Genomic DNA, 57,671 nt, shown 5'->3' with positions numbered 1-57,671 from the left:
CCCTCCTTTCACGTAAAAACTCATCGCTCTACTGGCTGGATTCGGAAATATAACATCTGAAAAGACGACTTTGCCGCCGTTACCAAAGGCTTCAACGGAAGACTCATCCACAAGAATACGCATCTTGACCCGATTATTCTCCATTTGCATCGGCGCTTCATGTTTTTTATTGAAAAGGCTGGAAAAGTCCGTTACTCCAGATGCAGTTCGGTCCACAAACATTTTACTCTCGCTTGCGGTATAACCCACAACCGTCTTCTGATTTGCACCCTCACGAAGGTTAAAGCCGAACTCGGTCACTGTGCTGGCTTCAGGGATTTCAATTTCAGCTTCAATTTCGTAAGCACCTGAAATAGTGCCTTTTAGCAGGTTCCCGGAAGAAGGACTCACCCCTTTGTTAGAAGCAGAGTACAACGGTTTACGCAATGATTCCAATTCTTTAATTGGACTTTGTGCCATCCGAATTCCATTTTCGGTCGTTACCAATGATACTTCTCTCGGAATGGTTAGTTCACCTTTCCAATTCGTCGTTGGGAAAGCGAACGGATAGTCCCAATTCGTCATCCACGCCATTATCACTCTGCGATGATCAGGCATGTTAGCAAAAGACATCGAAGCGTAAAACTCTTTACCAAAATCTGTTCTTAGCACCTTACCCGCCGGATTATCATTCACGAATTTACCATCAGCTGTTAAATGACCGATAAAATACTCGGCATCTGATCCACCAGTTTTTGGATTCGCTCCCGTACTGATCATCATAACCCACTTCTTCTGCGACGTTCCGTCTACCGGAAGCTGGAACAAATCAGGGCATTCCCATACACCTCCGCGGACGTAATCCCCGTATCCCCAATTATCTGTCAATGTCCAGTCAAGTAAATTCGTTGACGTATAGAAACGAATATTATCTCCTCCGGACACAACCATAACCCATCGGTTATTCTCGTCATCATAGATCGCTTTCGGATCGCGGAAATCCCAACCCCCAGGGTCTTCTCCGCTCTTACCTGGGTTCTCGATCACGATCGGGCGGTCCTTCGAATATTCCCAAGTGCGACCTTGGTCCTTGCTGTATGCCAGACCTATACGCTGGTTCCCATTCGGGCCATCCGGATTAAAGGAAGTATAATATGCAATAAGGCCCTTGCCTCCTGAATCCCCGAATAAACCGGATGCATTCGTCATATCCGCAACAGCCGATCCAGACCAGACATGTCCGTGATCATTCCACGGAAGTGCAATCGGAAGCCGCTTCCAGTTCAGCAAATCTTTACTGACAGCATGCGCCCATGTGCCTCCATCCTGATGGAAGAGATGATATTCTCCTTCGAAGTAGACAAGTCCATTCGGATCACTTGCTGAACCACGTATTGGCGTGTAGTGATACTGAGGACGATATATTTCGTTATAATATTGGCTCGATTCCGTCACATAAGTATCCTGGAAGTAAGCCGTCCCCTGTCTGACGACGATTCCGGTATTTCTATTCGTGTAGGTTGAATCTTTCACGTCAATCGCGGCCGTAGTGTATCCGTCCAGGAAGACCTGAATTCGATTTCCCTTTGCCTTGATCTCCACATGATGCTTGGCTCCCATCTGACTCGGATAAGTACGTAGTGAACTTGCAATTACTGTTCCTTTCGTATTCGTCAAACTTACACGGACCTGATCTCCTTCCTTCGTAAGAGTAGCTTCATATCCTTCAGCTCCATCGGCGGAGGAACGAAATGCGAGAGCCGCAACAGAATCAGGAAGAAGGGTAATATTCCCTTCATACACAATATCAGCCGCCTGTTTGTTATAGATTTGCTGTGCCTTGCTCTCATGTGCTATCGTCCCTCTTTTGCCGCTGATATCAGGCTGCCATTTTCCCTTACTTGCAACCACCGTACCCAAATTACCTTTCAGATCGCTCACCACGATGTTCGAAAACAAGGCGGATCCATCCCATACATGAAGTCCCAGCTTTCCGCTTCGATACGTAATGTCCTGAACATCAATCAAAGGTTTATATTGATTGCCCCAATATACTTTTAGCGAGGAACCCACTGCCTTCACTTTGAGATGATAAATCTGACCCGCTTCAACAGAAACTTTACGCTCCTCCTTTAATTCCCCATCTCCATTCCTTGCATCTCTTAACCGAATCAGACCTGTATCCGGAATGATTTGGAGCATGTACGAGCTAAAGCCATCCTCATTAGAACGGAACAACAACGTTGCGACTGCCTTCGTATCCCTGATCATGACATCAGCTTCATAGATAAAATCATCGGACACCGTCTCGGAGATGGCCGTTACATTTTCTTTAGGCTGCGAAGTCAGCAAGATTCCTTCTGAAGTATACTCTAATAACCCTTTCCCTTTCACTTGCCAGCCTGTCAAATTGGTGTTTGATTTGGTAGCGTTTTCAAAAATAGAAAACTCCTCCTTTGCCTGTTTACTTGCTTCCTGATCAGCGAACACAGCCCAACCCGTAGCCGGACTAGATGTAAAAATGCCCATTGAAGTCAGAGCTAACCCCGTTGCCATCAGAAGACATATTGCGAATTTAGATTTATCTTTCATTCCTTACCCTCACCCTCTTTTCTAATGGAATTGAAAGTAGCGGTCAGCAACTCGAGCTTAACTTGACGAGTCCTGGCAGCACAATATAATCAACAATGTGATCCAGTATGACACTAGAGTTGACATAGCCGTTCAGGTTATGTAGCACAGCCTTTCGAATCAACGGGAACAGCTCTTAGCTGACTTAATTCACTTATGGGTGTTTGGATTAAGCAAATTCCCTCCGAATACGTCCTAGGCTGTATCTCTCGGGGGATTGACATGTGACCACGCCATTCTTCTGAAGGAAGAGTGGAAGCATAACGCCAATTGTTCATCCAGCCGACCCAAAACTTTCACGCGTCCTCGTTCGGAATGCCATCCCAGGTCACATCCGCCTGCCGGTGGTTCTGAATCGTTTGGATTCACACCATTTCTATCCCCGACACTTAGCATCAGAATCCACTTAGTGATATTGGAATCTTCATCCACTTGGATTTTAAATACCTCAGGACATTCAAAAATATCCCTCGATGGATACCCGGAATATCGGAATTGAAACCGCTTGCAAAAGATCATTCCTTAAGATTCGGAGACGTGTAAAATTCTACACGGTCTCTTACGGCAAGAACCATTACCCACATTGACGATTCGTCATACCAAAACACCTTCGGATCACGAAAGTCTAGCATTTTCGTTGGGAACAAAACAGGGTTACCTTGGCTGTGTATCATAAGGGGTATGTTGGTAGAACAGGTGGTACTCTCCTTCATGGTACACCATGCCGTTGGGATCATTCATCCAATTTTCCTTAGGCGAATAGTGTAATTGGGGCTGTATTTATTTTTATAAAAAATATTCATTGGTCCTTTTCTGCTACTCATCTCACCAGATAAATGTATTTCTTTAATGTTACTCACCCCCCTTTTAGGTTATTTAGGATCTTAATAGAAGTGATTCAACTAGCTTGGCAACTAAATTGGAATGCGTGCAAATAACTGCTTAGTGTACCTGAAAAATGCATCTCTTATGAACCAAAATAATCCAACAGCGTGCATTTGTCAATTTTTTTTACTGCATTCCAAATATTTTTGGATGAATGAGCTTTTTGATTTTACATTTGCACAAAAATATATTAAATAACTCGAAAATGGCAACTTTTATTTAATTTTATCTAATCGTCCTTCTTTATTTTGTAAACTAAATGTATCTACAAATGTTCACAAGTTCTTGTTCTTTCCGGCAAAGGAACGAAGCTCTTGGTCTGGCCGCGGCAGCTGCAACACGTCCGATCCTCCTGCAGACGGTCCGATTTCTTCCCTATCTGGAACCCTCCCTTAAACCAAGCTTGGTTTAAACCAAGCCTAGAGTGCAACCAGGAACGAAAAAAGGACGCTCATTAATCCATGAACGCCCTTGCTTCAGAACTCACAACTTTATTTGACACCTTAGTCACCCTATTTTGATAAAGGGTGACTAAGATGCTCATGTTTATTTTATATTCACCTCTGATTTTTACAATTTTATGCTCCTTCATTCAAGACTAAATATCCACTCATTTGCCTTTAAAAAATATTAATTCTATCGCCTTAAAAAAACGACACTACATATTTTCTGCAGTGTCGTCTTTAATCCGATTATCTTAAGTAATTTAGCGAGATAAAATCTTACTTTTCTTTTACATAATATGAACTGCAATCTTTTCATTGAGTTATTCAGCTTGCCATATATCTTTCAATTTCCAATAGGTCAATTCATTTACTAGAGCCTCTCCACCCTCCGTTATGATTTCTATGCCTAGCAATTTCTCACTCGGATAGATGCGACTTGTCATCGTAGCTTGCCCTTCATTTGCAAACATTTCAATGGATGAGCGATCCAGATATACATGCAATGTCAGCTGCCCCTCAGCATTGAAGGCTGTTTGACGTACTCCATCTGTCTTCTTACCTGATTTAGAACAATTAAGCATAAGTTTCTGCTCCGGAATAGAATATGTGATAACCGTTTCTTCTCGACCTGTTCCACGAAACTTCAAGCCTACCATGTCTGCACTTGACTTCGTGAGGTCGAACACTACCTTAAGTTCAAGCAGGTCGGCTTCAACTTCCTCAAAGTAACTTCCAGAAATGGCACCATATTGACACAAAATATGTTCACTTTGACGAAGCAACTTCATTTCTTCTACTGGATTCATCAGTACTTTATTATTGTCACCCAACGTAACTAAACGTGGGATCGTCATTGCTCCACACCAGCCGTCTGCTTTCGTCGGCATATCCGATTCCCACATATCCATCCAACCAATCGCAATGCGGCGACCTTGATCATCTAGAAAAGTTTGAACCGCATAGAAGTCATGACCATTATCCAACTCGATGAACTCTCCATGCTTATATTCATTACTATCATAATTATAATCGCCAACATAATATCCCGTCTGGAACAAGTTATTGTACTTATCTCCCTGCGCATCAATACCTTGTGGGGAGAACATAAATATATGCTTACCGTTCAGTTCAAAGAAATCAGGGCACTCCCACATGAAGCCCATATTCTTATCTCCCTGCAGAAGCACACCATGATAGGTCCAAGTTCTAAGATCAGGAGATGTATATAGAATAACACGCGGCAGATCTTCTTTCGTGCTGTTACCTAGGATCATGTACCATGTATCCTCATGCTTCCATACCTTCGGATCACGGAAATGCTGGGAGCTATCTATCGGAGGTTCAGCGATTACGGGATTCTGCCTTAGTTTTGTAAAATGAATGCCATCTGTGCTTACTGCCACATTTTGATTTTGGAAAAAGATATTGTTTGGTTGATCAATATAGTGATGGCCAGTATAGATCAATGTCAGTTCGCCGTTATTATCTACTGCGCTTCCTGAGAAGCAGCCATCAAGATCACACGCATCTCCAGGTACTAATGCAATCGGACAATGCTCCCAATGTACAAGGTCTTTACTCTTCACGTGACCCCAATGCATTGGACCCCAGTTCTCATCATAAGGATGATGCTGATAGAAGGCGTGATATTCACCTTTAAATTGAATTAATCCATTTGGGTCGTTAATCCAGTTTGCTGGTGCCATAATATGATAACCTAATCGGTACCGCTTGTTCATTTTCGCTTCTGCCTGTTTCAATGCTTCCTCAGCTTGCTTCGTATTGTTATTATATGTGTTCATCTGTCTTCCTCCTATGCTGTTTCAATATGCTTGTTAGGCTTGGGATTCAGCTTTTTCGGTTCTTTCTTTAAGGTAAAGATTGAGATTGTTGTAAAGGCAAATACGAAAACACCCATAATCACGTACGTATTTGCAAAGCCTCTAATGTCATAAGACATACCGGCGATTGGCGAGAAGATCGAAGCTCCTACCTGACTCGTAAACTGGAATCCCACCAGATACAAGATCGAAGACAGACGCGTATCGAAATTAGCAGCCAAGTACTTAAATACGGAGATCAACATGATTGGCAGTTCCAATGCGTGAATCAATTTCATAGCTGAGATACCATAAGGTCCAATAACTAAGCCTGAACCCATGATCCGGAATGCCATCAAGAACCCTGCCAATATCAGACCCTTTTTTGCTCCAATTTTGTTGACAATGAAAGGCGCTAAGAACATCATGCCTGCTTCCAAGAATACTTGTAGGGAATTTAAGTAACCGTAAACTTGATTGCCTAAAGCAACCGTTGAGAACGTCGATGAAAAGTAATTCGGGAACTGCTGGTCATACACATTGTAAACACAGGTAACACCAAGAACATATAAAATGAAGAACCACAAATGCTTATTTGCAAACAAATAGCCGATTTGCTTAAAGTTAATAGATTCTGCTCGCTCCATCTCGGAATCTGTCATTTCAACTTTAATTGTCATCATAATGATAAACAGAATGACAGCAGATACGGATGCAATCCAGAAGTTAATGTTAGGGTTGATATTGAAGAGCTGACCAGCAAAAAATGTTGCTGCTGCCCAACCTAGCGAGCCCCACATACGAGATTTTCCGTATTCAAAGTCATATTTTCGGCTGACTTTCTCGACATAAGATTCGATGGCTCCGATCCCTGCCAAAAAAGAAATACCCAAGTATAATCCACCTACAATGGCGCCGAGGAATACATTGTATTGAAGTAACGGCCCATAGATAAAGATATAGAAAGGACCAACAAATAAGAGCAAAGAACTGATTAGAAATAAAATATGCTTCTTTAATCCGATTTTATCAGATATATAGCCATAAAGCGGTTGCATACATAGCGCAAAGATAGCGTTTACAGTAAAGATAACACCTGTTTCAGCACCATTCAGACTGATTTCTTGCCCTAGCCAGATGGAGAACAATGAATAACTTGCTGACCAAGTAAAGAAGAAAAAGAAGAAATAGGCACTTAGTTTCCAGTACATGCTCTTTGACTTTCTCATATCGAACGCTCCTCTAAGTTGAACATTTAATGTAAATGAAAGCACTTCCGTATTTACAGATCGATTATATGTCAACCGCTTTCATATGTCAACCGTTTGACATATTTCTAAAAGGAAAAGAGCTCTCCTCTTTGATTTCAATTACTCTAATAGGGATTGCTCCACCTTATATCACAATGCTGAAAACTATGGAAATTGTATTAAGCTGTACTAGCTTCAATAAGTTTCACTGGTAGATAGGTTTCTCGCGGGACATCACTGAATCCACCTTCAATTTCTTTAATAAGTAACTCTATGGAAGATCTCGCGATCTCCTGTATTGGTTGCTGAATTGTCGTTAATTCAGGGAGAAGATTGCGGGTTGTTTCTGTTCCGTCATATCCAATTACGCGAATATCTTCAGGAACACGTTTTCCTCTTCTTCTTGCTTTAGCAATAAAAGACGCAGCCACCAAGTCATTACTCGCAAACAATCCATCTACTTCAGGATGTTCATCGAGCAAGCGTTTAATCGGTTCATCGTGATTCTGTTGGTGGAAGGGATCATCTACTTCATAGGTAATTGCCTTTCGACCATACTGCTTCATCACATCTTCATATGCTTTTCTTCTTAAGCTTGCCGGTGTCTCTAATTCAACAGGGCCATTTATGTGTAAGATATGCTTGCACCCCTTTTTAATAAGCAGTTCTGACGCCAGCTTTCCACCCATATAATTATCCGATCCTACAACTGGGATTGAATCGGATAGGAAGCGATCGATTGCAATGACGGCAATATTCTTCTGTTCATAATTTACGATACCTCGGTTGTGTGTACCAACGATAATACCGTCAACTTGATTTCGCATAAGCATATCCACATAAGATTCTTCTTTATCCAACTGATTCAAACTGTTACAAAGCAATAGCTTATAGCCTAATGACGCACAAATATTCTCTATATGAAAAGTCAGCTCTCCGAAAAATGGGTTGCTTGTAGTTGGAATGATTAATCCAATTAGATTTGTTCGTTTACTAAATAATGACCGAGCCACATCATTTGGTAAATAATTCAGTTCCTGCATCGCTTTATGAACTTGATCCTTCGTTTCTTGACTGATATAGCCACGATTATTAAGTACGCGAGAAACTGTAGTCGGTGAAACTCCAGCTAATTGTGCAACATCGTTAAGTTTTGGTTTCATTGATTCAACCTGCCTTCTCTCCATGCCAAGTCTCCAATTATTCTATTATTTTAACATGGTTAAACGTGAAAAAACATCTGACCCTACGAGCCCTTTTCATTCAAATCTGTAATATCATCCATATACAGTGGTATTTGTTTTGTAGGTTGCTACTGCCTCCTTGAACCATGGATGTTCGCTGCTTGAATGATTGATAACAAGGTCCATGAAACCTTGACTCCCTGTCGGTCCGCTGCTTCCATCAAGGTGCGAAAATCATTTAGACTCCCACACAGCGGGTATACCTGATAGTAATCAGTTACATCATATTTATGGTAACTTGGAGACGGATTAGGGGCATAAGCCAGAGGCAGTTGACCTCCAAATCCACCCCGAATGGAGTTTGCCCTCGTTTAAGTAATCAAGTTTTTGTGTAATTCCTTTCAAATCACTGTGTCCGTCTTTCTTGTGTAATATGGATAAATGTATCCATTTAAGTGTATACATCCCGAGATTTTTGTCATTTTATATGGACTAATATATGAACGTACCATAATGGAATGAATCTCATGTGTGATTTCGTAGAAGAAGATGGGGCTGTGTTACCGCTTTTGGGAGGCATGCTTTACATGTAGAAACTGGTAGTATACAACAAAAAGCGAATATGATTATTGCATATAGCGTCCTTCATCCATGACAATGGTTTATCCAGTGAGATAACCAATTTTCGGATTGGCAAGTTGGAGCACAAGCTCCCCAACCTCGGATTTTTTACCCAGGCGACCTAGCGGCGTATTCCCGATAATCCCTTCCATCACAGCGTCATTTAATGAATCTGTCTTTTCCGAAGCGATCGGGCCCGGCGCGATCACATTCACACTAATATTGTATTTTGCCAGCTCACGGGCTGAGGATTTGGTTAATCCAATCAATCCGGCCTTGAAAGCACCATAATGAAGGTCGAAGCTTCCTCTCGTAAAGCAGCTACAGAGGAAATATTAATAATTCTGCCTTCTTCACAAAGGATATGTGATAATTTTTTGCATGTAAATATGAACCTGGATTTAAAAGCCCAGCTCAATATTTTAATAGGACAAATCTACTCCCGCTATGGAAATCTAGCACAAGCTCTGGATCACTTCTTTTTAGCTCGCACCATATATCAACAACAGCAAGCGCACAAAAAATAAGTGAATTGTATATCCTTATAGCTGAAGCTTATTATCACCAAAAAGATTTTGAGACCGCTTCGTATTACTACGGACAAGGCCTTCCTGCTCAATAACAAAAAACCTCAGGGCTTCTTCCAGATGGATAAGATCCCTGGGGTTTAATCATTTATATTTCACTTATGGCTCAAAACGCTTAATAACGATGAACGCATTGTGGCCGCCAAAGAGGTCAAATCGATTTCAGTTTGATCATCATATATAACTTCTCGATCGCTAACTAAACGAATTTTTTACGCATCTCTAAAGCAGATTTTCCATTCGTTTCGTGGAGGAGTGTCCGGTAACCGTTATTGAATCAATCGTCCAATCTTTGACGGTCCATGTAGCACATTCCCTGATTGCTTTCGATGGTGCAGTTGATAAATTGATGTTCTTCGAATTCCAGCCTAAATATTCTCCGATGATCAATGAATCATAAACGGTGATATTCTCACAATTCCAGAAAGCGTCCTTTGAAATAAGTTTTGCATTGCGAATCTCCATATTCTTTGCTCCGTCGAATGCGTAGTTCCCTGCCAATGTGAAATCGTCGATGGTGATATTTGCGCTATTCATTCCAAAATAATCGCCTTTTGCGGTCACATGATTCAAGTGAATATCTGCGCAATTCCATAAGGTTTCTTGTGCGTTGGGTAGATCGACATTTGTCAGTCGGATCCCGCTCGAACGCCGAAATATCTTTGGTGCCTCTATTACGCTGTCACTGATGGCAATTTGATGTGTATACCATATTCCTGATCGGGCCATTTCAAGGAAAGTGCTGCTACTAACACGAATATTATTGCAATACCATAAGGGATACTTCCATTTGAAAATGCTATTATCGATAGTAATATCGTTGCTTTCCTTCAGTGGGGACTCGCCATCTGCAAAAATAGAATTTGTAATAGTAAGGTTATTTCTTTTGAAAAGTGCTCGTTCTCCAGTAAGTATTTGTTGATCGATCGTTTGCATAATACTGTCTCCAATCACTCAGTACTAGCTTCAAATATTCCCTGACCTCATATTCGTTTGATGAATATCCGCAGACTAGAAACAGAGGGTTCCTGGTTTATGAGAAGCTTCAATAGAAACGACAGCATTGATGTCTGCCGTTTCTGTGTGTTACTTCATTTATTAAAGTTTAGTATAATCTTCATCCATTACGGGTTCTAACCAATCTGTTTGTCCTGGTGTAAGAGCTAAGTGAACAAACCAGCTGTCCTTCGTAGCACCATGCCAATGTTTTACGTTTGGTGGAATGTTTACCACATCGCCTGTTTTGAGTAATTGGGCTGGCTTTCCATCTTCTTGATACCATCCTTCACCGCCAATAACCAACAACACTTGCCCAGCATGATGAGAGTGCCAGTTATTGCGGGCACCGGGAGCAAAGGTTACATTCCCAATTGCTGTATTGAGTGGTGCTGGATCGGTAAACACCATTTGTAAGTATGCGTCACCGATAAAATTTTTTTCGACTTTTTGACCCAATGGGAAGAGTGTGCTATTGCTTAAGTGCTCATTCTTCATTTTTTATCCCTACTTTCTTATATTTTTATTATTATCCAACGCGATGCTATCGACTTCTTACTTTTTAGGAATCATTAACGCTATTGGGCTTGCTCAATCGTCATCGTGAAACTGCCGTTCATTTTTACAAGCTTTTCAACTCCGACCTCAATATGACCTAGCTTTACAAGTCCACTTGAATAACCAAAATCTTGATAAAATATAGCCAAATTGCCCCAAGGAGAATAATAAGTAAAATCTCCAACGGAAGGATCGATGCCTGACGGCGCAGCTTCAATGGACAATCTTTTCTCTAGCCTGCTGATTTTTTCGGTTCCAGCATAATCCTCGAAGGTTATAGTCATTGGAAGTTTCTGTAAAAAATCTTGGCTGGTCGGATTATCGTACATGCTTACCATTACTTCCTCGTTGTTAAATATCAATTTTATTTTTATATTAGTTGTTTGATTGGCCACAGTTTTTCCTCCAATGGTATTACCGCCACAAGCCATGAGGGTAAGGGTCAGCAAAAAAACAAGGGATAGAGAAATCTGTTTCTTCACTAAATTCTCTCCACCTATTCCGGAATGATTTCATTTAAGCAACTTAAAGCGTTTAATGTTCTCGGAAAACCCATATATGGAAGGCAGTGAGTGATGGCAGTGATCATCATATCCTTGTCATTGCCCACATTCAGATTGCCCCGCACATGTGCCTTGACTTGACTTTCACAACCGCCCAGGCTGCTTAAGATACAGAGGGTCAGCAGCTCCCGTGTCTTCAGATCAAGACCTCCACGAGTATAGAAGTCCCCAAAACAGAAGGCAGAAAGATAGTCCTGCATATGCTTTTGATTGGATGGAGCATTATCCCTATTTTTTTCAATGATATCGCCAAAAATTTCTACCTGCACTGCAAGCCCTTTGTCTAACCGATTCTCTTCTTCAACCTGCTTTTGGCTTTCGAGAAGTAACACTATATTTTTGGCCTTGAAAACTTCATTAATCTCCGCGATGGCATTTAGCGTTTTGGGGAATCCTAAATAAGGCGCACATTGGTAAATGGCCTCTTTAAAAATAGTCCAATGAGCGCCTTTATTGATGTACATTAGGGGTTGGTTTCACGCGGTGCATACATAGAGTGAGCGCCAATACTCCTTTGATATGGAGTGCATCAAACGGATAATTTTTTTATCCCTTTAACCAGATTGATATAGGTAATTATAGATAACAAACTGGTAGAAAAAATAATAATTCCAAAAGGTATAGCGGAATTTTCGCCTGCAATTCCCACAAGCGGAGACGTAACGGCACCTAACGCGAATTGTAAGGTGCCGAGCACGGCAGAAGCGCTCCCTGCAATATGCCCTTGCGACTCCATTGCTAATGTAAAAGAGATGGGTCCAATGATCCCAATGGATAAGGCGAATAAGAAGATCGAAATAAACATAGCTGATAATGCTCCATGTACTAGTACTATAAATAAGACCGCAGCGGAAGATATAAATGACAGTATTAATCCGGTCAAAAATAGTCGATTTTCCGTTACCCGGCCTGCAAGCAGTTTGACGAATTGAGATCCCAAGATAATAGCAAGACCATTCAACGCAAACAGGATCGAAAACAGTTGCGGCGACACGCCGTATATCTTTTGATAAATAAATGGGGTACCCGCAACATAGGCAAAAACACCTGCGAACAATATGCCATTGACGAGAGCATATCCCATAAAAGACCGCTTTCGGAACAAGCTGTTATAATTTTTCATCAACGAACGGAGACTGCTTGGAGCACGTTGCTGTACAGGTAAGCTTTCCTTTAACCCCCATATGGTTATCCCAGTTAATCCTATACCTAGCACCCCTAAAAATATAAATACACCTAACCAAGAGCTGTATGACATGACCGTACTTCCGGCCGTAGGGGAAATTAACGGAGCGACATTGCTTATCATCGTTAGCAACGATATAAACTTAGTCATTTCAATCCCACTAAACCGATCTCGAACAATAGCGCGCGAAATAACGAGTCCGGCGGACGCAGCAACCCCTTGAATAAATCTTAAAAATATAAACCATTCTATGCTTGGTGCAAAAGCGCATCCAATCGAGAAAAGGATAAATAATATCATGGAAATCAACAAAGGCCGGCGTCTTCCATAAATGTCGCTTAACGGCCCCATTATCAACTGTCCTAACCCTAATCCTAACAGGCTAGTGGTTAAACTCGCTTGAACGGCAGTTGCACTTGTTCCAAAAAAAACAGCGATTTGCGGAAGTGATGCAAGATACATATCGACGGTAAACGGCCCCAGCGCCGAGAATGTGGCCAATATTAGAGCAAAACCGAGAGAATTTTTTTGGGTCTTATATTTCATTCCTTTAACTCCTATGATTGATTAAATGCACATTCTTTAAGCCAACGCATTTGCTTTAGGTTTTGTCGTTTTATTACCCTGTGACAGTATACCCCTCCGATATACAAAGGGTCTTAGATAAATTTCGGAAGATCTGTCTTTTCCTTATCCAACTCAAGGGCACACCACCCGGCGTGCCCTTGATATTTTTTTGCTGCAATGAATCCCTATTCGTTCCCCATCGTGCTGATGTCGATGACAAATCGATACCGGACATCCGAAGCAAGTACGCGTTCCCATGCCTCATCAATCTGATTAGCGGAGATAACCTCGATCTCAGGCGTAATGTGGTGTTCAGCGCAGAAATCAAGCATTTCCTGTGTTTCCCGAATACCGCCGATTGCCGATCCAGCAAACGACCGACGATGCGGGATAAGAGAGAATACTTGAACAGGCAATGCCTCCGGCGGCGCACCGACATTAACCAAGGTACCGTCCACTGCCAGCAGTGATAGGTAGGCATTCAAATCAATTTTCGCGCTCACCGTATTCACGATGAGATCAAACGTGCCGGCCAGCTTCTTAAATGTCTCCGCATCGCTGGTGGCATAATAATGGTCCGCTCCTAGTTTCAAACCATCTTCTTTTTTCTTCAAGGTTTGAGATAAAACCGTTACTTCTGCTTCCATAGCATGAGCGAGCTTCACAGCCATGTGTCCGAGTCCGCCAAGTCCAACAACTGCTACCTTCTTGCCGGAAGCAGCACCCCAATGGCGCAGCGGAGAGTACGTTGTGATCCCAGCACATAAAAGCGGAGCGGCGACATCAAGATCAATGCCGTCAGGAATTCGAACCACGAAATCTTCCGTTACGACGATGTGGGTGGAATAACCCCCCTGTGTATATTGTCCATATCTGTCGATAGCTGCGTAGGTACCCGTATGTCCATTAAGACAATATTGCTCATCTCCTCTACGGCAACTCTCGCACTCTCGACAGGAATCAACCATGCAGCCAACTCCTACTCGGTCACCAACAGTATACTTTGTGACTTCCGAGCCAACCTGGGCGACAACACCGGCGATCTCATGTCCTGGAACGATAGGATATTGGACTGGCCCCCAATCCCCACGGACGGTATGGATGTCAGAGTGGCAAATACCCGCATACTTGATCTCAATGAGAACATCATGCGGCTTAAGATCTCTGCGCTCAATTGTAGTTAGTATGAACGGACCTTCCAGACCGAACACAGCACGTGCATTAGCATTAATCATATATAACCTCCAGTGAATACAATTTTATCTGTTAGTCCTTTTTTAGAAATTAGTAATGATTATTCACATTTTTTTATTAACTACCAAGTGAACATCCCTCCTTTCTAAATTTAAGTTCTCCTTTTAGGTAATATTAGTGAGCCACAGAGAGCGGATAAACAAAACTTGTTGTTTTATCAACTCACGTCTATTATTATAAAAAAGAAGCCTAAGTTCAATGGTTAAAAAAGCGCAATTTGTTGAAATAACAACATCATCACGAAAAGTGTTCATTATTTTGAGTTGGTCAGGGGGGAAAGACTAAATGATAAAAGTGGATCGGAGAATTCTAAAAACGCAAGAATCCTTGAAAAAAGCCGTTATTGAACTGATGGCTGTAAAAAACTTCGATGACATTACCATTCAAGACATTGCAGACCAGGCAAACGTAAACCGTGGTACGATTTATCTTCATTATCAGGACAAATATGATTTGTTGGATAAACTGATCGAATCACACATGAATGAATTAGGCGAAATGGATGAATGGGCATGTAAGCTGGATTGGAGCAATGGACTTGTACCTTTTTTTGAGTATTTTGAGAAAAATTATTTATTTTTTTCGACTATGTTAGCCAGTAAAGGAGCCCCCTCTTTTAGAACTCGTCTTCTTGATTATGTTATGGGAGGATTCAGAGGTGAGATTGATAGAGAAAGTGGAAGAAATGTGGATTTAAATGAAGACGTTATGTTGCAATATGCTGGTACCGCTTATGTAGGGGTAATAGAATGGTGGATTAGAAATGAAATGCCGTATCCGCCACAAATCATGGCTGAACAAGTTGGAGCCTTATTGGAGAGAAGTCTATAGAGGGTTAAATAATAGGTTTAAATAGAGTCTATACTGATTGAAGATAACTGACCATTCCCATAAATTATCCATTTATACCATAATGCACAAGTTTTTCGTAGCTCAAGCCTTGTTAATCTGATATGTTCAAATTGAAATACCATTGAAAACTCACTGCCGTCCGGGTTGCTATACAATTTGGCGATCTCTGGCGTAGCGCCCCATGTTTCTCCAACCGTCAGCAGATCTCCAGCTTTTTGAAACGTCTCCTTGCTGAGTTCCCTGATATACTTATGCAGATTCGGCCCGTTGTTGGTAATTTTCAAATCTGGTTCTTTTCCGATTAAGTCAATTACGCCAAGCCGAAAACCGCCTACACCCTTGCTTATCCACCAATTGATCATTTCGTAAATCTCTTGTCGGACTTTTGGGTTTTCCCAGTTGAGATCCGGCTGTTTTACAGAAAAAAGGTGTAAATAATATTGTCCTATCTCGGGTACCCATTCCCAAGCTGAACCACCAAATATGGAACCCAAGTCGTTTGGTGGCATTCCTCCAACGCCATCTCTCCAGACATAATAGTCATGGTACGGATTTTCTTTACTTTTTTTGCTTCTTGAAACCAGGGATGCTCATCGGAAGTATGGTTTAACACCAAATCCATTATGATCCGAATGTCACGTTTCCCAGCTTCTTGAATTAACGTCCCCATATCATCCAAAGACCCGAACATCGGATCGATATCCCGATAGTCCGAAATATCACAACCAAAGTCATTCTGAGGGGATTTACAAACTGGTGATAGCCAAATTGCTCCGACACCGAGTTGCTGCAAATAGTCTAGACGGGAAACAATTCCTTTCAAATCGCCGATTCCATCACCATTACTATCTTGAAAGCTCCGTGGATATATCTGGTATACAACCGTTTCTTTCCACCATTTTTTTATTTTTCATTGTTCATTACAACCCTTCCAATACACGAATAGGTGTTTTTATCTCAATCAAGTCACAGCATACAATTACTCTTTTACCGATCCTACAACAATTCCAGTCACAAAATATTTTTGAAGCAGCGGATAAATCAGCAGCAGCGGGATGACAGCGACTACGATTTTGGCCGCATTTAGATTTTTGTTTGAAATTTCAGTCAGGTTGCTAAGTTGTGCTGAGTTGGTGCCTGATTGAAGAAGTTCCGCAATATCCACGTTAAGGGACTGAATATAAGTCATTAGCGGATAATTGCTGACTTGGGTCATATAGATCAAACCGCTAAAGAAATCATTCCACGTTCCCACGATACTGAATAGTGCTACCGTCGCCAGCGCAGGGATGGACACGGGAACATACACTTTGAACAGGACCTGGAGCGGATTCGCCCCATCGATGAATGCTGCTTCTTCTAGCGCCTTAGGTACAGCAGAGAAGAAGTTCATGACAAGGATGACACTGAATATAGGGACAGCTCCCGGTAGAACAAGCGACCAAATTGTATTAAGCATATCGAGATTTTTGATCAGTAGATAACTCGGGATCATCCCGCCGCTGAACAGCATGGCAAAAATCATGACATTCATATAAATGTTTCTGCCCCTAAATTCCCTTTTCGACTTAGAGAGCGGGTATGCCATTAAAATAATAAGAATCATGTTGAGAATAAGTGTGAGCACAACACGTAGAACAGATATGCCAAAGGAACGCCAGAACTGAGCATCATCGATAATTTTCATATACGCTGCTGTTGTAAAATTGACCGGTACGAGACCTACAGCATTAGCTGACACGGCCTCGCTGCTGCTGAATGAAATCGCAACGATATTCCATAACGGAAGAAGGCAGATCAATGCCAGAAATATGACGATGGCATTGATGACAAACCGGCCAATTCGATCTTTTAGGCTTACAGAATATGACATAGGCTTTGCCTCCTTAGAATATTTTTCGGTCGGTGTATTTCTTGGCCAAATGGTTGGCGGACAATAGCAAAACAATACCGATCACTGACTTGAACAGGCCAACAGCCGTACCGAAGCTATACTGTCGCCCAACGAGTCCAATCCGATATACATAAGTATCCAGAATATCTCCCGATTCATAGACAACCGGATTATACAGATTATAAATTTGATCAAAGCCGGCACTCAAAATATTGGTCAGACTCATCACTCCCATGAGCAGGATAATAGGCAGCATGCCTGGCAATGTAATATGCCATACTTTTCTCCACCAGCTGGCTCCATCCATTCCTGCCGCTTCATACAGACCCGGATCAATCGAAGTAATTGCAGCCAAATAGACGATGGAACTGTAACCGAACTCCTTCCACACGTCTGTCCCAATAATCAGCGGCTGGAACCAGGTGTTGCTGCCGAGAAAATTAATATTCTCCAGACCGAAAAAAGCCAAAATTTGATTCACAATTCCATCCAAACTGAACATGTTAACAACCACGGATGCTAGAACTACCCAGGATAGAAAGTGTGGCAAATAAACAATTGTCTGTACGGATTTTTTAACGAATTTGATGCGGATCTCATTTAATAAGATGGAAAAAATGATAGCCATCATTGTTCCCAATAGAATCTTGGCAATGGCAATCACCAACGTATTACTAAAAACCTGTGCGATGTCCGGCAGCTTAAACATATAAATAAAATGCTTCAGCCCTACAAATTTGGAGCCAAACATCCCCTTGGCTGGTATATAATCCTGAAACGCCGTAATGACACCGACCATCGGAACATAGCTGAATACCAGTAAAAATAAAATCCCCGGAAGCATCATCAAATGATACATGGCACCCGTGCCCAACCGACCTTTTACTCTATCATTTCCCTGTTTCATGGATGGACCCCTTTCCTGAAGAAAGGCTGCTATCGCAGCCCTTCTCGCAGTTCATGATTGTTTATTTTTCGGATGCAGCCTCGTCTTCAATTTCCTGAATTACCTGGTCACCACCTTGTTTCTTCCAATTGCTAACGAAAGTATCGAAGTAATCCAGAGATTCTGCACCAGTCACGATTTTGATGAAAGATTCCTGCTCCATCTTGGTCAGATTAGCCCATGTCTGTTTCATGCTTGGTGTAGTGCCAGAGAAGGCGGGTGTCATCCAAACGAATTTGTTTTCCCGTGTCAGTTTGTCGATGAGTCCCACTCCGTTGATACGCGAGTGATATTTCGCCCAGGCTGTTACGTTATCCGTATCCATATCGCTCAAGTAGGTTTGAATACTTTTAATATTGTTCTTTGATTCTGTTGTCCGGACCTGATCCAAACTAATCTCCCCTTTAATTCCGCGAACAATGTCAGAGTAATCATCCAGCAGCGAAGTAGCCGAGTTGACTTCAATATTAAAAGGTCTGGTAGAACCGTCTACGCCGTTCTCTTGATACTTGGCGGCTTCTGGCATAGATGTTTCTACATTTTTATCATTTGCCAGTTTATCGTAGAAAAGGTTTACTATTTTAACGGCGAGTTCCGGGTGTTCATATCCTTTTCTCACAACGATAAACTGATTGGCTGGATTGGCGTGTGCCACGTTTACCTTTCCGTCTGCATCCTCCAAAGTGTAAGCCGTGAATTTCGCATTCTTATCCATCTGCTTCACGCTGCTCAGACCCCAGTCAGGAATATGCCATGGTCCAAAAGCAATACCACTTTGGCCGTTGGTGTACAGTGCCGTAATATCATCAAATGTGCGTGTTCCAAATTGCGGGTCGATGAGGCCTCTCTTGAACCAATCTGCCATGACGCCTAACATCTGCTTGGTTTCCTTTGTTGTCGAGCCATAAACAATGCTGCCGTCCTTCCCCTTCACCCAGTATTGAGGGAATGCACCCTTGGTGGAGGCAACTCCCAGCATGGTATAGGCAGAAGCATTATAGTCACTTGTATTCAGGGTGTTCACAAAGGGAATACCTACCGGTTTCCCAGATTGGCCAGGATCTCTTTTCAGGAATTCCTCAGCCGTTTTCTCCACATCATCCAGTTTGATGGCCCCGTCTCCGTCTGCGTCAAGTTGGATTCCCAGTAGATCCAGCCAATCCTGACGAACCCAGACCATGGTGGGCGCGGAATCTAGGGAAGTAGCCGGAAGCCCCATTAAACGTCCATCTATCGTCGCACTGTCTAATGCACGGCCCTCATAAGAGTCGTAAATGTTCTTGATGTTATCTGTGGCATACTGTTTGTAAATTTCCGTCATATCTTCAATCAGATCATTATCAACCAGTTCTTTGAGTTCATCCTTGGAATCAACACGCATCATGTCAGGCAGTTCCCCAGAGGCGATGGCGAGAGAAACCTGACGGCTGTAATCTTCTCCGTTGGCTTCAAATTGGTCTTTAATCTTAGCGTTAAACGTTTCTTTAACCAACCGAGTATACGCGTTGTTCTCATACGTATCTCCAGCCGGCAGTTTCGGGTTGGCTGTAGTCACACGACCCATCGTTACGGTTATTTCGTCTTTATAGGCACTGAATGGGTCTCCCGGTGTTGCCTCATACTTGCCCGCTTCCTCCGCAGTGGGAGGATTGGAGGAACCCCCACAGGCTGCAAGGGTTGAAATCACCAGGGCAGACATCGACAGCGCAGCCAGACGTCTCGTCAACATTTTGCTTTTTATGAACCATTTAGTTCTCATCACATTCGATTCCCCTTCGTTATGAATATTTCTCTATCATTGTTGTTTGCGCTTTCATTATATAGCTCGGAGAAGACAAATCGAGATAGGGATTGAACGTCTGTTTGGATAGATAAATGTATGCGGTTTCATCCGGGATCATAAAGCCAGAGTTGGCTTGTAAGCATTTATCCTACCTTTCGACATACATTTGTCTATCCTTACTTACTAATCAAAGTGAAGAACAAAAAAACCGGCAACTCCTGTAACAGGAATCGTCGGCTTGATTAATGGAATTTTAAGAGTGTCTTATAGAATTTATCGTATCACATTCATGATGTTCTTTAGCGATGATTATGGGCTGCAGTCACCTCCACAGTCACTTGATCGCCCCCTTGTTCCTTCCATTCCTCGACAAATTGATCAAATGAATCGATCGGTTCAGCGCCTAAAATAATTTTTAAAAATGTATCATGTTCCAGTTTTGATAGTTCACCCCAAGCCTTCTCCATCGTTGGAGTTCGTATATAGGTAAGGCTTCGAACTTTATGGATGTTTGGATCGAAAAAATTTCTTCCGCCTACAAGAAGCGAATAACTCCGCATAAAGCTGTCGCTGTGTACATTCCAATAGGAAATACCATATTGATCATAAGGCTTCAATTTGGTTTGTTTTATTGTCGAAACCAAGTTTTCCAGCAATTTGTATTCAGACTTGTCCTTGAAATCGGCGGGTGTTTTGGTTCCCATCAGAATATCCTGCGCGGCCTTCGATTCATATCGTGCTTCATCTGCCGGAGCAAAGAAATTGCGGCCCAGCATAAAACGCGTACCGTACTTGAACTCATCACGAAGGTACAGATTGTTAATTTTAATGATCGCTTCGGGATGAGCATATCCTTTTCGTACCACCAAGAATGAACTTGACGGATTATCCACCTTCACATGGTATGCTCCGTTTGCATCCAGCGGGAGTGCGTATGCTTGCCAGTTCGCCTCCGGCTCGTTCTGCCAAGCGCTCGGAAGGGGCCAGTACCCAGCATAAAAACCTTGAAAGAACATCCCCGCCTGACCGTTAATAACTGTTTCTTCCGCTTCTTTGCGGATACCCAGTTCTGGATCGAGAAGGCCTTTGGCGTACATTTCACGCAGTTTGACCAAGGCGTCCTTCGTTTCCGGTAGAACCGAACCGTATACAGGTTTTCCATCTTTGCTCAGCCAATATCCCGGAAAAGATCCATATGCTGCGAAGATTGGGGTTAGATCAAAAGAAAAAGCACTGTTGTTGAAATCGTTATACAGTCCAGTGCTTGAAGCAAGGCCAATCGTATCCCGCTTACTGTTTCCATCTGGGTCATTCTCCACAAAGGCCTTGGCGATAGCTTCTAGATCATCTACCGTTTTCGGCGGCTTAAGTCCAAGACGGTCCAGCCAATCCTGTCGAATCCAGAGCATGCTGAAGTCTTCCGCTGTCACAGAAGGAACAGCCATTATCTTGCCAGCGAAGGTCACTTGTTCCATAGCCAATCCGTTTGTGCTATCAATAATTTTTTTTATTTCCGGTGATGCGCTGCTATTGTATGCCTCGGTTAGATCTTCAATTTCTCCAGCCTTGATCATCTCGTTCAGCTGGAGCTGATTTACAATCATGGCATCCGGCAGATCATTGCTGGCGATAGCCAGGTCGATTTTCTGACTCAGATTTTCCTTCGATACCTGCCATAATACCTGGACATCAATGTTAAGGTTTTGTTTAATCACCGTTTTCCATATATTCTTCTCAAGTGTTTCTCCTCCGGAGAGATCCGCGCCTGTTGGGTCTACCGCATATCCCAGTCGGATGGAAACGGGATGTTCATATTTCCCAAATGGATCGGCAGCGGCAGTGTCCGAGATTGTTTTCGTTGGTCCCATCGGCGATTCCCGGAAGTATGGTTTGCTGAAATATACGGTCACTGCAATTAAGCTGACCACAAGAACACATGCAGCCATCTTCTTAATCATCGCTTTCCCTTCTTTCGCCCGGTTTATTGGTCATCTGGGAGAGTACGCTATTTATCCCCTCTGCCGAGGTGTCGATATTCGCTTGGCAGCAGACCTGTCAATTCGCGAAAAATTCGGCTGAAATATTTTTCATCCGTATAACCCACTCGCTCCGCAATCCAGAAAATCGTGTTGTTTGTATTCAATAAATACTCTTTAGACTTCTCTATTCGTATAAATCGGGAGTACTCATTAAAGGTTTTCCCCATCAGATCCTTGAAGCATTGACTAAAATAGCTTCGGCTGATGTTCAGTTGCTGAGACAGACCTGAAGCTGTAAAAGCTTGATCCAAATCATTTTGCATGATCATAATCGCTTTTTTCACGGCGTCTACAATTTCCTGTGAATACGAAGTCTGTTCATCTGACTTACGAATGCCCACAGAGGTCTGCTTGATCCAATCTTCTACCTCGTACCAGGCTTGAAAAGAATGGATCATTGAGATTCTACCCAGCGTAGTCTGGGCAAAAAGGTGATTCCATTCCATAACTATAGAGTATAGCAATCCCATCAGCTGGCCTTTATGCAGTCTTAGTGATTTGAGCTGTTCAATCAGTTGGTTGTAGTAACTGTCGTTGTGGGTCCATGGTGATAGGAACCAACTTTGCTTAATACGATCCATGTCTTCATCCTTCGGTTCTATTGGAAAAGAGTCCTCTACATTCATCGAAACGACAATGACAGGATCATAAGGGTTGTATGCATAGAATAAGGACGTTTCTGTATAATTCATAATCCAGTTTTGGATTTGCGACCATGTTCGGCCTTGTACATCGGACATAACCAGCAAGGCGCCTTGGGGAACTTGATCCAGGGATTCTTTCAGTTTATGGAACAGCTGATCCTCTACGTCCATGGATGCCGCCCACATCCAGCAGTTCCGTTCAACCTCCCATCGGATCTCGTCTACATTGGATGTCAGTTCAATCGGCCAGCTCTGTCCTGACTTGCGGTCCAGTGAAACAAGTGCATACACATGGCGATAATGGACATTGGTCTCACTTAGCAGAGGCAGCTTTCGTCTTGTATTCGCCAGCTCGTCAATCCGGGTATGTATTCGATGCAGCACGTGTTCGAATTGCTCCTTCTCGAGCTGGACTTTGGCTATATAGTCGATGGCTCCAAGTCTGAGCGCTTCCTGGATATAATCGAAATCTTGATGCAGTGTTAATACGACAATATGTAGTTCTGGATAGAGCTGCCTTGCAGCTCGCATCAGTTCAATACCTGACATCACCGGCATCGCGAGATCCGTCAACATCAGATCGACCGGTTGGGCTTTCAGAAAATCCAGTGCTTTCAACCCGTTACTTGCTTCTCCTACAACCTCCATATTGAACTCGTTCCACGGCATCGCGGAGCTTATTCCTTTTCGTACTAATTTATCGTCATCCACTATCAATACCTTAATCATCCTCAGATATCTTCTCCTTTGATAGGAAGTATGAGCAGTATACTTGTCCCTGTACCCAATTCACTTTCGATCACCAGTTGTGCTTGATCTCCGTACTGTGCCCTCAACATGCGGTGGACATAATTGAGTCCGATGCCCATCCCTACTTTTTTATGTTCAGTTATACGATTGTTCAGAAGTCTTTGAATCGCTTCCTCGGTCATGCCTGCTCCATTATCCTGTATTAAAATATTCAGCGTTTTGGCAAGTGTAACTTCAATTTGAATAAAACCTTCGTCACTCAGTCCATGATAAAGTGAATTTTCAACCAACGGTTGCAAAATAAAACGAGGCACAGGTATTTGAAGCACTTGATCATCCGCTGAAATACGTACGTCAAATTCAAAATCATATCGAATTTGCTGCAGTATTAGATACTGTCTTAGCGCATCAATTTCCTCTTCCATCGTGGATACTTGCCCTAATTTACCCAAATTGTAATACAACAGCTTGTTTAAGGATTGCACCAACTTGTCAATCTCCCCTTGTCCGTTCATGACGGCCAGCCAGTGCACAGTATCCAGCGTATTCATCAGAAAGTGAGGATTGATCTGATATAACAATTTTTCCACTTCCAAATCTGCACGAATCTTCTCTTTCTGCTGCACTTCCTTGAACAGGTCGCCGATTTGATGCTGCATATTTGAGAATTCCCCCAACAGAAAATCAAACTCGGGAATTTGAGTCCGGGTCTGGCTGCCTGCCTTTTGTGGATTCTGAGACATTCCGTTAATTTCCGAATGGAACAGACCGAGTGGTTTGTAAACCATCTTCCACAGAAGCCAAGCCAGAAATACGGTAAAGCCGAGAAAAAATAAAGCGACCAGTAATATTTGAAGCAACCACTGGTTTTTCTCCTGTTGATACTTAGCCTGCGAAATTACCGATATGACGCTCCAATTCTGACTGGAGTCCTCCTTAAACCAATGGTAATCACGGGATATTCCATCTTTTGCAGTATCTTTTGATATGCTGGAGAAATTCTCTCCGACCTTCATCGCTTCTGGAATTTCACTGTAAACAATGTTGCCCTCACCATTCAGGATTAAATGCGATAACGCTCCTTTGTATTGATTGTAACCCAGTATATCCTGAGTAAGACGAAAGCCGGATTCGACGTAAATATATACATCGTCCCTTTGAGGCAGCTGTACCTTTCGCATAGCAGATAAAACAAGCTGATCATCAAATCGGTTCATACTCATATGGGGACCATAGTACGCAATGCCATATGATTTGGAAAGCACAGGCAAAGACACGGGAGAAAAACGATCTTTAATGGGAAAGTTAGCGAACTGTGTAGTGCCTTCTTTCTGGAAATAGTATAAGGTCAGACCTATATTCGGATTAGTAAACGTTACGACATTTAACTCATTCTTTAATTCATCTCTAGCCTCAATCAATTCAAATATATTGGAGGAAGGCTTCAAGACTTCATCCAGTTTTTTTCCTAATGTACCACTATATGATAATTGCTGAGTAACATGATTCAGGTTGGTAATTGAATTTTCCAGTGATGAAGTTACCTGCTGTAGATTGCTCCTAATTCCATCATTGATTTTATTCGCAAAAATGGAATCAATAGTATAGTAAGAAATTGCAAATATACTAATAAAGGGAATAAACGCGCTGAGAAAAAACAATAAAAAGATTCTTTTTTTAAGTGTCATTCCGACCCATTCTCCTTAGGTAAATGAAACAGCAAGCTCCTGGTTATGAAGCTTGCTGTTTATGAACAACAGCTCTATCAATCTTCCTCATAGGCAGCGACCTATTTGAAAATTGGCGACATTTTTCGATTCAGATTGAAAAAATCAGGATACTTCCTTCTCGGTGAGGTCCAATTCTGTTCATAATTATAGATTGATATTCAAATATGTCAAACGCTTTCATGGAATTCATAGAACTTATTCTCCCTTCCTCTTTGCATATATGACTTGCCGTTTTTAATTGCTTGTTGTAGTCCTTCCGTTCACACGAACCAAAAAAAAGAAGCGACATCGTTCAAGATATCAACCCAGTTTTTTTCTTGTCTTTACGTATTTTCTTCTGTTTTCCGCTCTACCTGTTCTTGTTTTTCCAGTGTCTGTCATTCTACTTAGATTTTCTGCATACAAAAAAAGCTCACTCCGTCTTTAACAAGTGGAATAAGCCTTCTAAGTCTGGTCGAGTTTTATATAATCAAGTTTGTGGCGGATCACTTCTAATACTTGATAGCATTGACTCCGTTGTTCTTCAATATATATACTTGCTGAACTCCTTTATCGGCAATTGTTTTTCCTTAATATCGATTTCAATAAAATTGTCCTCCGGCCAGATTGGGAGCAAACACCAGGTAACGCGGCCTGACGATTCATATCGGAGTTTAGCTGTAAACCTCTTGTTCCAGCACCCGATTTACAGCCTTGATAAAGGCAAGATAACCACCATCGGTATCGTGCCGATGAGGAGAGCCAAAAGCATTGTCTCTTCAACCTGGTTATCGTCTAACTCATAGCTGTTTGTCAGGATTTCTCTGATCTCATCGACGGGTGTACCGAGAGCAAACTTCTGAGCTGCTTTATAGATATCATAGTTCTCATAGATATCCTTCCGTGTCACCTTCTGCAAATCGATAAAATCATATATTTTTTTAACGAAATACAGCACCGCCAGCATAATTGAGATCAGACCCGCAATTGTTAAAATTTCATTCATTCCCCATACCTCTTTCCCTTTCACTCAGTTGACAGCTTAGCCGATGAAACAGACGAACAAGGTAGTGCCCATCTCACATGCCAAACCTCCTTATCCTCTTTACTTCCGAGTTCAGCGTAACATTTTCACCATTAGTTTAGGATTAGGGTTTCCATATAGGTATAAAGATCACCTTAAGATTTAGATGACAGATGAAAAATAAAGAGACCATGCTCCAAAAGAGCATGATCTCCTCTAATTACATCATTATGATATTATTACCTAGCTATCATCTCCAACCTGAAGCATACGGTAACCAACTCCGATATGTGTTTGAATAAACTTAGTTTGTGATGATGTTTTTTCTATTTTTTTTCTCAACGTTGCCATAAACACACGCAGGGCAGGAATGTCATAGCCGTGGCTGCCCCATATTTCATGCAGAATAAAATTATGGGTCAGTACTTTGCCTACATGTTTTGCCATCAGGCAAAGCAGTTTATATTCGCTTGGGGTCAGGTGAATTTCTTCTTCACCAATCCATACGCATCCTGCAGCATAATCAATTTTTAAATTTCCATTAATAAAGCTGGAAGCATCCTTCAGGAGCTTATCACTGTCATTTCGAATTCTTCGTAAACTGACTCGAAGTCTGGCCAGCAGTTCTTCTACACTGAAGGGCTTTGTTAGATAATCGTCCGCTCCGGCATCCAGCGCATCAATTTTATCCCGATCTTCACTGCGTGCGCTGACCACGATAATAGGCATATTCGACCATGCACGAAGCTTTTTTATGATATCTACACCGTCCATATCTGGCAGCCCCAAATCCAGAATCATTAGATCCGGCTGCTTGGATACTGCTTCTAAAATCGATGCCTCCCCTGTTTCAGCTGTATGATATTTATACCCCTGTGTCTCCAGCGTTGTCGTAATCAGCTTGCGGATGGGTTTATCGTCCTCCACAACAAGAATAAAAGGTTTATTCATGAACATTCACTTCCTCAGCTTGCAGGGTAAAATAAAAAACCGTCCCTTTAGGGACATTGTCCTTAACACCAATAGTACCTCCATGAGCATTCACAATTGATTTGCACAGAGAAAGCCCCAATCCTAATCCACGACGTCCGTCCCCATGAATGTTGTCTGCCGTATAAAACATCTCAAACAGTCTAACCTTGACTTCTTCTGAAGAAATACCGGGTCCATCATCTGAGATTTCTACAATGACTATATGTCTCTCGTGTCTTGCGAAAATTGTGATGTGAGAGCCATCTTGGGTATACTTGATTGCATTTTTATAGAAGGAGGACTGAGTATAGGGGATAATATAGATTTCAATATTAGGAAGCAAGGCCGTTAGTTTATCCATTACATTGGATTTTGCAAGCCCTCTCCTCTTGTAAGGGGAGCGTCCTAGGACAATTTTCGATACACGGCTTGTTTTGACATATTCGGCAATCTGTCCTGGAATATCGTCTCCATACATCGTTGCGATTTGTGCACCCATTTGCTTAGCCAGCCTAAGGTTTTCCCTTAACTCCGCTTTATTTTTTGATGTCAATTCTCTCGCTTCTGGTGTTTCCACAAACAACGCGGTGAAATGACCATGAAAAGCTGCCGCCATTCTTGCTGCTGTTCGGATCACTTTCTTATTGGAAGCAGCCGAAGACAGGCAGACCAAAATATGTTCTTTCGTATCAAATTCATTTGTTATCGCCTGCTCACTGATTTGCTCCGCGATTCGGTTTAACTGACTTGCTGTATTACGCAATGCAATTTCACGTAGAGCCGTCAGATTCTCCTTGGTAAATAAATGAGCCTGTGTATTCTCCTCCTCAGGATAAATCTTTCCCTTATTCAAACGTCCTATTAAATCATCCGGTTCAATATCGACTAATTCCACCTGATCAGCACTGTTAAATACACTGTCCGGTATGCGTTCGTTAACAGAAATGCCAGTAATGGAGTAGACAATATCCGTTAGGCTTTCGATCTGTTGAACATTCATCGTCGTATATACATGAATTCCTGCGCGAAGAAGCTCCTCCACGTCCTGATATCTTTTTTTATGTCGGCATCCTGCCGCGTTGGTATGGGCCAAATCGTCCAATAAAATAAGGTCAGGACTTCTCTGGAGCGCTTGGTCCAGATCAAATTCCTTAGTAGAGGATTCTTTATTTGAAATTTTAATGTAAGGAAGAAGTTCAAGTCCTTCCAACAGCGCCGCAGTGTATGGTCGGGCATAATGTTCAATATATCCAACTACGATATCTATACCCTCTTTTTGCTCTTCGTGGGCGTCGCTAAGCATTGCACAGGTCTTCCCAACACCTGGTGCATATCCAACAAAAACCTTCAGTCTTCCTCTTCTTTTCCTTACCGGCAAGTCAGTTATTCGATCAAGTATGGACCCGGCATTGTTCTGTTTTGCTGCCATCCTGTGCCCACCCTCTACTATATTCTCTCTCAATCCTTAGTATATCATGAGCAAAATCAGTACCGTATTACGAATTTGCCTACAGCATTAAGATTGCATTAAGATCCGATCTTATGTAATAACATCCTTAAAGAAGCCTCAAAATCCTGATTCTGTCCTAGCTTTCTCATTGGAAGGATAGCAGCACAAAATAATATAAAAAACTTTCTCAGGCTGGTTAAGCACGAATTTTAAATGATTTTCAGTTTTTTTGAAAATACAGTGAATTTTTCCTGTTTGTAAAAAAATTCAAGATTGCACGTTGCCGCAATCTAGCTACAGCGTATTAAAGGTTCCACGCATGAAAAATAAGACCATCCTTCGTCCTTTCCGAGAGTCCGTAGTTTGCGACTGCCGATAGCTTCGCACCCGAACCGTCTAACTGCCGAACATCGGCATTCGCCTGTGCTTCGGGATTAAAGCCAATCGTTTGCAACAACAATGCGACAAAGAGAACGATACTCCAGATACGTCTCAAGATGGGGCTTGCCTTCCTCCTCATACTAAACTTGATTTTATTTTACAACCAACTTCTCTTGAGAGATTAGGAGTAAATAAAAGAGGGTAAAAAACAAAATCTATGCGTTTTCAAAAGAGCAATCGTATGCATATAATTATACTCAGAGACATGGTTTTATTCATTTAACAATTTGTCAATGCTTATATTAAAGATAAATTTCTAACGGCTTCCCCATCTGCTCCTTGATCCGTTCACTCCACATTCTTCGTTTAAACATACGCTTTTCTCTGAAAATCCATCTTTTCACTGTTTTTAGCCATTCACTGACTAGCTTCTTGCAAAAACTCTTCGAATATGTGGATTAAGTTCTCGCTATGCTATTACATTGAAGGAATCATCCCCTTTTTAGTACTAAATATAAACTCTTAAAACCTTAAAAATATGTCCCTAGCAATGCATTGACCAGTAAAAGTATGGATGATATAATCATAAAAGGAAAAAATCATTGATATAGAGCCCTATGTTAATGGGCTTTTCTCATAGTTTCTTTTGTAAGCGCGTACAATGATTATTTTCCATATATACCGTGGAGGAGGCGATCAATGAATCCATTTTATCAAAATAAATGTCTTTCTTTTTTTTACTTTTAATGCAACCGTTTGCACTATCTCCCCTACTAAATATTATCAGGAGGTTGTTAACTTGCTAAGGAAAAAAACTGGGAGTTTTATTTCTTGGTTGATTATTTTATCACTTTGCTTCAACTTCTTCGGTTTACCCGGCGTAGCTTCGGCCAGTAACACCGATTATACATCCACCTACACGAATTCCACAGCAACTGCCCTTCCATCGACAACCGCTTCTATCACGTCTACCGTAACCGCAACGTATGCACCTACCACAACACCTAAATCAACTCAAACTGGGTTAACGGTTCACTTTAAGAAACCTTCAAGCTGGAATTCAGCGATTCGAATCCATTATTGGAATCTGAATCCGACAACCGTTCCGATAAGCGGGGCGTGGCCGGGAATCCTGATGAAGCCGGATGGAAACGACTGGTACAGCTACACCATTGCCGAGGCGACAGGCTCAAGTCTCATCTTCAATGACAGTAGCGGCAAACAGACGGCCGACTTGTCCCGCAGTGTGAAAGAGGGCTGGTATTACACAGATAACACATGGTATGATGCCAGCCCGGAAATGCCTAAAATTCCGGTGATTTCCGCCTCTCCTGTACCCAAAACTTATGATTCGTCCCAAACGGTGACGCTTTCCAGCACCAACAGTGACGATAAGATTTACTATACGATAGACGGTTCGACACCTACGACATCCTCGACCTTGTATACCTCTCCAATCCAAGTTGCTTCCTCTTTGACCATTAAGGCCTTCGGTGTCAACTCAATCGGTCAAACTGGAAATCCATCCTCTTTCGCTTATGTGATTGACCTAAATGCAGATCTGCAAGCTCCGACAATCACAGCGAATTTGCCTACCAGACATTCCGATTCCCCGGTGACTGTATCCTTTAACCTGAAAGATAACAAGGCGGCAACGACCAAGGCATACTATACGGAGGATGGTACAGAACCAACCACAAGCTCAAAAGTCTATATCCTCGGCAACGCGCTGGCTGGATTGACTGGGCCGTCTATTCTTATCTCCAAAACCACGACATTAAAATTTCTCGTTATAGACGGCGCTGGAAATCAAACCAAACAGAGCTTTGTTTATAATATTGGAAATAAAGGTGATTTTCGGGAAGATACTATTTATTTCGTAATTACTTCCCGGTTCTATGACGGTGATCCGAGCAATAACGTGCACGCATGGGATGATGGAAAGGCGCGCAATCCAGAGTCGGACCCGGCTTGGAGAGGGGACTTTAAAGGGCTGATTCAAAAGCTCGATTATATCAAAGCCCTCGGATTCAGCGCCATCTGGATTACACCTGTTGTGCAAAATGCCAGCGGTTATGATTATCATGGTTACCATGCAATAAATTTCGCCAAAGTAGACCCACGGTATGAATCGGCGGGAGCTTCTTACCAGGATTTGATCAATGCGGCCCATGCCAAAGGGCTGAAGGTTATTCAAGACATCGTTGTCAATCATACCGGTAATTTCGGTGAAGAGAATCTGTATCCCATGTTCAAGAAAGATCCAGCTAAACCCGATACCGCTAACAACTTGGTGAAGACTACGGATAAGTTGCCGCCAAACTATGATTCCATGACACCCGATCAGCAGTATCAGGCAAGGCTCGCCTTAATGAAGTCAGAGGGGACGAACAATAACATTTACCATACAGAGAAAAGTCTCTCCTGGGAATCCTATACTGTTCAAACCGGTCAGATAGCGGGCGATTGCGTGGATTTGAACACGGAAAACCCTGCAGTTAACAAATATTTAATTGATACCTACAATCACTATATAGACATGGGTGTTGACGCTTTCCGTGTCGATACGGTGAAGCATGTAAGCCGGTATATTTTCAATAAATACTATATTCCTGCCTGGAAGACAAGAGGCGGCTCGGATTTCTATATTTTTGGAGAAGTAGCCACTCGTTACAGAGATGTCTGGAACAGTGGAATTCCAGCGATCTCGACGCCATTCTATACTTGGAAAAGCTCAAAATCGTATCCGGGCGATGGAAAGAATGACTACGCCTCCAATAAAGCGTCAGTTGAACAAGAGTGGGCGGACAACTCTACTACAGCAGGACAGCCAACCTCGAACAATGCTTTCTTAAACGGAAATACTTATCATACGCCTGACTATTCGATGAAATCAGGCATGGATGTGATTGATTTTCCAATGCATTGGGCATTCAAGACTGCACAGGAAGCATTCAGTATGAAAGGTGGCGATCAATACTATAATGATGCTACCTGGAATGTAACCTATGTCGACTCGCATGACTATGCGCCCGACCAGGCTCCGGAAAATCAAAGATTTGCGGGCACACAGGACACTTGGGCCGAGAATCTCGATCTGATGTTCACCTTCCGCGGAATACCCGCTATCTTCTATGGCTCCGAAATCGAGTTCCAAAAAGGGGCAACCATTGATACAGGTCCAAATGCACCGCTAAGCAAAACAGGACGGGCATATTTCGGCGATCACATGGAAGGTAGTGTTACGGTACAAGATTACGGCAAATACACAAATGCTACCGGCACACTTGCGGAATCGCTCAACCATCCTCTGGCGAAACATATCAGACAGCTTAATTTAATCAGAAGAGCTGTTCCCGCCTTGCAAAAAGGACAGTATTCCACAGAGAATGTATCGGGCAATCTGGCGTTTAAGAGAAGATATACCGACAGTGCCAAAGGCATTGACAGCTTTGCATTGGTCACGATTTCAGGAAACGCCACGTTTACCGGAATTCCGAACGGAACCTATGTGGATGCGGTGACTGGTGATTCCAAAACCGTTACTGATGGCAAGATTACCCTGACATGCTCCGGCAAAGGAAATGCAAGGGTATATGTATTGAATGGCAGAGGTGGAATTGGAGAAACGGGAGACTATCTGAAGTAAACGGCAGTATGTCTTAGTTAACTGAAGCAACCTCAGTTCGGTATTGCACCGTGCTAAGGTTGCTTCATTAAAAAGTAGATCCAAGAGAGAGTCGGATATTGCTCTGGACTAAATTTTTAATAACAAGATGCACCAACGATAGCTTCTATGTGCGTACATTCCTCCGTATATTTAATGACCAACAACCATCAAGTATTAACGGGTTATCGCTTCTACCCTGCTCTCTGGAAGCACCTGAAGAGTTGCATTCTGAAGACGGTAACCAGTTGTACTGGTGGTTCATAGCCCTCTCAAGGATAGAGACTATCAGATGCTTAATGAATGAAAAAAATGATTTAGATGTTCGGCAAACAATTTAGGATTTTCCATAGCGGCAAAATGACCGCCTTTATTCGCTTTCTCCCAGTACGTAATATTATAGACGCGTTCTACCCAGCTTCGAGGAGGCGTGGGTAGCTCCTTGGGAAATAAGGAAACCCCTGTTGGAACAGTAACACGCTAGTCTTCGGTGAAATGCAGTAGCATTTTGGTGCCTTCAGTATATATTCGTATGGAAGAAGCAATCGAATTGGTAAACCAGTAAATCGATATGTTGGTGAGGATATGATCAAGTGAAAAAGACCTTTCCATATCTCCGTCACAGTCACTCCAACCTTGAAATTTTTCTACCATCCAGCTGGCAAGACCGACTTGAGAATCACTTAGTGAAAAAGCCAGTGTTTCCGGCTTCGTTCTGTGAAGGGCGCTATAAGCACCTTCTCGGTCCAACCACTCAGCTACGATGTCAAAGTAAGCTTGCTCTTCTTCGCTAACAGATGGTGTATTTGGAGTGAGGGGTGGCTTGTAGCTTCCAGGAATATAATTGAGATGAAGTCCCCTCACCCGTTCAGGGTACATGAATGCTAACCATGTTGAGACCCCTGCTCCAATATCCCCTCCCTGAACCAAATAACTTTCATAACCCAAACGATCCATAAGTTTTGCCCACAGCGTGGCTACGTATTTGGACCCCACTCCCGGCCGTGTGGGTTTACTCGAAAATGCAAAGCCTGGCAAAGAGGGAATAATCACGTCAAATGCCTCTTCAGCATGTCCACCATATAGCGATGGGGTTGTTAGATAAGGTATTAGTTCTAACATCTCTACAAATGATCCTGGCCACCCATGAGTCAGCAACAGTGGTCGTTCGGATGTCCCTTCTCCCCGAACATGCACAAAGTGTATATCGAGAAGCCGTCCACATGTTCAATAAACTGTGGGAAACGGTTTAACCATGCTTCCTCCTTGAATCGTAATATTCTTTTTGACTTTGGCTGCATGAGATGTCGTATCAGGTAATCAATGAAATGATATCTGAGTAATGGTATTCGGAGGACAATAAAAAAACGGCCTTCATGCTGGATCATTCAAAAGAGGCCGTTTTTTCACGTGTAACATCGCTGATCCCTTTTCGCCAAACTCCGTTTGTTATGATTGACCACTACAAATTTCTCCTGGTTTTAATTCCCTAATGCTTTCTGAAATGACCATGTATTTATCTTAGCCTAGCGAATGATTTATTTAGAACAGTATCTAATGCGATAATCGGACCAAGTTCTTGTCCCTCAGTTCCTGTTTTAATCCATCATCTGGAACCTCTGGTATTGCGATTAGGAACGGCCAATCGGCAATCGGGATATTTGTAGTATCCCCTATCAAATGCTCGTTCGCTGAGGGACACCGTTGGATCAATTTTTACGAGCCCCCGCTGTTGCCCTCTTTACTGGAATCCGGAAATTGGGGCGAGGCACTGGCTAAAATCAATTAAATCCTATCCATCGGAGATCCAACAAAAGAACCTTCTCGCGCTCAGCAGTTTACGATGCTGCTTTACCTTTTTATAATCGTCTCAGGTGAAACCATTGGGTAATATTTATATCGTCTACGTATGGAAAGAGAGCCGCTTATCTTTTTCTCAATACAGATTTGAAAATCGCGGAAGTCAGCAGCCAGCTCGGTTTTATGGCACCTCCCCACGAATATCGAAGCCGATAAATGACAAAGACAAAAATGAGAACACGCAATCCGTATTCCAGGATCGTGTTCTCATTTTGTTGAGCTATTTTTGGGCTTCTGCCATCCACCTTTCAATTACTCATATATCACTGAAGGTAATATCATGAAAATTTTTACGTTTTCTATAATGTTCCTGTCAATTCTGCCGATTTAAGCACCTTCAACAACTTGGGTAACTCTACTTATCGGGAGACAGATTAATGACATCGTTGAAGATAATGGTATCAATCTAATCGGAAGGTACTTGATCTCACGGTAGCAGCCGATATCGTTCGTCACTGCACTGGACCTTCGCTGATACAAAGAACGCGGTCCGCGAGGGTCCGAAATGTATGCCGCCATCAATTGGCAGTTCCACGCCCGTAATGTAGGAAGACTCGTCCGATGCCAGGAATAGGACGCCGTTGGCGATATCTTCCGGCTTGCCCAAACGTGGAAGCGGCGTCTGTGATAGGAACCATTGATTCATATTCTCGTCCTTAAACAAATCGACTGTCATTGGCGTCTCAATGTATCCGGGATGGATGGAGTTCGCGCGGATATTGTACTTGGCAAAATCGACTGCCGTCGCCTTGGTCAGCATACGTACGGCGCCTTTGCTTGCGGTGTATGGGCCGGAGCCGCTCCCGCCGGTCAAGCCTGCGATGGAAGAGATATTGATAATCGAGCCACCTCCCGCCTCGATCATGTGAGGAATGACATACTTCTGGCCGAGGAAAATGCTCGTCACATTGATAGACATTGTCTTTTCCCAGCCTTCGACAGTCAGGTCCATAAAAGGCGTCGCGTTGGACACCCCCGCATTGTTGACTAAAATGTCGATCTTGCCGAACTTCGCAACCGTCTCATCTACAACACGAACCCAGTCTTCTTCGGAAGCCACGTTGTGCTTTAAGCCGATCACTTCGCCGCCGTTCTCGACGATCTCGCGAATCACCTCCCGGAGCTTGTCCTCCTGCAAGTCCGTTATGGCGACCCTTCGCGCCTTCTTTGGCAAACAGCAGCGCATCCGCTTTCCCCATGCCGCCAGCGGCGCCAGTAATAATCGCTACTTTATTGGCCAATCTCATAAGGTCACCTCATTCAACCAATTTTTTTATAAATGATAGTTAGACTATCATATTTTTAGTATACTTGACGTCATTTCGTATTGCAAATCCGTTCCGCAAGTTATTAAAAGCGTATAAATTACGCTATAATAGGAAAAGACCATAGTAGTTAAGAACTCTATCCAAGCGGAATCGCCTGCAAATAGAAAGAGGTGAAATGGCGTTATGCCATCGACCGGATTGCGTGAAAGGAAGAAAAACACACGTTATAAAAGTATTGTTCATAAAGCAGAGAAATTATTCCTCGACAAAGGACTGGACCATGTCCAAATGCAAGATGTCGCGGATGCCGAGGGCATCGGCATCGCCACGTTGTTTCGATATTTTCCAAAAAAGGATAAACTGATTGTCGCTGTTGCCGTTGCCAACCTCGAGAAAAACATCGGGGCATTTAGAGAACTCGCAGGCTCGGACCATTCGGCATACGAGCGACTGGAGAATGTATTGGACTATTTAACGAAAGACGACCATGTGCAGCCAAACAACGGGGTCAAGTTTCGAGAGGCATTTGAAAGCTACGCTTCCTTTGCGAAAAGCCCGCTTCAAGATATTCAGGATTACATCGATACGCAAAAGGAAATCTCCAAAATATTCATGCGTATTATTGATGACGGGCGGGTTGACGGCTCCATCCGAACGGATATTCCAGTTAAAGAGACCCTAATCACGATTATTAACGCATACGGTACCTTCGGCAACAACATTGCGCTCAAGTCGCCGATCTCATATTTGGAGGACGATGTTACTCCTCGTAAACAGCAGCGTATCCTAAAAGAAATGCTGCTTTCGTATATCCGTTCTTAGGGATTCAAGCACCGCACACGAATTACAATATTTCTTGTAGGAACAGATTGTACGCGTCAGCCCCTCTTCAATGTCAATAGTGGGGTCCCAACTTAGAAGTCTGATTGCTTTATCAATGTTGGGACACCTCATATTTGGATGGTCCTGGGGTTAGCGGTTGAAACGTAATTTTGCTATTGGATTGTGTCAATTTCTTTGATGAGTTGAGCGATATCCAAGAATAGTATGCTCCACAGGATTACCGATGTTAATAATTACTCCGGTAGCCTCTGCCTGATTGACAGAATTAAGAGATTGCACTTCCATCATCATTCCTTAACCCACCCCAATAGGGGTTAAAGATTCGGGCTATTTTAACCTGCACCTTATAGAGGGGAAGATACTTAGCTTCGGCGGTATACTTACCAACATGTGTATGTGATCCGCACGTGCTTCCGCTTCGATAATCTCTACTCCTTCTCACACGCATAGTTCCCTAAATTTTTTTCCTATCTCTCGTTACAAATTCCCGTAGATTACTTGTTTTCTATGCTTAGGAGCAAATACGATATGATATTTACAGTTCCACTTCGTATGTGCTAGACTGCTCTTGTCCACCCTTTGTCCTCCCTGGTAAGTTTGAGCGGTCGACAAACCGGCTCTCATCTTATCACCTGAGTTCAAAGGATGACTACTCATAGCTTTCCTAAACCCCCAGTCGAACTGGAGTTTTCTTGTGCAAATAAAAAATCGTACATAAGGGCATAAACCTTATGTACGATTGGGCAATAGTATTTAAAATTCTTGTAAAGTTCTCGGAAGGCCTCTATCTTTAAATAGATGCCTAAGTTTTCTTCGCAAATCTTCTCTCTGCCAACACTCCCGAATATACATTAACCCTAATAAATATATTAAACTTTTTCAATGGCTAAGGATTACAATATATACTGTTCGTTAGGCACCTTTACCTGTTCAATTCAATATGTACAACTAAGAATAGATTCAATTGAAACTAAACAAGCTGGCGCCGAATAAGTTTCGACGCCAGCTTCCATTCTAAGTTTTTTCTTTATGATGTTGACTCCTCATGGCTCCATATCCTTTGTAGTTCTACTATCTTTAATTCGTTTAGTAGTACACTGCCTTGCAGTGACTTCAGCTCCAGTCTGTTCATATTATAATCCTGAATATGGTTCATGCACAAATATGCTTTACCGCCGTTAATATAGATTTCAGTTATGATTGTGTCAATAAGAATTCGTATTTCAATGTCCCCTTCGTAAGGTTCTGCAGGAGCGAAGCTTTCCAAGCAGTTCAATTCCTTTTTGCTGCCATCGTAGCCTATGGTGAGTCCAAAAATTGATAAACTAAACCTTACATCGCTTGTTGGTGAAAGATTCAGGGTAATATCATAGAGCTTGCCTGTTAACTTCTCTGTAAATGCAGAACCTGAAACAAGCTGAATATTCTCAACACTATCGTTACTCATAAACAATTCTTCAATTTCTCGAACCGGATAGGCACATAAAAAGACATCATCTTGATAGGTTTTTAGTTTCATCTCACAAGGGAAGTTCATGCAGCCCCCAAAGGGTACCGATGGGATTGTACTGGAACTATGAGCAATCCTGATTCTTCTTCCATCTTCTCGTTGGATATTGGACCAGGATTGTGAAGCATAGCCGCTATTGCCATACTTCAGTTTCTTCAATTCTGTTTCAGGTTTGAAAGTATTCCCATCAAAGCTGCCTATAACATAAACATCCGATGCACCAATGAGTACCCATTTGATTTTTTGTTCATCGTCATCCAATGCAAGTGGATAAAAGTCAGGGCATTCGGCCTCATCAGATAGAGTAATGACCTGGATTTGCTTCCAATCCAACAGATTTTTTGAAGAGAGTAATGCAAACTGATGATTATCGAGGTAAAGAGACATGATATAACTGTTACTTTGTTCATAATAAATGATTTTCGGGTCCCTATTGCCAGGCACAATCTGTTGCACCAAAGGATTTTTATTATATTTTTTAAAACTGACGCCTCTGTCTGTACTGTACGCAAGGCATTGAGTAAAGGGCTGACCCTTCGAAGTTTCAGAAGTGTTTCCAGCTGCTGTATAAAATATCAAAATCACATCATTTTCATTCTCTTGGAGTCCAGTAACATTATTCGTGTCTACGATAGCTGATCCTGAAAACATCGTTCCTGTAGGATCGGGATATAAAGCAATATCTTTTTCATTCCAATGAACCAGGTCCCTACTCACTGCATGTCCCCAGTGCATATTCCCCCAAATGTTCCCAACAGGATTGTGCTGATAAAACATTAGATATTGATTGTCGTAATAGACCAGACCATTAGCATCGTTAAGCCACCCTCTTTTGGCGGTAAAATGGAATCCTGGGCGGTATTGATCTGTATAAGCCTCTTGGTCTGGAAGTCCTTTATCCGATTTCTTTAGTTGCAAGTCAACTTCGGGGACACAAGTTAATTCCAATTGATTGCCCTTAAATCGTTCAACATTTAAATAAAATTCATAATCAGGATTGATAAAATCCAACTGAACCTCAAGATCATATTGCATAATTCCATCGATATAAAATTCTACTCGCTTCTTTTGAGCATGATGACTTGCTGGAAAAATAAGATACTTGGAATCACATACCATTTTCAAATTAAAAACCTCCATCTTTTCTTTTATTATATTTGCTACCCAGTTTCCATTAGATGCATAAATACGCTTACAACAAGACTATTGTAACGCTACATGAATACTATGTAAACTTACAAATTTGCTATTTTGTAAATATAACGTCAATTTTTTTGTCAAAATTGTCAAAATAATAAGTGTAGGGAAGCAGATTTCTTCAATCAAGATTTTCGAGAATTACAAAATCCATTTTGTAAAACCTGTTGTAGCTATATGTTCTGAATATGCTATACTGTCATGGAGATTGATATCATAAAACTAAAACCTTGAGGTTTGGAGTAGACCCATGAAGAATAAATATACGACGTCCGATATTGCTAAACAGCTTAACTTATCACGTGCAACCGTGTCTAAGGCGTTAAACAATCATCCGAGTATCCCCGAAAGAACGCGAAAACTCGTACTTGAGACAGCTGAGAGCCTCGGCTACCGGCATGTCCGCAGGAACTCAGTCCCGGTGGATTTTGATTATAATTCCCAAGTTAGCGAGCTCGAGGTTGGATATACCAAAACGGTTACATTCATGATTAAATCCAGCATCAACATCTTCCAGGAGGAGTTTTGGAGCGAGGTACTTCGCGGTGTCGAAGAATCGGCTCGCCAGAACAACTACCAACTCGTTCTCAAGTTCGGGACTGACGAAGACTTACACGACGCTCGGCTACCCGATACTATCACCAGTCATTCTGCAGATGGTATCATTCTAGCAGGCATTACAAGCAAGCGATACGCTGAAGCCGTTACAGAGAGCGGTATTCCAGTTGTACTGATTGACGGCTATTATGACTCGGGCACTTGTGGGATTTTGTGCGATTCCGTACTTTCTGAGAACGAACAGGCTGTCCGAAACCTTACATGCCATCTGATTGACTTGGGACATAAAGAGATTGGATTTATCGGTGACATCTCGATAAGCCGATCTTTTATGGAACGCTATCTTGGTTACAGGCATGCCATGGTAGATGCGGATTTACCCATTAATAAAAATTACTGTATCTTGGAACCTAGTCTGTCGAATTATTACTCTATTCAAGAATTTGCCGGCCGACTTGACGCCATGAACCCACTTCCAACCGCATTCGTTTGCGCAAACGACCTGGTAGCGTTGCAGATCATCCGTTATCTTGAATCGGTTGGTCTTCGCGTCCCGACAGATTTGTCGGTTACCGGGTTTGATTTAATGGGTAAACACACTGATTCCACGCCAACTCTATCTCGACTGACGACAGCTGAAGTGAAGGCCGACCGGATCGGTGCTCGCTCCTTCGAACAGCTACTCTGGCGGATGAAGCATGCAGACCGTCCGTACGAGTTCGTGCGACTGATTTCTCGCATCGTAATTGGTGAATCAACGGCCGTTCCCAAACCGACTTCTAAAACGAGACGAGCAGCGGTAAAGAATGAGGGCTGAGACAAAATAAGCTTCCCCGGTGTTAATGAGGGGAAGCTTATTTTGTCATTGTTTGTTTACCACTGGATATCTCTCTGTGGCTTCGATCTGATTGAGAAGTAAATCTTACTGGTTATGGCTAATTCCACCCAAAAATCATCGCTGCAGGACTGTCCAGTGACACAAAGTTTAACCCTATTTGAATTTATAATACAAAGCGTGCCTCTTTTTACAATGATTTTACTAGTTAGATCAACTCCAATCTCACTGTGGTTATGTCTGAGACTGGGTTTAAGGGGCAACTTTGTGTCATTTTCCCTTTAAGAGTAAATCTAAGTCTGGTAAAAGAAGCACCTGAAGAGTTGCATTCTGAAGACGGTAACCAGTTGTACTGGTGTTTCATAGCCCTCTCAAGGATAGAGACTATCAGATGCTTAATGAATGAAAAAAAATGATTTAGATGTTCGGCAAACAATTTAGGATTTTCCATAGCGGCGAAATGACCGCCTTTATTCGCTTTCTCCCAGTACGTAATATTATAGACGCGTTCTACCCAGCTTCGAGGAGGCGTGGGTAGCTCCTTGGGAAATAAGGAAACCCCTGTTGGAACAGTAACACGCTGGCCTTCGGTGAAATGCAGTGGCATTTTGGTGCCTTCAGTATATATTCGTATGGAAGAGGCAATCGAATTGGTAAACCAGTAAATCGATATGTTGGTGAGGATATGATCAAGTGAAAAAGACCTTTCCATATCTCCGTCACAGTCACTCCAACCTTGAAATTTTTCTACCATCCAGCTGGTAAGACCGGTTGGGGAATCACTTAGTGCAAAAGCCAGTGTTTCCGGCTTCGTTCTATGAAGGGCGCTATAAGCACCTTCTCGCTCCAACCACTCAGCTACGATGTCAAAGTAAGCTCGCTCTTCTTCGCTAACAGATGGTGTATTCGGAGTGAGGGGTGGCTTGTAGCTTCCAGGAATATAATTGAGATGAAGTCCCCTTACCCGTTCGGGGTACATGAATGTGGCCCAGGAGAACATTGTCCTGGTGTGCAGCAATGACGGCCCAGACCATTTCGATGAATATAAGCGAGAGAACACCAACCATTTTTTTAAATGAAGAAGGCTGTAGTTATCGGACCATGTTTGAAAGATATCTTGTAAAGCATGATATTCATCCATTTCAAACCATGGAGTTATGGAGTATAGAGGCGATTAAACAAACCGTTATGAGTGGGCTTGGATTTTCTTTTTTGCCTTATATTACAGTTAAAGAAGACGTGGATAGTGGAAAACTTAAAATTGTAAGTCATTCCGAAAAGTTCGATCCGATATACTCCCATATGCTGATTAAAAAGAAAAAGTGGCTATCTCCAACAGTGAAAGCTTTCTCTGAACTTGTTATAAAGTCGATACGTGAAACGGATAACGAGATCGAAAGATCAAGATGAGCACCGTTGTTGGATAATTGGTATTATCGTATTGTCTACTCGAATCATAATATTCTTTTTGCCTCTAGCTGCATGAGATGTCGTATCAGGTAATGAAATGACATCTGAGTAATGGTATTCGGAGGACAATAAAAAGACGACCTTCACGCTGGATCATTCAAAAGAGGCCGTTTTTTTTCGCGTGTAACATCGCTGATCCCTTTTCGCCAAACTCCGTTTGTTATGATTGACCATTACAAATCTCTCCTGGTTTTATGATTTGGAAGATGCACATCAGCAAATCGCTTCTAAAGACAGAAGCTATCGTTGAAATGGACGAGACATACTTTCTGTAATTGGAAAAGGGCAAGAGGAACATCACCGAACGCAAGCCACGTATCGAGGCGGAATCGCTAAATATCGTGGCATAAGCAAGGACCAAGTGTGTGTCCTCGTTGCCCGTGACCGTCAGAAAATGACTTACTCTGGCGTTCTTGGGCGTGGTCGCATTCGGACAACGAAATTAGATGAGGCGATTGGCGGTCATCTATCGGACCAAAACGTGCTTTGCACGGATTCCTGGCAGGCATTCAGCTCCTATGCGAATCCAAAGGGCTTGGCTCATTACCGATTCAAGTCCGAAGGAAAACAACGTGGCAAAGGCGTGTACCATATCCTAAACGTAAACAGCTATCATAGCCGCTTGAAGAAATGTGGCAGGTTAGTTGATTGAAGGGTGTAGTTTTAAGCCTACATTTAATTAAGGAGAATATTTATGAAACAAGGCAGAATTATTATAATTACTGGTTCACCAGGGACTGGTAAAAGTACAACGGCATCAATTGTTGCTAAAGAGTCTAATTTATCAAAGTCGGTACATATGCACACTGATGATTTCTATCACTACATTCATAAGGGGGCAATCCCTCCATTTTTACCTGAATCACAAGAACAAAACTTAATTGTTATTGAAGCCTTTTTGGAAGCTGCAAAACGTTTTGCACGTGGTGGGTTCGATGTGATTATAGATGGAATTGTTGGTCCTTGGTTCTTAGAACCGTGGTTAAAAGCCGTACAAGATAATTATGAAGTACATTACATTATCTTAAGAGCGATTAAAGAAGTAACAATGAAACGAGCAATCAATCGTTCCAAATTGGACGAAGATGCCCACATTGAGTTGGTAGAGAAAATGTGGGAGCAATTTAACAATTTGGAGCACTATGAATCCAATATTATTGACACAACAAATCAATCAAAGTGTTTCAACAATAAAAGCTGTGATTGAAAAAAAATCTTCTTTACTCACTATTTGATGCGATACAAAAGTTAAACAAACGGATACGATAGCTCAATAAACCGCCTTTTCATCAAGGCGGTTTTCTTATATTCAAAAATCAACATTAGAATTTAACATAGCCTTAGAAAAAGAAAAATATACAGGTATTCGTAAAATCGGCCTCTCTATAAAAGAAATAGTTTCTATGTGTAACGAGAGAATTAGCGACTTTAATCTTTATCCCGTTTGGTATTGTGCAACAATCATCTTATTTACAGTAATGTTCGACATACGGAATCACATTTCGTTAGAATTTTATCAATTAAAACTTTTGACGTTAACGGTCTATGCCAGTGCTTCATGAAATCTCAGTTCTGGCATTCCCCCTATTCGCCTCGAAAGAGATGAATATAGACATGGCCGTTGCATTGGTTACAGCTGGGCAACCAGCTGGAATATGGAATGGTACAATGATCGTCGTGGCCCTGTTCAGCGAAATGGCTTTTATCGTGTACCTATTTCCGTATTTTGTAGGGACTGATAAGTTAATGAAATCCCTAATGGGGGCTACGGCTACAGCTGTTGTGGTTATACTTGCTGTCCTGCTAGGATGCTTATTGTTATTTAGTTCAGAACTAACAGGTTGTTTAATTTTTTTCTGAAATCTACTTTGGTTATAAAATGAAATATACTCGAGTACCTGTTTTTTTCTGCCTCCATCTTTAACTCCAAGGAGACTGCCGAAAGGGTTGTCCCTTTTTGGCCATGAAAAAATCCCCTCCGTTCAACAAGATTAAATCCATCTTACCAGATGTCTTTTTTCTCTTGTCTACTAAAAGGGGATAATACCAGTGCATCACTTCAGCATAGCGTTTTTTAAATTTCATTCAATCATTGCAGGTTCATTGGCATGGAGTCTAAACCTAACGAAGTCTTCTGTCCAATTCCCCTCTTTATCTTTCACAAAGACTTCTCTTATTTGTTACCGTCAAGGTAAAACTGCCCTGCGTCGGTATGATCTTGTCGGAGATCAGGCAACCCGTATCCGCATAGGAGGCCTGGGTTGTTCATTGTGCACTTACGACACACCGTTAATTGTTTTGGCCGTAATGATCTACATCCGGTAGCTCATCGAGCGTGATCACGTTTGGATGGTTAAACACTTTGTTCAAATGCTCCCGGCTGTTGTTTACGCCATCGGTCAGGAACTCTCCCGTCCAGGTAGTGAACCAGCTCCAGTTCGTTCCGTCACTGGAGAGTAAATCCGGATCCGGGATCGCGCCGTTCTCGGTTAATGCGACCAGCTTCTGGTTGTTCACAAGCGAGACGAGTGCGTCATATTTGTCAGTGACTGGTCTATAGTCGCCCGCAGACGGATAATGGTCCGTACTCACGATGTCTACAACATCGTGTCCCGGATACCACTCCGGTGCGCTAGAGTTCCAGACCCAAATCAAATTGTTCAGATCATGCACGTTCGTTAAGCGGTCGTACACCAGGTGGTAAAGTTTCTTTGACGGCTCCGGACCTTTCGCGCCCCACCAGAACCATCCTCCTTCCGCTTCATGCAACGGCCGGAAGAGCACGGGGATTTTCGCATCTTTTAGCTTTTGAAGCTGTGCCGCAATGGCATCGATATCCCGCAAAATAAGTTTATAATCCTCGGATTCCGGGTGATCCAACGCGTAATCAACGTCGAAAGTGGTGGAATCTCCGAAGAATCCCTTGTACCACTCTTTACCGGGCTGGTCAATTAAACCCTTCGGCGCGTTCCAATGCCATACGACGGTGACAATACCGCCTTGGCTGTGCCAATCGATCGCATTCTCGATCTCGGAGGAGGAAGCGCCGTACTCGACTCGAGACGGTGAATAATCCATCAGGTCGAATCCGACAATGGCTGGCTTTTTACCAATCGCGTCCTGCATCCAGCTAATGTTAGAACTGTTCTGCTGACCGGATAGTATGCTCTTGCCGTATTGATCGACCAGATAGCTCATCAACGATTTGGCTTCAGGCGAGGCGTTGGGATTAACGAGTGTCTTCCTAACCTGATGCTCCTCAGTGACCGTCGATTTTTGAAACTCGGCCACCCCCCCGTTCAGAACGCCTGATCCTGCTTCATACACAGCTTCAGACACGGTAACCGGTTCTTCGGATGCATGGGCAAAATAGTTGATATTGCTCTCTGCGCCTGCCGTCATTGGTAGCGAGAATAATAACGCTGCCCCGGTCAGAGTGCTGATCAAGCTCTTCGTTTTTTTAAATGAATTCATATTGGTTATCCTCCTAATGTTTATATCTCGCTGTCTGTTATCGCAAAATAAGGTCTGTTATGTGGGAAACAAGAAGTTATCAAAGAACCTAATCCCACGATCTCAAGTATTTATACTCTGTTTTAGCCCCCTATTTTTGTGCATAACATAATCCATTTTTCTAGTACACTACCTCCTTCCCTAAGGATCGGCTGGTTGACTGATACCATCAATCGCAACGTACATTATTTTTTTGTTTAGCGAGTTGATCCCATCTTCCTATATGAAAAGGCTTTTTGGCGAATCCTCAATTATATCGACATGAAGGAAAAAAATTGAAATAGTTCTATTGGAGTGAAAATTATTTCATATAACAACAAACTATCAATTTCTGCAAAGAGTGGTAGAGACTAAGTATGTGATAAAGAAAATATTGCCGTTTCATTTTTATGAATCTTTAATTCACCCTTATGAATTTTGATTTAAATTATTGTTATTCTTGTACTATATAGTGGATTCATACTCACACACATAAGTGGTGAAAACGAATCAGTTTACTTCTTCCACGCAGCTCGAGGACGAACAGATCAAAATGAAGATAGCGGATGCTGTAAAGAGGTAAGAGGAATCTACGATTATCGACGGGTCAAAGTATGGATCGAGAATACGCTTGATGAACGAGATGAGGAGTTAAGCTGTCATACGTAAGCAAAATCCTTATTACGCTATTTAATATTTAATGGACATAAAACCTATCTGCCATCAAAGACCTGTATAACAACGAGATTATCGCCTATTAGATCAGCTGTAGAAATGACTTGAAATTTCTTTAGCCATTTTCAAATCAGAGTGTTTTAAACGCTACACTTTTCGAACAGGTGAAAAAGTGGAACATGTTATCTAATTAACGTCTATCCATAAAAAACTAATATTCTCTGCATAAAATTAAACAACCTAAGACCGTATGAATATCGGACTCAGGTTGCTTAAATATTGCTTTTTTTATTACTGTTTACTTGATAGGGGTCAGTTCATAAAGAGGGTTCTCTTTTTTAACATGAATATTCAGAATAGCTCATTTATTAAGCAGTTTTTTTGTTACCCAAGTTATAGCTGCATTATTAACATCTTCACCCTGACCACCATGGGGAGCTTTAGAGTTAGACATAAAAATATTTTCTACCCTTGCATGGTTAAGAGCGTCTCTAAGTCTCAAACTTTGTTGAATAGATACTAAACTGTCACTTCCTCCATGTGCAATAAACATTGGTGGATCATCTGAAGATACTTAATTTATAGGACTAGCCACTTCTGCTAACTTGACTTTTTCGCAATTAGGAGAATCTGTTTGCTTTTTATCTCGAATATCTCTCAGGACTGCCACACCTTGCCCTTCTTTATCAAATCCAAGAAGTTTGGCTTCACCTGCTCGTGAAGAGTCATGTGTCTCGGCTGCCTCCTCAGGAGATAGCAAGGTTGAATCCATTTCAGGTCCCATGGTAAACATATCTGTTGGACCGTAAAAATCTACGGCTGCCATTACTTTGCTCGAATACTGAAGATTGCCCCCAACATCACCTTCGAACTCTTTTATATCACTAGTAACAGCGAGTTCGGTAGCTAGATGTCCACCTGCAGAATTTCCTGCTATTGCAATTTTTTCTAGATCGATACCGTATTCCTTGGCATGCGCACGCAAATATCTGATACTGCCCTTTACATCATAGATTGGAGCCGGAAAAATTGCTTCACCACTCGATAATCATCTATTGAAACAAAGGTTATTTTACCCTCTAATACTTTTTTGAAAACTTGGTATGCTGAATCTTCTAGCCACTTGATCTGTAGCTCTATCCGTCATTTGTGGTGCGGCAGTTTTGTTTTTTTGCATCTTTAGGAGCATCATCACCCTGATAGTCCCCTATACTCCATCCTCCACCATGAACATACACCAAGACAGGAGTTGCTTCGGTTACAACCTTTCGGCTTGAATTTGAATCTAATCCCGACGGCGGTTGGAAACATTTAATCTGAATTAGCGAGAATCTGGTTCAAAGCTATGCCTTAAGGCCTTTCAAATGATTCTCACTTTTTTGCTTTCTCGCATTCTATCAAGTTATCTAAACTTCTTATTAAGAAACTTTGATACAATGCTATTTCATCCTCATTAAATCCCTTGTAGAAAAAATCTCCGACTTCATCAATAATCTTTTTATTCAATTCCACTAAATTTTCGTTTCTATTCACTACTTTAATTATTGTTTTCCGTCTGTCTGTTGGGCAAGGTATAAAACTGATATGTCCTGCTTTTTCTAACTTAGTTAATATACTTGTTAAAGTTGACTTCTGAAGATTGCTAATCCTTGAGATTTCATGTATAGGTACTTCGTCTTTCCTCCAAAAGGTAAAACAAAATTCTTGCTTGTGTTGCTGTTAAAGTATTAACCTCAGATTCCCTGTGTTTTCTCGAAACTATTCTAGCCAGCAATGCATCTATTGATGCTGATAAAAAAACAGCTCTTCCTTCTTTATAATTCCCATTTTGCACCTCCCTTTTCCTCGAAAATAGTACGATATCGTACTAAAATTTCAGTACGGGTGTCGTACTATTTTCAACATCCATTTTAAATGCTTGCATTCATTATCTTTTACGACCTGTATGCTCGTGACTACAGCAGCTACATGAAGACCGAACCACAAAAATTCGGTTAACCTAGAGGAGAGAAACGTAAGAGCGTATATGATGATGCTTAGCAACAGTAAAGCAGGCTTATATCTAAAGGGGGTTATCGTTTGGAGCCCAATGACGGCACCAAACATAAAGCCAGCCGTTTTGACTCCGATTCCAATAAATACAATCATCGAAAGCAGGACATCAACTCTCTCAACGATCTTCGAAAGATGAATGTGCGTAAATATAATACGTAAAGCAATTGTGTCAAAAAGGTGACAAGGGTATGCCATCGCTTATAACTTTTCTCAAAAACGGCACCCACTTATAACTTAAACTTGGAAACTAAATCAGGAAGAAGGGAACGTAACTTACAACTTGAAATTCAAAACCTTGTTTACGTGAAATCTTTTTATCCCAAAGTGGAGATCATGTCAAAAAAGAAGATCATATAAACTATGTAACAAGGTCAGACCGCTTATTATTAACGATCTCATTCAGTCCTGAATTGGGAGACACACGTAGACTGGAGCGAGGTGACAGTATCGTATCGGAGATGTCAATGAAATAAGTCTTGTAGAATTTCTACAAGACCTAATCAGGTTTTCACATACCATTCACAACTATTTCAATTCCTTGCTTAATGGAGCCATCCAAATCACTTGCTGGTGGTTTAAAACCAACCATAAGATCCGCAGCTAGGTCAACATTTACACACCATCGTTCAAGTGATCAATAATACTTGAAATTTCCTTAGTTTTGGCAGCGAGTGATTCTCCCAAAATGATTCGGAAATCTTCGAATACCTAATAATGTTGATATCAATAACGACAACATCTGTTTACCGAAAGGGGTGTTCATTCGCTTGAAAAAAATCACTTGCGAGTTCGTATAGGTCCTCGTTCAAATTCCCTGTTCTTTTAATTGCCTATCGGTAGTCAATAAAGGTAAGTCTGATAGCTGGGAGGTTCCAATAGACATTATCAATACTATAGTTTAACAGAGCCAAAAATAAAAAGCCGGGGTAATTCGGGCTTTTAGAGTATAACTACTCAAAGAAGCATTGAACTATATCTTGGGATTAGGTAAAGATGAAAGTTCTTCCTTTTTTTTATCAAGCTCCTGCTCAATCTTTAGTAGCTCCTCTCCCGCCTTCCGACAGGCTTTCTCAGCTTTTTCAATCTGTTGCTCGTATTCCTTCCTACGCAGCATGGGAATTAAGACACAATCGTACACCAATTCGTCTCCCTGCTCTCGAATCACAGCATTTAAAAGAACGGGAAGTGTTCCGCCGCTACCCGTTTTCATCATTAAATATATCTCATCTACGTGATGATTAAGCCGAATCAACGGTAAAAAATAAACCTGAAAGAAAATTTGGCTGGACCGATTTAGCAGGGATTCAAAACTGATACCGTTTACCCCTTGTTTTTCATATTCTAACAAGCGGCACAGCGTTGCATTGACGATGCGTATTGTCAGATTTTGATCCATCGACAAATAACCGCAGGGGGCATGATCCAACCGTTCGTCCATATTATGTGTGCAACTCGCTTTCCTGTATTGAATCGATTGAGGCAAGATATTCGCTGATGAGTCTAATGGTTTCATCCGGATGGCTTACGTGTGGACAATGACCGGTTGCATCCATCAGTCGGAACTCGCTCTCCTTCATCTGCTGGTGGATATGGCTCCAGCTTCCATCGGAACGATTACATCATCGGAGCATTGCAAAATCAACGAAGGCACCACTACCTTGCCGAGTTCCTTACGGTAATCAGAGAGAAACGTTGCTTCCGCAAAACGACGGGCTACCTTAGGATCGGTTGCGCAAAAACTCAACTCAAGATCTTGAGATAATTCCGGCCGGTCTGTATTCCCCATAATGACAGGAGCTAGATAGCTCGCCCAACCTTGAAAGTTTTGATCCATCAAGTCCAATAAATCCATCAGATCTTCCCGTTCAAACCCGCCGATGTAATCAGGTAAATCGTTCAAATATCGTGCAGAAGGACCAATCAGAACAAGCCGATCAAAGTATTCCGATCTTTGAATAGAGGCCAACATACCGATAGTAGCACCGACGGAATGACCCACTAGAATGGCATTCTTCAATTCGAGCGCTGAACAAATGTCTAAGATATCCTGGGCATACCCGTTCAGATCATGATAAATACAAGGATTATAGGCCTGCATATCGGACTTTCCCGAACCTACAAAGTCAAACAATACCAGCTTGTACTTCTCTTTGAAAGCTGGTGCGACAAAGCGCCACATGTTCTGGTCACAGCCAAAGCCATGGGCGAATATAAGAGTCTTGGAACCAAAGCCCCTTACTTTGACGTTGTTTCGAATGAGAATTTGTTGGCTATCCATCGACTTTTCCTCCTGGTTACGATAAATTCTGTTCAATAAATCATTATACCACTATATCAAGATTTTTAAATTTTTTCTGACGTGCGTAATCATCTGCTTGACTCTTATCTGCGGTTCCACAAGAAGCTACGCATATCATTGGCTTAAAGGCTAGCCACCAATTCACCGATTTGATTTATAGTTTTACAATCGAAGAACCTAAGCTGGATTAAAGAGACTAACACCAGTTGAGTTACCGTCGCCAGTTTGCAGCTCCATTATCCACAATGTTTTTTCGGAATTAGGATTACTCGTTGGACTAAACTGCCTGTTAGCTCTTAACAGAGTACCGATAGTCTACAATGTAGTGTAGTGCTTAAGATCAAAAATAACAGCAGCTAGCATACCGATTAAAGCTATTTGATTTCCAATTTCTCAAAAAACGTAAACGTCCTAATTTAAGTATACATAAGAATATGTAGAGCTTCCCTGGAATTGCTGAAATTAACAATACATGCCACTACTAATTGTGTGGCAGCATGCATTGGTTATGAAATGCATTTTCTATTCAAATAAAGTCAACTTTGTAAAGTGAAATATTTATTAAAAGGTAGGAGCAGGTAATTCATCAATTTTTATACGAAGTAAACTATAAGGTTTTTGTCGCAGGTCTTTTCCATAATGAAATCTTGCCTGCCGATGTAATTGGTTCACAATAACATATAAGTATTGATCTGGACCAATAGAAAAAGTATCCGGCCATAAAATTCTCGGATCATGTGCGATGGTTTCCATTATTCCATTCGGAAATATCTTTCGAATACTATCGTTTTCATAGTCACCAGCGTAAACGTTTCCTTTTGCATCGGTTATCAATCCATCAGACGCACCTTTTTCTCCCCAATACTGCACATGATAACGTAAATTGAAATCCGGTATCGTTCTGTCTCTTAGGGCTTCTGTTGAGATCGAGTATAGATGACGACTGGTTAATGGACAAAAAAATATAATTTTTCCATCAGGGGAAATCGCTATACCATCAGAGGCCAATCGAAAGGGAGATGTCGAACCATCTGTGTTTCGATTCATCAAAATTTTACCTTCCACTTTCGGTAAAAAATACGGATCGGGTGAAGTTGAATTTGCTCCATTTAACCGTCTAAACGCATTTCCATTTTCTAAATTTACGACTATAATAGCGCCTGGACCTTTGGAAGAAGAATCCGTTATATATGCGTAACCTGATTTACCAACACGAAAATCAAATCGGACATCATTCAGATACGTTGTCGGCAAGATTGCATCTTCTGCAAACGTGTATACTTTTCTTATTGTATTTGTTTTTAAATCTACAGCGACTAATTTTGCCCCTCCTTTAATAGGCTCAGAAAAATTTGGTGCAGCTGTATCCAGTACCCACAGGGTTCCCCTTCCATCAGCAATTACACTTTGGACACTGATGAAGGACATAGTGATATTCAAAGGATTTACCAAATTCGTTTCTAAATTAGGATAAGGCTGCAACCGACCCTCAACAATTTCCGCTACCGTAAATCTAACGTCATCTCCCCATTTCGGAAAGCAAATGAAGATACGTCCGGTTTCTGATACACCAACGCCTGTAGGCATAGCCCCATAAAATGAATAAACGAGTTCTAACTTACCGAAATATTCTTCCATAGGTAACATAGGTTTTATGATATCCTCCCCAACATATTTGAACGGATATTACCTATAATATGTTTAAAAACTTTTTCTAATGCCTGCCTCTTAATGATTCTTTTCTAACCATAACATAGAAGCACGCTGGGTAGAGTAACCCTTTGCTGGTTGTTGCGCCAGTTCTCAATTTTAATTGCCGTAGAAAGGTGAATGTTATGGATGTCCTGATCGAGCGAGCTTGCGGTTTGGATGTTCACAAGAAGTCCATTACCGCATGTGTCGTAACTCCCGAAGGAAAGCGATTAAGACGTTTCATACCTACACGGTTTTCCTGCTTGATTTGATCGACTGGATCAAGCAACATTGCTGCACTCATGTGGCCATGGAAAGTACCGGCGTGTTCTGGAAACCGATCGTGAATTTGCTTGAAGCTGAAGAAATTCAGTTCCTCGTCGTTAACGCCCAGCACATCAAAGCCATTCCCGGCAGAAAAACGGACGTAAAAGATGCAGAATGGATTTGTAATCTGCTCCGCCACGGTCTGCTGAAACCCAGTTACATCCCAGACCGGAACCTAAGAGAACTGCGCGAATTAGTTCGTTACCGTTGCAGCCTGATTCAGAGACGGTCCCGCGAACACAACCGGGCCAAAAAGTGCTGGAAGGAGCCAACATTAAACTAGCTGCCGTTGTCTCCGACATCATGGGGTGAGCAGCAGCGACATGATGAATTCCTGATCGAGGGTGAAGAAGATATGGAAAAGCTGGCTGCATTCGCCCGAAGAACACTGAAGAAGGCTAGATACGATCCCGGGGATCGCAACACGCACCGTGGAACAAATTCTGCACGAAGTCGGGACCGACATTGGTGCGCGTTTCCCCTCCGACACTCATCTCTGTTAGTGGATAGGTCTAGTTCCAAGGCAGAACGAAAGTGGTAAACGAATATCCTCCAAGACTCTCGCAAAGGCAACAAATACCTTTGTTCGGCACTCATTGAAGTTGCCCATTCCGTATGCAGATCCGACAATTACTCGGGTGTTCAGTACCGACGCTGAAAAGGCAGAAACCGAGCGGCCGTGGCGGTCGCCCACTCCATCATGACTATTGTTTACCATCTCCTCACGCGCAGCAAGGATTACAAAGATTTAGGCGGTAATTATTTCGAAAAACGACAGCAAGAAGCAATTGTTAAACAAGAAGTTCGAAAGCTTTAGAATCTTGTTCAGGTAACTCTCACCGCTTCGTCAATCACGTGCAGCGATACAAGGAACCATTCCTGCAGCCATAAGGGTGGCCGAACTTACAAACGAGGCCTCCCGCATCTTTGGTAATCCGGTAATCATTGTCGACGCAGGCTATAAGTTAATCGCTATGTGTCAAGCCCCTATCCCCAGCCGACCTGATATCGAACAGCAGCGAAATTTGGGCTATATTCCTGACAGTAATATTGAGAGCATGAAGAAATTCAATCTGTACGAACTGACCCGTATGGCTCTTATTCCTTATTATTCACGTGATCCGGAGACCAACGACTGTTGGATAACAGCTTTTGTGTACGTACATGGTATAGAATTCGCGCAGGTCAGTGTTATGGAGCTGGATCGCAAATTTACAGATATTGATTTTGAACTCGTACAATTTCTTTGTGAGCTGGTTTCGGTAGAATTGCAAAAGAACAACTTTTATAATTGCAATCCAGGAATGATGCATAGTTTTTTGCTTTCCGAACTGCTTACAGGCGAGCTCAATGATGCTAATATTATCGCAATGCGACTGACTCATCTGGAATGGACGCATACACCTTACTTGAGAGTGATGACCTTGACAGACTTGAAGAACGGCTTTTTTGACGGGAAAGTTCAGCTGGTTGCACAGCATATGATCCAATTACTGCCGGATAGCCGTTGGATCGTATATCCGGGACGTATTGTATTTCTCATTTCCCTTGTTGATTCATCCTGTAAAATCATTGCTGAAGACAAACGAATTCTGGAATTTCTCCAAGTAAACGGACTAACTGCTTCGCTGAGTGACTGCTTTAGTCATTTAACTTTTTTGCGAAAATATTATAAGCAATGCCTAACCGCCAACGAGATTGGTTTCCAACTTGATTCTAACAAGCCAGTGTATATGTATGAGGACTATCTCTGCGAGCACATTGGAAAGATCATATCGGAACAGAACGATCTCGCTGACTTCTGCCATCCGGTTATCCAAAAGTTAATTGTTTATGACAATGCCCACAAAACAAGTTTGCTGCCTACCCCTGAAGCCTATCTTCAATATGTGGACACTCCAAATATTGCTGCTAAAACACTTTTTATTCATAGAAATACTTTGTTCTATCGAATCAACAGGATACGTGAGCTTTTTGAGATTGATCTAAGCGATGGTGATATTCGCCTGAAACTTCAATTGACTCTTCATTTTCTAAAACTGAAAGCACAACGCGACGATCCTAAAGATCAGAGTATAGAAGGGTAAGCAAATGCAAAAAACATGCAGACAAAATTTCTTATCGATACTTTGTCTGCATACTGGTCTTTTCTATCTATTTTCTTTATTTTTTCCAATTCCATCATTATTCAGCTTACCAGCTTTAGGCCAACTGCTGAACCGAGTACCATCGCGATGAACAGAATTCTCGCGGTATTACGCGGTTCACTGTAAAAGATCATGCCCAATATGGCACCGCCAGAAGCTCCAATACCGGTCCAAACAGCGTAGGCCGTGCCCATTGGTAGTGTTTCCATGGCCAGGGATAGAAACAAGAAGCTCAATCCAAAGCCTGCAAGCAGGTAAAAAGCAGACAGGAAATTCCGATCTTTATGGAGCTTATTAATCATGAGAACTCCCATCATCTCAAATACGCCTGCCAAAATTAGAAATACCCAGTTCATACGTCAGTCCACCTCTTTTCCTTGTTTCTTCTCTTTGCTCTGTATTTTGAGCCCTACAACTCCGAGCAGAAGCACCCCAATTAGCAACAATTTAGATCCTTGTACCTCAGCACCAAACAACAAAATTTCTGCTAATACAGTGCCGGCCGTTCCCAACCCGACAAATACTGCATACACCGTACCTACCGGAAGCGTACGGGAAGCCATAATCATGAGTATGAAACTTACTAAAATGGCAACTAAAGTGCCCCCCCACTCTAACCAGCCGCTGGCATGTTTCAGGCCGATGACCCATCCAACTTCGAATAATGCCGCAACTACAACAGATAACCATGTCTTGTTCATTTTGTGCTTCCTCCTTTTTGATAATGCTGCAAATGTAGTATGGATTTATAGCAGCAATAAAAAAAGCCTGAGAGAATACTGCATACAGCAGTTTTTCTCCCAGGCTTTTATCCCTCCGTGGCACAGTACGACGACTGTGAGTTTTCTCTCGGACCAGCCGATATTACATCGCGGAACCCTAGAAAACATTTTCGAATTCAATTATAGTTAATATTATACACAGTAGTGAATAAATTATAATATAAAATAATAAAGAATTCTTATATCATTCTAAACTTGTATCATTGTTTTGGTCATTATGAAATCAATTTGTTCTTCATCACCCATATAAAAAGAGTGTGCGCCAGTTTGAACAAACCCCATTTTCTTATAAAAAGCAATGGCATTTTCATTTTTTTCCCATACGCCGAGCCAGATTTTCTTTTTATTATGCTCCATCGCAATTTCCATAGCTTTATTTAGCAGATATTTACCAAGCCCATGTTTTTGAGATTTGTTTTTTATATAAATCCTCTCAATTTCGAGCGACTCATCACCCATTTTTTCAGATTGGGCGTCATTCATATTTACCTTTAAATATCCAGCCAGTTCTTCATTGAAATAGATGAAAAAGATTTCTGAAGAGACGTTGGACAATTCCTCCTCCAACTGTTTAAAGTTAAATGCTTTTTCCAAATAGGCTTTCATATTTTCAGGTGAATTCTGATCTTTAAAAGTATCATTAAATGTTTCAATACTTATTTTTTGGAGTATTTGTAAATCTTCACGGTTGCACTTTATTATTTTTACAGTCACTTAATGTATCGCTCCTTCATGTAAATCAATAATTTCTCTTGTTCCCCTTTTTTACAAATTCCCAGTCTTCCCCTATATTTTCTCTCACTCTTTGAAGAAGATTGAAAATGGTTTCTACTTCTCTTTCCGAAAATCCCTTTAATGCAACGTTATTGGAATAATCATTTTCTCTTTTTATAAAAGGATAAACATTGTTCCCTTTATCTGTTGGATAGAGTTTTTTAATTTTTTGGTTATGGTTATCTTCTTTCTTTTCAATAAATCCATTAATTACAAGTTTTTTTATAGCACGAGATGCAGTTGTTCGATCTACTTTTATCATCTCAGCTAACTTTTCTTGAATGATTCCTGGGTTTTCACATATTCGCACAAGGTACAAATACTGCCCTTTTGTAAGGTCATATTCTTTAAATTCTATATTACTTATAGAATCTAATGCCCTTGCAATCATTCCAATTTCACGAAGTACTTCCTTCATAGTTAACTCCTTCGCACCTATTTTATTGCAAATGCAATAAAAATGATATATATTGAATTTACCTTATTTTTATTGCATTTGCAACATAAAATTATGTTAAAGAGGTCGAGTAAAGTGAGATATGTTTTTTTCGTATTAGGAATTTTTATATTATCCCTTGGAATTTCGTTTACTATACAATCAGACCTTGGGACTTCACCTTTTGATGCACTTTTGGTAGGACTGTCCATAAATGTAGGGCTTACTGTGGGAAGTTGGGAAATCATAATAGCTATAATATTGATATGTTGTAATTCGCTTTTAAAAAGACAAAGACCTGAAGTTTTGGGGTTGTTAACAGCATTTATAACGGGTATTGGTATTGATATGTGGCTTTTTTTATTACACAATTTGATAGCACCTGAACTATGGTACAGCAAAGTTGTTTGTTTTGGAATTGGTTTAGTTGTTGTAGGATTAGGAACTGCAACATATTTACAGACAAATTTTGCACCAATTCCGGTTGACCGATTAACATTAATCATACAAGAATTAACTAGAACAAATCTATTTTTTTCGAGAACACTCATCTATCTTATATTCTTGATCATAGCAGTCATTTTAAATGGACCCATTGGCATTGGAACTTTGTTAACCGTTTGTTTAGGGGGGCTAATACTCAATTACTTTATGCCACTTACTGAAAAAGTACTTGACCGCATATTAACACACTCTGATACATCACCAAATCATGAGAAAGATAAAAAGCATTCTATATAGAATGCTCAGAGTGTCGAGAAAGTCCAGAGGACTTTTCGACACTTCTATTTTTATATGGGGAGACGCATCTTT

Annotated in this window: 46 protein-coding genes, 10 pseudogenes and 1 riboswitch (1 of these 57 running past the window's edge); of the genes and pseudogenes, 13 read left to right on the top strand and 43 right to left on the bottom strand. The window is 41.8% G+C overall.

Features of this window, described 5'->3' with window-relative positions; all coding sequences use genetic code 11:
* The 9 genes and pseudogenes from G9G54_RS24130 to G9G54_RS24100 all read right to left on the bottom strand — a co-directional run.
* Positions 1 to 2,571, bottom strand: partial view of a GH32 C-terminal domain-containing protein gene (locus tag G9G54_RS24130; protein ID WP_165179884.1) — the 5' portion only. The gene continues 858 nt to the left of window position 1, outside the view; only the first 2,571 of its 3,429 coding nucleotides appear in the window; it begins with the start codon at positions 2,569 to 2,571; its stop codon lies off the left edge, out of view.
* Between the two features lie 137 nt (positions 2,572 to 2,708).
* On the bottom strand, positions 2,709 to 2,888 hold the full coding sequence (locus G9G54_RS25930; RefSeq protein ID WP_238808416.1) for a hypothetical protein: 180 nt from the start codon (positions 2,886 to 2,888) through the stop codon (positions 2,709 to 2,711).
* A gap of 237 nt (positions 2,889 to 3,125) precedes the next feature.
* Positions 3,126 to 3,242 carry a hypothetical protein gene (locus tag G9G54_RS25925; protein ID WP_238808420.1) on the bottom strand — a complete coding sequence of 39 codons (117 nt, stop codon included), beginning with the start codon at positions 3,240 to 3,242 and terminating at the stop codon, positions 3,126 to 3,128.
* A gap of 31 nt (positions 3,243 to 3,273) precedes the next feature.
* Positions 3,274 to 3,387: pseudogene (locus G9G54_RS26290) on the bottom strand (hypothetical protein); the annotation flags it as partial.
* 874 nt (positions 3,388 to 4,261) lie between these two features.
* Complete coding sequence (locus G9G54_RS24120) at positions 4,262 to 5,743, bottom strand: glycoside hydrolase family 32 protein (RefSeq protein ID WP_165179883.1); 1,482 nt, start codon at positions 5,741 to 5,743, stop codon at positions 4,262 to 4,264.
* Positions 5,744 to 5,754: 11 nt separating this feature from the next.
* Positions 5,755 to 6,990: an MFS transporter gene (locus G9G54_RS24115; RefSeq protein WP_165179882.1), complete on the bottom strand. Its 1,236-nt coding sequence runs from the start codon at positions 6,988 to 6,990 to the stop codon at positions 5,755 to 5,757.
* A 200-nt stretch (positions 6,991 to 7,190) separates the two neighbouring features.
* Positions 7,191 to 8,174: a LacI family DNA-binding transcriptional regulator gene (locus G9G54_RS24110; RefSeq protein ID WP_165179892.1), complete on the bottom strand. Its 984-nt coding sequence runs from the start codon at positions 8,172 to 8,174 to the stop codon at positions 7,191 to 7,193.
* Positions 8,175 to 8,323: 149 nt separating this feature from the next.
* Positions 8,324 to 8,449 carry a hypothetical protein gene (locus G9G54_RS25915; RefSeq protein ID WP_446723034.1) on the bottom strand — a complete coding sequence of 42 codons (126 nt, stop codon included), beginning with the start codon at positions 8,447 to 8,449 and terminating at the stop codon, positions 8,324 to 8,326.
* A gap of 408 nt (positions 8,450 to 8,857) precedes the next feature.
* Positions 8,858 to 9,085, bottom strand: coding sequence for an SDR family oxidoreductase (locus G9G54_RS24100; protein ID WP_165179881.1), 228 nt, complete (start codon positions 9,083 to 9,085; stop codon positions 8,858 to 8,860).
* Between the two features lie 21 nt (positions 9,086 to 9,106).
* On the opposite strand from G9G54_RS24100, the gene G9G54_RS24095 reads away from it, so the two are divergent.
* Complete coding sequence (locus tag G9G54_RS24095; protein WP_165179880.1) at positions 9,107 to 9,343, top strand: hypothetical protein; 237 nt, start codon at positions 9,107 to 9,109, stop codon at positions 9,341 to 9,343.
* Between the two features lie 282 nt (positions 9,344 to 9,625).
* On the opposite strand, the gene G9G54_RS24090 is transcribed toward G9G54_RS24095, so the two are convergent.
* The 6 genes from G9G54_RS24090 to G9G54_RS24065 form a co-directional block, all read right to left on the bottom strand.
* Positions 9,626 to 10,339 (bottom strand): DUF3737 family protein, encoded by a 714-nt coding sequence (locus G9G54_RS24090; protein ID WP_238808413.1) that lies wholly within the window; start codon positions 10,337 to 10,339, stop codon positions 9,626 to 9,628.
* Positions 10,340 to 10,501: 162 nt separating this feature from the next.
* Positions 10,502 to 10,897, bottom strand: a complete 396-nt coding sequence (locus tag G9G54_RS24085) for a cupin domain-containing protein (protein WP_165179879.1) — start codon at positions 10,895 to 10,897, stop codon at positions 10,502 to 10,504.
* An 80-nt stretch (positions 10,898 to 10,977) separates the two neighbouring features.
* Positions 10,978 to 11,439, bottom strand: a complete 462-nt coding sequence (locus tag G9G54_RS24080) for a cyclophilin-like fold protein (protein ID WP_238808411.1) — start codon at positions 11,437 to 11,439, stop codon at positions 10,978 to 10,980.
* A gap of 14 nt (positions 11,440 to 11,453) precedes the next feature.
* The gene (locus G9G54_RS24075; protein ID WP_238808409.1) at positions 11,454 to 11,984 is read right to left on the bottom strand and encodes a carboxymuconolactone decarboxylase family protein; all 531 of its coding nucleotides are present in this window, start codon (positions 11,982 to 11,984) and stop codon (positions 11,454 to 11,456) included.
* 65 nt (positions 11,985 to 12,049) lie between these two features.
* Positions 12,050 to 13,252: a multidrug effflux MFS transporter gene (locus G9G54_RS24070; RefSeq protein WP_165179878.1), complete on the bottom strand. Its 1,203-nt coding sequence runs from the start codon at positions 13,250 to 13,252 to the stop codon at positions 12,050 to 12,052.
* A gap of 206 nt (positions 13,253 to 13,458) precedes the next feature.
* Positions 13,459 to 14,508 (bottom strand): NAD(P)-dependent alcohol dehydrogenase, encoded by a 1,050-nt coding sequence (locus G9G54_RS24065; protein ID WP_165179877.1) that lies wholly within the window; start codon positions 14,506 to 14,508, stop codon positions 13,459 to 13,461.
* 304 nt (positions 14,509 to 14,812) lie between these two features.
* Between G9G54_RS24065 and G9G54_RS24060 the strand changes: the two genes are divergently transcribed.
* Entirely contained in the window at positions 14,813 to 15,358 is a 546-nt protein-coding gene (locus G9G54_RS24060; RefSeq protein ID WP_165179876.1) for a TetR/AcrR family transcriptional regulator, read from the top strand.
* A gap of 77 nt (positions 15,359 to 15,435) precedes the next feature.
* Here the strand turns inward: G9G54_RS24060 and G9G54_RS24055 are convergent.
* The 11 genes and pseudogenes from G9G54_RS24055 to G9G54_RS24005 form a co-directional block, all read right to left on the bottom strand.
* Positions 15,436 to 16,286: pseudogene (locus G9G54_RS24055) on the bottom strand (alpha-amylase family glycosyl hydrolase); the annotation flags it as partial.
* Between the two features lie 72 nt (positions 16,287 to 16,358).
* Positions 16,359 to 17,252: a carbohydrate ABC transporter permease gene (locus G9G54_RS24050; protein WP_165179875.1), complete on the bottom strand. Its 894-nt coding sequence runs from the start codon at positions 17,250 to 17,252 to the stop codon at positions 16,359 to 16,361.
* Between the two features lie 13 nt (positions 17,253 to 17,265).
* Positions 17,266 to 18,180 (bottom strand): ABC transporter permease, encoded by a 915-nt coding sequence (locus G9G54_RS24045; protein ID WP_165179874.1) that lies wholly within the window; start codon positions 18,178 to 18,180, stop codon positions 17,266 to 17,268.
* 61 nt (positions 18,181 to 18,241) lie between these two features.
* Positions 18,242 to 19,978, bottom strand: a complete 1,737-nt coding sequence (locus tag G9G54_RS24040) for a sugar ABC transporter substrate-binding protein (protein ID WP_165179890.1) — start codon at positions 19,976 to 19,978, stop codon at positions 18,242 to 18,244.
* A gap of 323 nt (positions 19,979 to 20,301) precedes the next feature.
* Positions 20,302 to 21,960 (bottom strand): extracellular solute-binding protein, encoded by a 1,659-nt coding sequence (locus G9G54_RS24035; RefSeq protein ID WP_238808405.1) that lies wholly within the window; start codon positions 21,958 to 21,960, stop codon positions 20,302 to 20,304.
* A 47-nt stretch (positions 21,961 to 22,007) separates the two neighbouring features.
* On the bottom strand, positions 22,008 to 23,414 hold the full coding sequence (locus G9G54_RS24030; RefSeq protein WP_165179873.1) for a response regulator transcription factor: 1,407 nt from the start codon (positions 23,412 to 23,414) through the stop codon (positions 22,008 to 22,010).
* Positions 23,415 to 23,416: 2 nt separating this feature from the next.
* Positions 23,417 to 25,123, bottom strand: coding sequence for a sensor histidine kinase (locus tag G9G54_RS24025; protein ID WP_165179872.1), 1,707 nt, complete (start codon positions 25,121 to 25,123; stop codon positions 23,417 to 23,419).
* Between the two features lie 727 nt (positions 25,124 to 25,850).
* The gene (locus G9G54_RS24020; RefSeq protein WP_238808396.1) at positions 25,851 to 26,150 is read right to left on the bottom strand and encodes a hypothetical protein; all 300 of its coding nucleotides are present in this window, start codon (positions 26,148 to 26,150) and stop codon (positions 25,851 to 25,853) included.
* A gap of 261 nt (positions 26,151 to 26,411) precedes the next feature.
* Positions 26,412 to 27,119, bottom strand: coding sequence for a response regulator (locus G9G54_RS24015; protein WP_165179871.1), 708 nt, complete (start codon positions 27,117 to 27,119; stop codon positions 26,412 to 26,414).
* Positions 27,112 to 28,569 (bottom strand): ATP-binding protein, encoded by a 1,458-nt coding sequence (locus tag G9G54_RS24010; protein ID WP_165179870.1) that lies wholly within the window; start codon positions 28,567 to 28,569, stop codon positions 27,112 to 27,114. The genes G9G54_RS24015 and G9G54_RS24010 overlap by 8 nt, the downstream gene beginning before the upstream one ends.
* A gap of 325 nt (positions 28,570 to 28,894) precedes the next feature.
* Positions 28,895 to 29,086: a hypothetical protein gene (locus G9G54_RS24005; RefSeq protein ID WP_238808394.1), complete on the bottom strand. Its 192-nt coding sequence runs from the start codon at positions 29,084 to 29,086 to the stop codon at positions 28,895 to 28,897.
* A 684-nt stretch (positions 29,087 to 29,770) separates the two neighbouring features.
* Between G9G54_RS24005 and G9G54_RS24000 the strand changes: the two genes are divergently transcribed.
* Positions 29,771 to 32,620 (top strand): alpha-amylase family glycosyl hydrolase, encoded by a 2,850-nt coding sequence (locus G9G54_RS24000; RefSeq protein ID WP_165179869.1) that lies wholly within the window; start codon positions 29,771 to 29,773, stop codon positions 32,618 to 32,620.
* 498 nt (positions 32,621 to 33,118) lie between these two features.
* Here the strand turns inward: G9G54_RS24000 and G9G54_RS23995 are convergent, their stop codons facing one another.
* Both G9G54_RS23995 and G9G54_RS23990 read right to left on the bottom strand, forming a co-directional pair.
* The gene (locus tag G9G54_RS23995) at positions 33,119 to 33,844 is read right to left on the bottom strand and encodes an alpha/beta fold hydrolase (RefSeq protein ID WP_274597362.1); all 726 of its coding nucleotides are present in this window, start codon (positions 33,842 to 33,844) and stop codon (positions 33,119 to 33,121) included.
* Positions 33,845 to 35,003: 1,159 nt separating this feature from the next.
* Positions 35,004 to 35,745: pseudogene (locus G9G54_RS23990) on the bottom strand (SDR family NAD(P)-dependent oxidoreductase); the annotation flags it as partial.
* 204 nt (positions 35,746 to 35,949) lie between these two features.
* Between G9G54_RS23990 and G9G54_RS23985 the strand changes: the two are divergent.
* Positions 35,950 to 36,588 (top strand): TetR/AcrR family transcriptional regulator, encoded by a 639-nt coding sequence (locus tag G9G54_RS23985; RefSeq protein ID WP_165179867.1) that lies wholly within the window; start codon positions 35,950 to 35,952, stop codon positions 36,586 to 36,588.
* A gap of 186 nt (positions 36,589 to 36,774) precedes the next feature.
* Here G9G54_RS23985 and G9G54_RS26095 read toward each other — a convergent pair whose 3' ends face one another.
* The 3 genes and pseudogenes from G9G54_RS26095 to G9G54_RS23975 all read right to left on the bottom strand — a co-directional run bounded on the left by G9G54_RS26095 (position 36,775) and on the right by G9G54_RS23975 (position 39,238).
* Positions 36,775 to 36,900: a hypothetical protein gene (locus tag G9G54_RS26095; protein WP_274597361.1), complete on the bottom strand. Its 126-nt coding sequence runs from the start codon at positions 36,898 to 36,900 to the stop codon at positions 36,775 to 36,777.
* Positions 36,901 to 36,966: 66 nt separating this feature from the next.
* Positions 36,967 to 37,233 (bottom strand): annotated as a pseudogene (tnpA, locus tag G9G54_RS23980) (IS200/IS605 family transposase); the annotation flags it as partial.
* Between the two features lie 403 nt (positions 37,234 to 37,636).
* Entirely contained in the window at positions 37,637 to 39,238 is a 1,602-nt protein-coding gene (locus G9G54_RS23975) for a glycoside hydrolase family 32 protein (protein WP_238808418.1), read from the bottom strand.
* A gap of 328 nt (positions 39,239 to 39,566) precedes the next feature.
* Between G9G54_RS23975 and G9G54_RS23970 the strand changes: the two genes are divergently transcribed.
* Positions 39,567 to 40,691: a LacI family DNA-binding transcriptional regulator gene (locus G9G54_RS23970; RefSeq protein ID WP_165179865.1), complete on the top strand. Its 1,125-nt coding sequence runs from the start codon at positions 39,567 to 39,569 to the stop codon at positions 40,689 to 40,691.
* Positions 40,692 to 40,917: 226 nt separating this feature from the next.
* Here the strand turns inward: G9G54_RS23970 and G9G54_RS23965 are convergent, their stop codons facing one another.
* Positions 40,918 to 41,688, bottom strand: a complete 771-nt coding sequence (locus tag G9G54_RS23965; RefSeq protein ID WP_165179864.1) for a hypothetical protein — start codon at positions 41,686 to 41,688, stop codon at positions 40,918 to 40,920.
* Positions 41,689 to 41,692: 4 nt separating this feature from the next.
* On the opposite strand from G9G54_RS23965, the pseudogene G9G54_RS23960 reads away from it, so the two are divergent.
* From G9G54_RS23960 to G9G54_RS25910, 4 genes and pseudogenes are all read left to right on the top strand, one after another.
* A pseudogene (locus tag G9G54_RS23960) lies at positions 41,693 to 42,119 on the top strand (LysR substrate-binding domain-containing protein); the annotation flags it as partial.
* Between the two features lie 296 nt (positions 42,120 to 42,415).
* Positions 42,416 to 42,807, top strand: a pseudogene (locus tag G9G54_RS23955) (IS1595 family transposase); the annotation flags it as partial.
* Positions 42,808 to 42,873: 66 nt separating this feature from the next.
* Entirely contained in the window at positions 42,874 to 43,386 is a 513-nt protein-coding gene (locus tag G9G54_RS23950; RefSeq protein ID WP_446723033.1) for an AAA family ATPase, read from the top strand.
* A gap of 407 nt (positions 43,387 to 43,793) precedes the next feature.
* Positions 43,794 to 44,039 carry a hypothetical protein gene (locus G9G54_RS25910; RefSeq protein ID WP_238808391.1) on the top strand — a complete coding sequence of 82 codons (246 nt, stop codon included), beginning with the start codon at positions 43,794 to 43,796 and terminating at the stop codon, positions 44,037 to 44,039.
* Between the two features lie 429 nt (positions 44,040 to 44,468).
* Here the strand turns inward: G9G54_RS25910 and G9G54_RS23945 are convergent.
* From G9G54_RS23945 to G9G54_RS26285, 4 genes and pseudogenes are all read right to left on the bottom strand, one after another.
* Positions 44,469 to 45,503, bottom strand: a pseudogene (locus tag G9G54_RS23945) (glycosyl hydrolase); the annotation flags it as partial.
* 1,204 nt (positions 45,504 to 46,707) lie between these two features.
* Positions 46,708 to 46,899 carry a hypothetical protein gene (locus G9G54_RS25905; protein WP_238808389.1) on the bottom strand — a complete coding sequence of 64 codons (192 nt, stop codon included), beginning with the start codon at positions 46,897 to 46,899 and terminating at the stop codon, positions 46,708 to 46,710.
* Between the two features lie 21 nt (positions 46,900 to 46,920).
* A complete protein-coding gene (locus tag G9G54_RS25900) occupies positions 46,921 to 47,331 on the bottom strand; it encodes an alpha/beta hydrolase fold domain-containing protein (RefSeq protein WP_238808387.1) in 411 nt (136 codons plus the stop codon).
* 386 nt (positions 47,332 to 47,717) lie between these two features.
* Positions 47,718 to 48,020: pseudogene (locus tag G9G54_RS26285) on the bottom strand (MarR family winged helix-turn-helix transcriptional regulator); the annotation flags it as partial.
* Between the two features lie 405 nt (positions 48,021 to 48,425).
* On the opposite strand from G9G54_RS26285, the gene G9G54_RS26090 reads away from it, so the two are divergent.
* Positions 48,426 to 48,560 (top strand): hypothetical protein, encoded by a 135-nt coding sequence (locus tag G9G54_RS26090; protein ID WP_274597360.1) that lies wholly within the window; start codon positions 48,426 to 48,428, stop codon positions 48,558 to 48,560.
* A gap of 811 nt (positions 48,561 to 49,371) precedes the next feature.
* Here G9G54_RS26090 and G9G54_RS23930 read toward each other — a convergent pair.
* The 3 genes and pseudogenes from G9G54_RS23930 to G9G54_RS23920 all read right to left on the bottom strand — a co-directional run bounded on the left by G9G54_RS23930 (position 49,372) and on the right by G9G54_RS23920 (position 52,356).
* Positions 49,372 to 49,839, bottom strand: coding sequence for a PAS domain-containing protein (locus G9G54_RS23930; RefSeq protein ID WP_165179862.1), 468 nt, complete (start codon positions 49,837 to 49,839; stop codon positions 49,372 to 49,374).
* A gap of 1 nt (position 49,840) precedes the next feature.
* Positions 49,841 to 50,679: pseudogene (locus G9G54_RS23925) on the bottom strand (alpha/beta fold hydrolase).
* 582 nt (positions 50,680 to 51,261) lie between these two features.
* Positions 51,262 to 52,356 carry an L-dopachrome tautomerase-related protein gene (locus tag G9G54_RS23920; RefSeq protein WP_165179888.1) on the bottom strand — a complete coding sequence of 365 codons (1,095 nt, stop codon included), beginning with the start codon at positions 52,354 to 52,356 and terminating at the stop codon, positions 51,262 to 51,264.
* 179 nt (positions 52,357 to 52,535) lie between these two features.
* On the opposite strand from G9G54_RS23920, the pseudogene G9G54_RS23915 reads away from it, so the two are divergent.
* Positions 52,536 to 53,536, top strand: a pseudogene (locus tag G9G54_RS23915) (IS110 family transposase).
* A gap of 76 nt (positions 53,537 to 53,612) precedes the next feature.
* A complete protein-coding gene (locus G9G54_RS23910) occupies positions 53,613 to 54,806 on the top strand; it encodes a PucR family transcriptional regulator (protein WP_165179861.1) in 1,194 nt (397 codons plus the stop codon).
* Positions 54,807 to 54,907: 101 nt separating this feature from the next.
* Here G9G54_RS23910 and G9G54_RS23905 read toward each other — a convergent pair whose 3' ends face one another.
* The 4 genes from G9G54_RS23905 to G9G54_RS23890 all read right to left on the bottom strand — a co-directional run bounded on the left by G9G54_RS23905 (position 54,908) and on the right by G9G54_RS23890 (position 56,840).
* Positions 54,908 to 55,222 carry a DMT family transporter gene (locus G9G54_RS23905; RefSeq protein ID WP_023988641.1) on the bottom strand — a complete coding sequence of 105 codons (315 nt, stop codon included), beginning with the start codon at positions 55,220 to 55,222 and terminating at the stop codon, positions 54,908 to 54,910.
* A gap of 3 nt (positions 55,223 to 55,225) precedes the next feature.
* Positions 55,226 to 55,567 carry a DMT family transporter gene (locus tag G9G54_RS23900; protein ID WP_053325459.1) on the bottom strand — a complete coding sequence of 114 codons (342 nt, stop codon included), beginning with the start codon at positions 55,565 to 55,567 and terminating at the stop codon, positions 55,226 to 55,228.
* Between the two features lie 94 nt (positions 55,568 to 55,661).
* Positions 55,662 to 55,760: riboswitch (guanidine-I (ykkC/yxkD leader) on the bottom strand.
* A 77-nt stretch (positions 55,761 to 55,837) separates the two neighbouring features.
* Positions 55,838 to 56,362 carry a GNAT family N-acetyltransferase gene (locus tag G9G54_RS23895; protein ID WP_053325458.1) on the bottom strand — a complete coding sequence of 175 codons (525 nt, stop codon included), beginning with the start codon at positions 56,360 to 56,362 and terminating at the stop codon, positions 55,838 to 55,840.
* A gap of 25 nt (positions 56,363 to 56,387) precedes the next feature.
* Entirely contained in the window at positions 56,388 to 56,840 is a 453-nt protein-coding gene (locus tag G9G54_RS23890) for a MarR family winged helix-turn-helix transcriptional regulator (protein ID WP_165179860.1), read from the bottom strand.
* Between the two features lie 114 nt (positions 56,841 to 56,954).
* Between G9G54_RS23890 and G9G54_RS23885 the strand changes: the two genes are divergently transcribed.
* Positions 56,955 to 57,599 (top strand): YczE/YyaS/YitT family protein, encoded by a 645-nt coding sequence (locus tag G9G54_RS23885; RefSeq protein ID WP_165179859.1) that lies wholly within the window; start codon positions 56,955 to 56,957, stop codon positions 57,597 to 57,599.
* The last annotated feature ends 72 nt before the right edge of the window (positions 57,600 to 57,671 follow it).

Origin of the sequence: Paenibacillus sp. EKM212P (genome assembly GCF_011066115.1) — a bacterium.
GTDB lineage: Bacteria > Bacillota > Bacilli > Paenibacillales > Paenibacillaceae > Paenibacillus > Paenibacillus polymyxa_B.
The sequence above is the reverse complement of the archived record's forward strand: the minus strand, read 5'-3'. Positions and strand labels throughout refer to the sequence as shown.

Excerpts from the sequence above, each read along its gene's own strand:
- G9G54_RS24050 (WP_165179875.1), bottom strand. The coding sequence starts at position 17,252 with ATGTCATATTCTGTAAGCCTAAAAGATCGAATTGGCCGGTTTGTCATC.
- G9G54_RS25905 (WP_238808389.1), bottom strand. The coding sequence starts at position 46,899 with ATGTTTATTGCACATGGAGGAAGTGACAGTTTAGTATCTATTCAACAA.
- G9G54_RS26095 (WP_274597361.1), bottom strand. The coding sequence starts at position 36,900 with ATGATGATGGAAGTGCAATCTCTTAATTCTGTCAATCAGGCAGAGGCT.
- G9G54_RS24035 (WP_238808405.1), bottom strand. The coding sequence starts at position 21,960 with ATGATTAAGAAGATGGCTGCATGTGTTCTTGTGGTCAGCTTAATTGCA.
- G9G54_RS24045 (WP_165179874.1), bottom strand. The coding sequence starts at position 18,180 with ATGAAACAGGGAAATGATAGAGTAAAAGGTCGGTTGGGCACGGGTGCC.
- G9G54_RS24115 (WP_165179882.1), bottom strand. The coding sequence starts at position 6,990 with ATGAGAAAGTCAAAGAGCATGTACTGGAAACTAAGTGCCTATTTCTTC.
- G9G54_RS23930 (WP_165179862.1), bottom strand. The coding sequence starts at position 49,839 with ATGGACGAACGGTTGGATCATGCCCCCTGCGGTTATTTGTCGATGGAT.
- G9G54_RS24110 (WP_165179892.1), bottom strand. The coding sequence starts at position 8,174 with ATGAAACCAAAACTTAACGATGTTGCACAATTAGCTGGAGTTTCACCG.
- G9G54_RS23985 (WP_165179867.1), top strand. The coding sequence starts at position 35,950 with ATGCCATCGACCGGATTGCGTGAAAGGAAGAAAAACACACGTTATAAA.
- G9G54_RS24020 (WP_238808396.1), bottom strand. The coding sequence starts at position 26,150 with ATGAATGAAATTTTAACAATTGCGGGTCTGATCTCAATTATGCTGGCG.
- G9G54_RS23905 (WP_023988641.1), bottom strand. The coding sequence starts at position 55,222 with ATGAACTGGGTATTTCTAATTTTGGCAGGCGTATTTGAGATGATGGGA.
- G9G54_RS24085 (WP_165179879.1), bottom strand. The coding sequence starts at position 10,897 with ATGAAGAATGAGCACTTAAGCAATAGCACACTCTTCCCATTGGGTCAA.
- G9G54_RS23900 (WP_053325459.1), bottom strand. The coding sequence starts at position 55,567 with ATGAACAAGACATGGTTATCTGTTGTAGTTGCGGCATTATTCGAAGTT.
- G9G54_RS25910 (WP_238808391.1), top strand. The coding sequence starts at position 43,794 with ATGGCCGTTGCATTGGTTACAGCTGGGCAACCAGCTGGAATATGGAAT.
- G9G54_RS23965 (WP_165179864.1), bottom strand. The coding sequence starts at position 41,688 with ATGTACCCCGAACGGGTAAGGGGACTTCATCTCAATTATATTCCTGGA.
- G9G54_RS23890 (WP_165179860.1), bottom strand. The coding sequence starts at position 56,840 with ATGAAGGAAGTACTTCGTGAAATTGGAATGATTGCAAGGGCATTAGAT.
- G9G54_RS23975 (WP_238808418.1), bottom strand. The coding sequence starts at position 39,238 with ATGGTATGTGATTCCAAGTATCTTATTTTTCCAGCAAGTCATCATGCT.
- G9G54_RS24010 (WP_165179870.1), bottom strand. The coding sequence starts at position 28,569 with ATGGCAGCAAAACAGAACAATGCCGGGTCCATACTTGATCGAATAACT.
- G9G54_RS25930 (WP_238808416.1), bottom strand. The coding sequence starts at position 2,888 with ATGAACAATTGGCGTTATGCTTCCACTCTTCCTTCAGAAGAATGGCGT.
- G9G54_RS24070 (WP_165179878.1), bottom strand. The coding sequence starts at position 13,252 with ATGAAATATAAGACCCAAAAAAATTCTCTCGGTTTTGCTCTAATATTG.
- G9G54_RS24015 (WP_165179871.1), bottom strand. The coding sequence starts at position 27,119 with ATGAATAAACCTTTTATTCTTGTTGTGGAGGACGATAAACCCATCCGC.
- G9G54_RS24065 (WP_165179877.1), bottom strand. The coding sequence starts at position 14,508 with ATGATTAATGCTAATGCACGTGCTGTGTTCGGTCTGGAAGGTCCGTTC.
- G9G54_RS23950 (WP_446723033.1), top strand. The coding sequence starts at position 42,874 with ATGAAACAAGGCAGAATTATTATAATTACTGGTTCACCAGGGACTGGT.
- G9G54_RS24060 (WP_165179876.1), top strand. The coding sequence starts at position 14,813 with ATGATAAAAGTGGATCGGAGAATTCTAAAAACGCAAGAATCCTTGAAA.
- G9G54_RS24120 (WP_165179883.1), bottom strand. The coding sequence starts at position 5,743 with ATGAACACATATAATAACAATACGAAGCAAGCTGAGGAAGCATTGAAA.
- G9G54_RS24025 (WP_165179872.1), bottom strand. The coding sequence starts at position 25,123 with ATGACACTTAAAAAAAGAATCTTTTTATTGTTTTTTCTCAGCGCGTTT.
- G9G54_RS24075 (WP_238808409.1), bottom strand. The coding sequence starts at position 11,984 with ATGTACATCAATAAAGGCGCTCATTGGACTATTTTTAAAGAGGCCATT.
- G9G54_RS23970 (WP_165179865.1), top strand. The coding sequence starts at position 39,567 with ATGAAGAATAAATATACGACGTCCGATATTGCTAAACAGCTTAACTTA.
- G9G54_RS25925 (WP_238808420.1), bottom strand. The coding sequence starts at position 3,242 with ATGCTAGACTTTCGTGATCCGAAGGTGTTTTGGTATGACGAATCGTCA.
- G9G54_RS24095 (WP_165179880.1), top strand. The coding sequence starts at position 9,107 with ATGAAGGTCGAAGCTTCCTCTCGTAAAGCAGCTACAGAGGAAATATTA.
- G9G54_RS24040 (WP_165179890.1), bottom strand. The coding sequence starts at position 19,978 with ATGAGAACTAAATGGTTCATAAAAAGCAAAATGTTGACGAGACGTCTG.
- G9G54_RS24030 (WP_165179873.1), bottom strand. The coding sequence starts at position 23,414 with ATGATTAAGGTATTGATAGTGGATGACGATAAATTAGTACGAAAAGGA.
- G9G54_RS24090 (WP_238808413.1), bottom strand. The coding sequence starts at position 10,339 with ATGCAAACGATCGATCAACAAATACTTACTGGAGAACGAGCACTTTTC.